The 56,486-nt window shown below is 63.8% G+C and carries 55 protein-coding genes (2 of these 55 cut by a window edge); 30 read left to right on the top strand and 25 right to left on the bottom strand.

Annotated elements, in window-relative coordinates; all coding sequences use genetic code 11:
- On the top strand, positions 1–163 hold the 3' end of the coding sequence (locus GWG67_RS26470) for a glutathione S-transferase family protein (RefSeq protein WP_275172309.1). The gene continues 467 nt to the left of window position 1, outside the view; only the last 163 of its 630 coding nucleotides appear in the window; the start codon falls outside the window, past its left edge; its stop codon occupies positions 161–163.
- A gap of 197 nt (positions 164–360) precedes the next feature.
- On the opposite strand, the gene GWG67_RS26465 is transcribed toward GWG67_RS26470, so the two are convergent.
- The 5 genes from GWG67_RS26465 to metF all read right to left on the bottom strand — a co-directional run bounded on the left by GWG67_RS26465 (position 361) and on the right by metF (position 7,635).
- A complete protein-coding gene (locus GWG67_RS26465) occupies positions 361–1,368 on the bottom strand; it encodes a DUF3592 domain-containing protein (RefSeq protein ID WP_275172308.1) in 1,008 nt (335 codons plus the stop codon).
- 83 nt (positions 1,369–1,451) lie between these two features.
- Positions 1,452–2,219, bottom strand: coding sequence for a hypothetical protein (locus GWG67_RS26460; protein ID WP_275172307.1), 768 nt, complete (start codon positions 2,217–2,219; stop codon positions 1,452–1,454).
- On the bottom strand, positions 2,201–2,332 hold the full coding sequence (locus GWG67_RS26455) for a hypothetical protein (protein WP_256379063.1): 132 nt from the start codon (positions 2,330–2,332) through the stop codon (positions 2,201–2,203). The genes GWG67_RS26460 and GWG67_RS26455 overlap by 19 nt, the downstream gene beginning before the upstream one ends.
- 512 nt (positions 2,333–2,844) lie before the next feature.
- Positions 2,845–6,708, bottom strand: coding sequence for a methionine synthase (gene metH / locus GWG67_RS26450; protein ID WP_275172306.1), 3,864 nt, complete (start codon positions 6,706–6,708; stop codon positions 2,845–2,847).
- Between the two features lie 6 nt (positions 6,709–6,714).
- The gene (metF, locus tag GWG67_RS26445; protein ID WP_275172305.1) at positions 6,715–7,635 is read right to left on the bottom strand and encodes a methylenetetrahydrofolate reductase [NAD(P)H]; all 921 of its coding nucleotides are present in this window, start codon (positions 7,633–7,635) and stop codon (positions 6,715–6,717) included.
- Positions 7,636–8,025: 390 nt separating this feature from the next.
- On the opposite strand from metF, the gene GWG67_RS26440 reads away from it, so the two are divergent.
- Complete coding sequence (locus GWG67_RS26440) at positions 8,026–9,039, top strand: LLM class flavin-dependent oxidoreductase (RefSeq protein WP_275172304.1); 1,014 nt, start codon at positions 8,026–8,028, stop codon at positions 9,037–9,039.
- 69 nt (positions 9,040–9,108) lie between these two features.
- Here the strand turns inward: GWG67_RS26440 and GWG67_RS26435 are convergent, their stop codons facing one another.
- Both GWG67_RS26435 and GWG67_RS26430 read right to left on the bottom strand, forming a co-directional pair.
- A complete protein-coding gene (locus tag GWG67_RS26435; protein ID WP_085351723.1) occupies positions 9,109–9,954 on the bottom strand; it encodes a prephenate dehydratase in 846 nt (281 codons plus the stop codon).
- Between the two features lie 21 nt (positions 9,955–9,975).
- On the bottom strand, positions 9,976–10,716 hold the full coding sequence (locus GWG67_RS26430; protein WP_275172303.1) for a 3-deoxy-manno-octulosonate cytidylyltransferase: 741 nt from the start codon (positions 10,714–10,716) through the stop codon (positions 9,976–9,978).
- A gap of 220 nt (positions 10,717–10,936) precedes the next feature.
- On the opposite strand from GWG67_RS26430, the gene GWG67_RS26425 reads away from it, so the two are divergent.
- The 6 genes from GWG67_RS26425 to GWG67_RS26400 all read left to right on the top strand — a co-directional run bounded on the left by GWG67_RS26425 (position 10,937) and on the right by GWG67_RS26400 (position 19,429).
- Entirely contained in the window at positions 10,937–11,491 is a 555-nt protein-coding gene (locus GWG67_RS26425; RefSeq protein WP_275172302.1) for a cytochrome c family protein, read from the top strand.
- A gap of 212 nt (positions 11,492–11,703) precedes the next feature.
- Positions 11,704–13,605 carry an extracellular solute-binding protein gene (locus tag GWG67_RS26420; RefSeq protein ID WP_275172301.1) on the top strand — a complete coding sequence of 634 codons (1,902 nt, stop codon included), beginning with the start codon at positions 11,704–11,706 and terminating at the stop codon, positions 13,603–13,605.
- Positions 13,606–13,619: 14 nt separating this feature from the next.
- Positions 13,620–15,500, top strand: a complete 1,881-nt coding sequence (locus tag GWG67_RS26415) for an extracellular solute-binding protein (RefSeq protein WP_275172300.1) — start codon at positions 13,620–13,622, stop codon at positions 15,498–15,500.
- Positions 15,497–16,606 carry a microcin C ABC transporter permease YejB gene (locus tag GWG67_RS26410; protein WP_275172299.1) on the top strand — a complete coding sequence of 370 codons (1,110 nt, stop codon included), beginning with the start codon at positions 15,497–15,499 and terminating at the stop codon, positions 16,604–16,606. Before GWG67_RS26415 ends, GWG67_RS26410 begins: the two co-directional genes overlap by 4 nt.
- A complete protein-coding gene (locus GWG67_RS26405; RefSeq protein ID WP_275172298.1) occupies positions 16,606–17,787 on the top strand; it encodes an ABC transporter permease in 1,182 nt (393 codons plus the stop codon). The genes GWG67_RS26410 and GWG67_RS26405 overlap by 1 nt, the downstream gene beginning before the upstream one ends.
- Before the next feature lie 4 nt (positions 17,788–17,791).
- Entirely contained in the window at positions 17,792–19,429 is a 1,638-nt protein-coding gene (locus tag GWG67_RS26400) for an ABC transporter ATP-binding protein (RefSeq protein ID WP_275172297.1), read from the top strand.
- A 5-nt stretch (positions 19,430–19,434) separates the two neighbouring features.
- On the opposite strand, the gene GWG67_RS26395 is transcribed toward GWG67_RS26400, so the two are convergent.
- Positions 19,435–20,313 (bottom strand): C40 family peptidase, encoded by an 879-nt coding sequence (locus GWG67_RS26395; protein WP_275172296.1) that lies wholly within the window; start codon positions 20,311–20,313, stop codon positions 19,435–19,437.
- Entirely contained in the window at positions 20,306–21,679 is a 1,374-nt protein-coding gene (locus tag GWG67_RS26390) for a M17 family metallopeptidase (protein WP_275172295.1), read from the bottom strand. Before GWG67_RS26390 ends, GWG67_RS26395 begins: the two co-directional genes overlap by 8 nt.
- Before the next feature lie 202 nt (positions 21,680–21,881).
- On the opposite strand from GWG67_RS26390, the gene GWG67_RS26385 reads away from it, so the two are divergent.
- From GWG67_RS26385 to GWG67_RS26375, 3 genes are all read left to right on the top strand, one after another.
- The gene (locus GWG67_RS26385) at positions 21,882–22,085 is read left to right on the top strand and encodes a hypothetical protein (RefSeq protein ID WP_183247077.1); all 204 of its coding nucleotides are present in this window, start codon (positions 21,882–21,884) and stop codon (positions 22,083–22,085) included.
- Positions 22,086–22,342: 257 nt separating this feature from the next.
- Positions 22,343–23,878, top strand: coding sequence for a metallophosphoesterase (locus tag GWG67_RS26380; protein ID WP_275172294.1), 1,536 nt, complete (start codon positions 22,343–22,345; stop codon positions 23,876–23,878).
- Positions 23,879–23,949: 71 nt separating this feature from the next.
- Positions 23,950–24,777: a tetratricopeptide repeat protein gene (locus tag GWG67_RS26375; RefSeq protein WP_275172293.1), complete on the top strand. Its 828-nt coding sequence runs from the start codon at positions 23,950–23,952 to the stop codon at positions 24,775–24,777.
- 74 nt (positions 24,778–24,851) lie between these two features.
- Here GWG67_RS26375 and GWG67_RS26370 read toward each other — a convergent pair whose 3' ends face one another.
- The 10 genes from GWG67_RS26370 to GWG67_RS26325 form a co-directional block, all read right to left on the bottom strand.
- Positions 24,852–25,826 (bottom strand): type II secretion system F family protein, encoded by a 975-nt coding sequence (locus GWG67_RS26370; protein WP_275172292.1) that lies wholly within the window; start codon positions 25,824–25,826, stop codon positions 24,852–24,854.
- Between the two features lie 9 nt (positions 25,827–25,835).
- Positions 25,836–26,813, bottom strand: coding sequence for a type II secretion system F family protein (locus GWG67_RS26365; RefSeq protein ID WP_275172291.1), 978 nt, complete (start codon positions 26,811–26,813; stop codon positions 25,836–25,838).
- Between the two features lie 16 nt (positions 26,814–26,829).
- Entirely contained in the window at positions 26,830–28,293 is a 1,464-nt protein-coding gene (locus GWG67_RS26360) for a CpaF family protein (protein WP_275172290.1), read from the bottom strand.
- 21 nt (positions 28,294–28,314) lie between these two features.
- On the bottom strand, positions 28,315–29,583 hold the full coding sequence (locus tag GWG67_RS26355) for an AAA family ATPase (protein ID WP_275172289.1): 1,269 nt from the start codon (positions 29,581–29,583) through the stop codon (positions 28,315–28,317).
- A complete protein-coding gene (locus tag GWG67_RS26350) occupies positions 29,580–30,317 on the bottom strand; it encodes a CpaD family pilus assembly protein (protein WP_275172288.1) in 738 nt (245 codons plus the stop codon). The genes GWG67_RS26355 and GWG67_RS26350 overlap by 4 nt, the downstream gene beginning before the upstream one ends.
- 17 nt (positions 30,318–30,334) lie before the next feature.
- A complete protein-coding gene (locus GWG67_RS26345) occupies positions 30,335–31,810 on the bottom strand; it encodes a type II and III secretion system protein family protein (RefSeq protein ID WP_275172368.1) in 1,476 nt (491 codons plus the stop codon).
- Between the two features lie 11 nt (positions 31,811–31,821).
- Complete coding sequence (cpaB, locus tag GWG67_RS26340) at positions 31,822–32,619, bottom strand: Flp pilus assembly protein CpaB (protein WP_275172287.1); 798 nt, start codon at positions 32,617–32,619, stop codon at positions 31,822–31,824.
- A 126-nt stretch (positions 32,620–32,745) separates the two neighbouring features.
- Positions 32,746–33,270: a prepilin peptidase gene (locus GWG67_RS26335; RefSeq protein WP_275172286.1), complete on the bottom strand. Its 525-nt coding sequence runs from the start codon at positions 33,268–33,270 to the stop codon at positions 32,746–32,748.
- A gap of 119 nt (positions 33,271–33,389) precedes the next feature.
- A complete protein-coding gene (locus GWG67_RS26330) occupies positions 33,390–33,530 on the bottom strand; it encodes a hypothetical protein (protein WP_275172371.1) in 141 nt (46 codons plus the stop codon).
- Between the two features lie 73 nt (positions 33,531–33,603).
- On the bottom strand, positions 33,604–33,768 hold the full coding sequence (locus GWG67_RS26325; RefSeq protein WP_106941836.1) for a Flp family type IVb pilin: 165 nt from the start codon (positions 33,766–33,768) through the stop codon (positions 33,604–33,606).
- 260 nt (positions 33,769–34,028) lie between these two features.
- On the opposite strand from GWG67_RS26325, the gene GWG67_RS26320 reads away from it, so the two are divergent.
- From GWG67_RS26320 to GWG67_RS26305, 4 genes are all read left to right on the top strand, one after another.
- Positions 34,029–34,856, top strand: coding sequence for a sterol desaturase family protein (locus tag GWG67_RS26320; RefSeq protein WP_275172285.1), 828 nt, complete (start codon positions 34,029–34,031; stop codon positions 34,854–34,856).
- 153 nt (positions 34,857–35,009) lie between these two features.
- Positions 35,010–35,504: a pilus assembly protein N-terminal domain-containing protein gene (locus tag GWG67_RS26315; RefSeq protein ID WP_275172284.1), complete on the top strand. Its 495-nt coding sequence runs from the start codon at positions 35,010–35,012 to the stop codon at positions 35,502–35,504.
- Between the two features lie 259 nt (positions 35,505–35,763).
- Positions 35,764–36,342 carry a TadE/TadG family type IV pilus assembly protein gene (locus GWG67_RS26310; RefSeq protein ID WP_275172283.1) on the top strand — a complete coding sequence of 193 codons (579 nt, stop codon included), beginning with the start codon at positions 35,764–35,766 and terminating at the stop codon, positions 36,340–36,342.
- Between the two features lie 23 nt (positions 36,343–36,365).
- Positions 36,366–36,986 (top strand): TadE/TadG family type IV pilus assembly protein, encoded by a 621-nt coding sequence (locus GWG67_RS26305; RefSeq protein WP_275172282.1) that lies wholly within the window; start codon positions 36,366–36,368, stop codon positions 36,984–36,986.
- A 101-nt stretch (positions 36,987–37,087) separates the two neighbouring features.
- Here GWG67_RS26305 and GWG67_RS26300 read toward each other — a convergent pair whose 3' ends face one another.
- The 3 genes from GWG67_RS26300 to GWG67_RS26290 form a co-directional block, all read right to left on the bottom strand.
- On the bottom strand, positions 37,088–37,300 hold the full coding sequence (locus GWG67_RS26300; protein WP_007599788.1) for a cold-shock protein: 213 nt from the start codon (positions 37,298–37,300) through the stop codon (positions 37,088–37,090).
- A gap of 269 nt (positions 37,301–37,569) precedes the next feature.
- Positions 37,570–37,857 carry a translation initiation factor IF-1 gene (gene infA, locus GWG67_RS26295; RefSeq protein ID WP_007599789.1) on the bottom strand — a complete coding sequence of 96 codons (288 nt, stop codon included), beginning with the start codon at positions 37,855–37,857 and terminating at the stop codon, positions 37,570–37,572.
- Positions 37,858–37,880: 23 nt separating this feature from the next.
- A complete protein-coding gene (locus tag GWG67_RS26290; protein ID WP_275172281.1) occupies positions 37,881–39,476 on the bottom strand; it encodes a DEAD/DEAH box helicase in 1,596 nt (531 codons plus the stop codon).
- Positions 39,477–39,955: 479 nt separating this feature from the next.
- Here GWG67_RS26290 and urtA point away from each other — a divergent pair, with 479 nt between their 5' ends.
- The 15 genes from urtA (at position 39,956) to GWG67_RS26215 (ending at position 54,102) form a co-directional block, all read left to right on the top strand.
- A complete protein-coding gene (gene urtA / locus GWG67_RS26285; protein ID WP_007599797.1) occupies positions 39,956–41,278 on the top strand; it encodes an urea ABC transporter substrate-binding protein in 1,323 nt (440 codons plus the stop codon).
- Between the two features lie 84 nt (positions 41,279–41,362).
- Positions 41,363–42,970, top strand: a complete 1,608-nt coding sequence (gene urtB, locus GWG67_RS26280) for an urea ABC transporter permease subunit UrtB (protein WP_275172280.1) — start codon at positions 41,363–41,365, stop codon at positions 42,968–42,970.
- Complete coding sequence (urtC, locus tag GWG67_RS26275; RefSeq protein ID WP_275172279.1) at positions 42,967–44,145, top strand: urea ABC transporter permease subunit UrtC; 1,179 nt, start codon at positions 42,967–42,969, stop codon at positions 44,143–44,145. The genes urtB and urtC overlap by 4 nt, the downstream gene beginning before the upstream one ends.
- Entirely contained in the window at positions 44,142–44,903 is a 762-nt protein-coding gene (gene urtD / locus GWG67_RS26270; protein ID WP_275172278.1) for an urea ABC transporter ATP-binding protein UrtD, read from the top strand. The genes urtC and urtD overlap by 4 nt, the downstream gene beginning before the upstream one ends.
- Before the next feature lie 3 nt (positions 44,904–44,906).
- Complete coding sequence (urtE, locus tag GWG67_RS26265) at positions 44,907–45,602, top strand: urea ABC transporter ATP-binding subunit UrtE (protein ID WP_007605420.1); 696 nt, start codon at positions 44,907–44,909, stop codon at positions 45,600–45,602.
- A 32-nt stretch (positions 45,603–45,634) separates the two neighbouring features.
- Entirely contained in the window at positions 45,635–46,465 is an 831-nt protein-coding gene (locus GWG67_RS26260; RefSeq protein ID WP_275172277.1) for an urease accessory protein UreD, read from the top strand.
- A gap of 24 nt (positions 46,466–46,489) precedes the next feature.
- Positions 46,490–46,792: an urease subunit gamma gene (locus tag GWG67_RS26255; protein WP_275172276.1), complete on the top strand. Its 303-nt coding sequence runs from the start codon at positions 46,490–46,492 to the stop codon at positions 46,790–46,792.
- A gap of 111 nt (positions 46,793–46,903) precedes the next feature.
- On the top strand, positions 46,904–47,209 hold the full coding sequence (locus GWG67_RS26250; RefSeq protein ID WP_007599812.1) for an urease subunit beta: 306 nt from the start codon (positions 46,904–46,906) through the stop codon (positions 47,207–47,209).
- A gap of 57 nt (positions 47,210–47,266) precedes the next feature.
- On the top strand, positions 47,267–47,806 hold the full coding sequence (locus GWG67_RS26245; protein ID WP_275172275.1) for an HD domain-containing protein: 540 nt from the start codon (positions 47,267–47,269) through the stop codon (positions 47,804–47,806).
- Positions 47,807–47,843: 37 nt separating this feature from the next.
- Positions 47,844–49,559, top strand: a complete 1,716-nt coding sequence (ureC, locus tag GWG67_RS26240) for an urease subunit alpha (RefSeq protein WP_275172274.1) — start codon at positions 47,844–47,846, stop codon at positions 49,557–49,559.
- Between the two features lie 142 nt (positions 49,560–49,701).
- Complete coding sequence (locus GWG67_RS26235; protein ID WP_007599815.1) at positions 49,702–50,001, top strand: putative quinol monooxygenase; 300 nt, start codon at positions 49,702–49,704, stop codon at positions 49,999–50,001.
- A gap of 14 nt (positions 50,002–50,015) precedes the next feature.
- On the top strand, positions 50,016–50,642 hold the full coding sequence (locus GWG67_RS26230) for an urease accessory protein UreE (RefSeq protein WP_275172273.1): 627 nt from the start codon (positions 50,016–50,018) through the stop codon (positions 50,640–50,642).
- Complete coding sequence (locus GWG67_RS26225; protein WP_275172367.1) at positions 50,623–51,351, top strand: urease accessory protein UreF; 729 nt, start codon at positions 50,623–50,625, stop codon at positions 51,349–51,351. The genes GWG67_RS26230 and GWG67_RS26225 overlap by 20 nt, the downstream gene beginning before the upstream one ends.
- A gap of 160 nt (positions 51,352–51,511) precedes the next feature.
- A complete protein-coding gene (gene ureG, locus GWG67_RS26220) occupies positions 51,512–52,135 on the top strand; it encodes an urease accessory protein UreG (protein ID WP_275172272.1) in 624 nt (207 codons plus the stop codon).
- Positions 52,136–52,434: 299 nt separating this feature from the next.
- Positions 52,435–54,102, top strand: a complete 1,668-nt coding sequence (locus tag GWG67_RS26215; protein ID WP_275172271.1) for an HWE histidine kinase domain-containing protein — start codon at positions 52,435–52,437, stop codon at positions 54,100–54,102.
- Here GWG67_RS26215 and GWG67_RS26210 read toward each other — a convergent pair.
- The 3 genes from GWG67_RS26210 to GWG67_RS26200 all read right to left on the bottom strand — a co-directional run.
- Positions 54,099–54,707: a TetR/AcrR family transcriptional regulator gene (locus GWG67_RS26210; RefSeq protein WP_275172366.1), complete on the bottom strand. Its 609-nt coding sequence runs from the start codon at positions 54,705–54,707 to the stop codon at positions 54,099–54,101. The genes GWG67_RS26215 and GWG67_RS26210 overlap by 4 nt on opposite strands.
- Positions 54,708–54,795: 88 nt before the next feature.
- Positions 54,796–55,938 carry an OpgC domain-containing protein gene (locus GWG67_RS26205; RefSeq protein WP_275172270.1) on the bottom strand — a complete coding sequence of 381 codons (1,143 nt, stop codon included), beginning with the start codon at positions 55,936–55,938 and terminating at the stop codon, positions 54,796–54,798.
- Positions 55,939–56,114: 176 nt separating this feature from the next.
- A protein-coding gene (locus tag GWG67_RS26200; RefSeq protein WP_275172269.1) for a hypothetical protein crosses the window boundary here: on the bottom strand, positions 56,115–56,486 show its 3' portion. The gene runs 84 nt beyond the window's last position; 372 of the gene's 456 nt are visible here — the last part of the coding sequence; its start codon lies off the right edge, out of view; it ends in the stop codon at positions 56,115–56,117.

Below are 56,486 nucleotides of genomic sequence, written 5' to 3'. Positions count from 1 at the left end.
TGCCGACGTTGTGGTCGCCTGCGTCGTCCGCTTCACCCGCGAGGCGCATCCGCAATTGTTCGAGCCGTCGCGGTATCCGGCTCTGTCGGCGCACGCCGACGCTTGCGAGGCGATGGCGCCGTTCCAGGAGATCGTGCAACCGCTGGCTCCGCCGAAGGGGTGAATCCGCTTGCATGCGGGCGGCGGCGCTGACCGAATGGAAAGCTTGCGCGCCAAGGTCGTCATTGCGAGGAGCGAAGCGACGAAGCAATCCAGTCTGTCGACAGCCGAGAGAGTCTGGATTGCTTCGCTTTGCTCGCAATGACGGAGAGTGTGGCGCCGCCTTTGCACTCGATCGACAGACGACGCGTCGCGGCGCCGCTACGCGAACCCGACCTTGATCAGGATCGTCAGGAAAAGGCCGCCTACGACCGCGCAGACCGCAGCACCGATCAGCGGCCCCAGCGCGCCTTTCCGGCTTGCGGGCTCCAGCACGGCCTGCCCTGGCCGGTCAGGATCGTAATAGACCTGGACGCTCTTCCCGGGCCGATATTTCGCCGCGGCCTTTTCGGCGACCTCGCGCAGGCCGGAGATCATGGTGCCGTTCCAATCGACTTCGGTGCCGATGAAGTCGCGCTTGCCGACCCTGTAGGCGTAGCGCAGGGCGACCTGATAGCGGTGGACGAGCTTTGACGTCGTCGGTCGATTGTCGTGCTCGGTCTTCTCTTCGATGATTTCCTCGATCACGTCGCAATGGATGACCCTGCCCGACGCGGTCGGCCAGCGCAGGCTGGCGCTCGCCAGCCGGCGCGTCCGGACATAATCGGCGGCGAGGAACACCCCGCCCACGAGCACGATGATCGGCACCGCGAACGCGAATAGCGGGACGCCCTTGGCGGCGTAGAGCACGTGGCCTGCGAACGAATGCGCGGTCAGGGTGGCGGCGATGATGCCGAACACCATTGTGAACGCCACCAGCGCTGCGACGTTCTGGGCGGCGGCGGGCTCCAGCAGCGCCTCGGTCGGTTGCTTCGGATCGACATGGACGTCGACATGGGCACCGACCGGATATCGTCCGGTCAGTTTTGCGGCCAGGACCCTTGTCGTGATGACGGTGCCGCCGACAAAGACCTTGTCGCCTTCCAGCTCCTGGCCGCCGGCCTGATAGCGATAGCGGATGATGGGCTTGGCGTCATTCCGATCGTCCGAGCCGTGTGCCGCCGGCTGGTCAATCCGGGAAACCGTGATGATGCCCTCCACTCTGTCCCAGCTCCGCGCCGCGACCATCCGGCCCCGCATGCGGATCAGATTGAACAGCGTCAATCCAAACAGCAGCACGGCGACGCCGGCGGCAATCTGGGTCCACATCAATTGTTGGGCATTCAGCATCCGATTCCCCTGCGCTTCGGCGGCGACCGCCATTGGTCGCAGCCAACGCGCGTTGCGTTCATGGCAGGGGGCACGAGGAGATCCTATCTCCTCGTGCAGGGCTTGATCTCGCCCGAGGCAGAGTGCATCACGATCGGATTTGGCGACAGTCTGATGCCAAAGAACAATTGGGAGCCGGAGACCTTGTCGTTCGCCCCCTCATGGATATCCAGATCGAGCTTCGTCGCGATCTCGGATGTCAGTTTGGCCCGCTCCTCCATCGAAATCGTATTCTGATATTTGATCTCGTAGACGACGTCGGCCTCCAGCACGGAGCGCGTCTGGCACACGACGGCGCCGCTCGAAACGTTCTGGGTGACCGCGTCCTCACACTCGGCCTTGAGCAAGGCGTTGCGGGCAGAGATCAGCGACTCGTCGGATATCAGCAGAATGTTGGCGTTCTCGAGCTTGAGGTTGACGGCCTCGACCTGCTGCATTCCGGCGACAGCCGACAGCTTGTCCCTGACCTGGGCCGACACGTCGAGCTTTTTCTCAAGCGACTGCTTCAGGTCCCGGTCGACGGTCCGCGATTTCTGGATCTTGCCGGTCAGCAGCGTTGGATCGACCTCGCAAGTCGGATGCAGCTCCAGCCGGCCGTTGCTGAGATACTCGATCGTGTTGATCGTGCCGGGGCCGCCGAACGTGCTTGGCGGCACCACCTCGAAATATCCGGTCTCGGAGAGGATGGCCGTGATGGTTTGCTTCTTTCGCGGGAAGCCGACAAAGACCGCGACCATCACGAGGCCGATCGCGACAAAGACCCCGCTACCGAGCCAAAGCCATTTGCGGCTTGCTACTTTCCCGGGCAGCACAACTGATTTTTCTCGCCGCATGGCACATAGCCTTTCGGACAGTCCGCCGCGGCAATCGTGGGCAGCACGACGAGAGCGATCGCGGCGACGAACGGTGCAATGAACTGCTTCATATGTTCGCTCCCAAGCAAATCGTCGGTTGAAGGTAGTAGGCCTAGAGAGTATCGAACCAAGGTTGAGCGGACAAGTGAACGAGTTCACAAGCGGCAGATTCTTGCGAGGGTGCATCTGCAGCGGTTCGATGTGTTGCGTCGTTCCGGTACAGGCTGAGCATTTGCTGCACCAATGTCGTCCTGGCGAAAGTCAGGACCCAATACCCCCACCGGGTCATTTGGCGAAGATTGGTCGTTCGGTATTGCCAGCGATCGTCATCGATGAATCACGCGGTGTGGGTCTTGGCCTTCGCCAGGCCGACACCGAACGGACGACACCGAACGTGTGGCACGCGCCCATGATCGCGACAGCGAGGCAGCGAGTGTCAAACGGGCGCAGTCGGCGATCATGCATTCATACAGGTGTTTTGCCCGACGCCGCAAGCCATTTCGGCAATACCGAAAATAATCAAGCCTTTTCAACCCCATGCCTACTGTGCATGGGGTTGATTTTCGTTTTTTGTTGGAGGCGCCTAACCCGCGCCCGCGCGCTTCTTCTGCCAGACCAAATGCACCGCGCAGGTGCAGCCCGGCGGATGCGAGGCAAGCTCCTTCGACGTTTCGTCGTTCGCAGGCGTTGTCGCGAACGCCGCCTTGTCGCTCGCGCGCTCTCGCACCGGGATGTAGTTCAGGATCGGCGCGAGCCAGCGCTCGGCCTCGGCGACGCTCATGCCTTTGCGCGCGGCATAATCCTCGACCTGGTCGCGCTCGATCTTGCCGACGCCGAAATAGTAGCTCTCGGGATTCGCGAGATAGAGCCCCGACACGGAGGAGCCCGGCCACATCGCAAAGCTCTCGGTCAGCTTCACGCCGGCGGTGTTCTCGGCGTCGAGCAACTCGAACAGCGTGGCCTTCTCGGTGTGATCGGGTTGCGCGGGATAGCCAGGGGCGGGACGGATGCCCTGGTACTTTTCGAGGATCAACTCGTCGGTCGAGAGTGCCTCGTCCGGCGCATAGGCCCAGAACTCGCGGCGGACGCGGGCATGCATGCGCTCGGCGAAGGCTTCGGCGAGGCGATCAGCCAGCGCCTTGCACAGGATCGAGGAGTAGTCGTCATTGGCCATCTTGAAGCGGTCGGCGACCACATCCTCGCCGATGCCGGCGGTGACGACGAAGCCGCCGACATAATCGGGCACGCCGGTGGTGGCGGGCGCGATGAAGTCGGACAGCGCGGCGTTGAAACGGCCCTCGCGCTTCTCGAGCTGCTGGCGCAGCGTGTGCAGCGTCGCGATCGTCCTGGTCCGGCTCTCGTCGGCATAGAGCACGATGTCGTCGCCCTGCGCATTGGCCGGCCAGAAGCCGACGGTGGCGCGCGCGCGGAACCATTTCTCCTTGACGATCAGGTCGAGCATTTTCCGTGCGTCGTCGTAGAGCGAGCGCGCGACTTCGCCGACCTTGGCATCGCTAAGGATGGCGGGGAAGCGCCCGGCGAGCTCCCAGGTCTGGAAGAACGGCGTCCAGTCGATATAGGGCACCAGCTCGGCGAGATCGTAGTCGTCAAAGCTTCGGGTGCCGAGGAAGGTCGGCTTCACCGGCTTGTTCGCGGCAAAGTCGACCGGCACGCGGTTGGCGCGGGCGGTCGCCAGCTTCAGCCGCTTCTTGTCGGCCTGGGCGCGCATATGCGCATCCGAGATCTTGGCGTACTCGGCACGCACTTCGGCGGCATAGGCCTCGCGCCTCTCGGGCGACAGCAGCGCAGACGCAACACCAACCGCCCGGCTGGCGTCGTTGACATGCACCACCGGGCCGGCGCGATAGCTCGGGTCGATCTTCACGGCCGTATGCACGCGGCTCGTGGTGGCGCCGCCGATCAAGAGCGGCAGCTTGAGGCCTTCGCGCTGCAATTCTGCGGCGAAGAACGCCATCTCGTCGAGCGAGGGCGTGATCAGGCCGGACAGCCCGACGATGTCGGCCTTCTCCGCCTTCACGGTCTCGACGATCTTGGCCGCGGGCACCATCACGCCGAGGTCGATCACCTCGTAATTGTTGCACTGGAGCACGATGCCGACGATGTTCTTGCCGATGTCGTGGACGTCGCCCTTGACGGTCGCGAGCACGATCTTGCCGGCGGACGAGGAGCCTTCCGTGCCGATGCCGTTGGCGAGATTGCGCGCCTTCTCCTCTTCCATGAACGGCATTAGCCAGGCGACCGCCTGCTTCATCACGCGTGCCGACTTCACCACCTGCGGCAGGAACATCTTGCCGTCGCCGAAGAGATCGCCGACTACGTTCATGCCGGCCATCAGCGGCCCCTCGATCACGTCGAGCGGCCGCTTCGAAGCCTTGCGGGCCTCTTCGGTATCCTGCTCGATGAACTCGGTGATCCCATGCACCAGTGCATGCGACAGCCGCTTCGCCACCGGCCATTCGCGCCAGGCGAGATCGGCTTCCTTGGTCTGGGTCTTGTTGCCGCGGAATCTTTCCGCGAGCGCCAGCAGACGCTCGGACGCACCGGGGTCGCGGTTGAGGATGACATCTTCGCACACCTGGCGCAATTCGGGATCGATGTCGTCATAGACGATCATCTGCCCGGCATTGACGATGCCCATGTCCATGCCGGCCTTGATGGCGTGATACAGGAACACCGAATGCATCGCCTCGCGCACCGGCTCGTTGCCGCGAAACGAGAACGACAGATTGGACACGCCGCCCGAGATGTGCGCGCCCGGCAGATTCTTGCGGATCCAGCGCGTCGCCTCGATGAAGTCGACGCCGTAATTGTTGTGTTCCTCGATGCCGGTTGCGATCGCGAAAATATTCGGATCGAAGATGATGTCTTCCGGCGGGAAGCCGACGCGGTTCACGAGGATGTCGTAGGCGCGCTTGCAGATCTCGGTCTTGCGGACGAACGTGTCGGCCTGGCCGACCTCGTCGAACGCCATCACCACGACGGCCGCGCCGTGGCGGCGGGCGATCTTGGCCTCGTGAATGAACTTGTCCTCGCCTTCCTTCATCGAGATCGAGTTGACGACCGGCTTGCCCTGCACGCATTTCAGGCCGGCCTCGATCACGGAGAATTTCGAGGAATCGACCATGACGGGGACGCGGGCGATGTCGGGCTCGGCGGCGACGAGGTTGAGGAAGGTCACCATCGCGGCTTCCGAGTCCAGAAGCCCCTCGTCCATGTTAACGTCGATGATCTGCGCGCCGTTCTCGACCTGGTCGCGGGCGACCTGCAGCGCGGCGGTGTAGTCGCCGGCGGTGACCAGCTTGCGGAAGCGGGCGGAGCCGGTGACGTTGGTGCGCTCGCCGACGTTCACGAAGGGAATGGCGTCGGTCAGGATGAACGGCTCGAGACCGGAGAGCCGCAAGCGAGGTTCGATCTCCGGCACGATGCGCGGCTTGTGCGGCGCGACCGCCGCCGCGATCGCCGCGATATGGTCCGGCGTGGTGCCGCAGCAGCCGCCGACGATGTTGACGAGGCCATCGCGCGCGAACTCGCCGACCAGCCGGGCCATGTATTCCGGGGTCTCGTCATACTGGCCGAACTCGTTGGGCAGGCCGGCATTGGGATAGGCACAAACAAGCGTATCGGCGACGCGGCCGATATCGGCGATATGCGCGCGCAGATCTTCCGCGCCGAGCGCGCAGTTGAAACCGATGGTGACGGGCTTGGCGTGCTGCACCGAATGCCAGAACGCTTCCGGCAACTGGCCGGACAGCAGGCGGCCGGACTTGTCGGTGATGGTGCCCGACACCATCACGGGCATGTCGATGCCGCGTTCTTCCGTGATCTCGGCGATGGCGTAGAGCGCCGCCTTGGCGTTCAGCGTGTCGAAGATGGTCTCGACCAGCAGCAGGTCGACGCCGCCGTCGAGCATGCCGTTGATCTGCTCGCCATAGGATTTGCGCAGATCGTCGAACGTGACGGCACGGTAGCCGGGATTGGACACGTCGGGCGAGATCGAGGCGGTGCGGTTGGTCGGCCCGATCGCGCCGGCGACGAAGCGGGGTTTGCCGTCCTCGGCCTCGACGCGGCGTGCGGCGTTGCCTGCCAGGCGGGCGCCTTCGCGCACCATCTCGTAGACGATGTCGGCGAGATCGTAATCGGCCTGCGCGATCGAGGTCGTGGAGAAGGTGTTGGTGGCGACGATGTCGGCGCCGGCGCGCAGATAGGCCGCGTGGATGTCCTCGATCGCCTGCGGCTGGGTCAGGATCAGGAGGTCGTTGTTGCCGCGCAAATCGCGATGGAAGGTCTTGAAGCGCTCGCCGCGAAAGGCAACCTCGTCGAACTGGAGATTCTGGATCATCGTGCCCATGGCGCCGTCGAGCACGAGAATGCGCTCGCGCGCGGCGTTGAGCAGGGCGGTTCGCTTGGGAGAGGTGGATACGGTCATGGTGTCTTAAGCCGCCTTCTGCGCGCTCTTGGCGCGAATGCCGAGCAAATGGCTGATCGCGAACACGAGATCGGCGCGGTTCATGGTGTAGAAATGGAAGGTGTCGACGCCGTGCTTCGCGAGCTTCTGCACCTGGCCGGCGGCGACGGTGGCCGCCACCAGCTTGCGGGTCTCGGCGTCCTCGTCGAGCCCCTCGAACTTCGCGGCGAACCAGTCCGGCACGGAGGTGCCGGCGCGGGTGACGAAGGCTCGCGCCTGCTTGAAATTATGCATGGGCATGATGCCCGGCACGATCGGGATGTTGATCCCACGCGCGCGCACGCGGTCGAGATAACGGAAGTATAGCTCGTTATCGAAGAACACCTGCGTGATCGCGCGGGTCGCGCCCGCATCGACCTTGGCCTGCAGCGTGTCGATGTCATCGTCGAAGTCGCGCGCCTCGGGGTGCTTCTCAGGGTACGCCGAGACCGACACCTCGATATCGCCGTGCCGCTTCTTGATGCCGGCGACGAGGTCGGCGGAGCTCTGATAGCCGTCGGGATGGCTGGAATAGGCCGTGCCGATGCCGCCCGCGGGATCGCCGCGCAAGGCCACGATGTGGCGGACGCCGACCTCGTAATAGCGGTCGACGATCTCGTCGATCTCCCCGCGCGAGGCGCCGACGCAGGTCAGATGCGCCGCCGGCAGCAGCGCAGTTTCTTTCAGGATGCGCGAGATGGTCGAGTGGGTGCGCTCACGGGTCGAGCCGCCGGCGCCATAGGTCACCGAGACGAATTTCGGGTCGAGCGGGGCCAGCCGGTTGATGGTGTCCCAGAGATTGCGCTCCATATCTTCCGTCTTGGGCGGAAAGAACTCGAACGAAATCGCAGGCCGCTTCAGGTGCCCGTCTTGCCCGTCGGTATGGGCAGGCATCGTCGCGTCAGTCATGGGCACCACTCACTCCAGGGCTCGCCGGGTCGTTGGCGGCCGGCGGTCAGGTCTAGATTGGGAGAGGTCAAGATAAGCCAAAGCGGTCGCACTCGACAGCCCATCAGAGATGGGAAATTGCCCACTTTCATTTAGATAATAGAAAATTATCTGCAGATTCAGATAGAGGTGGGATGAGAGCAGTTAGTTGAAAGTATAGATATATCAGACGCGTAATGGTGATGTGGGGCTATCTGGTACGAGATCGTGCGGTGGGCAGTATGAAAATTATAGTATCAGCGTAACCTCTGTCCCAACGCCGCGGCGCAGTCGCGCGAGCCCGTGGCCTGCACGTCAGACCTGCGCGCCCTGCCATTGCCGCTGCGCCGCCCTCCGCTACGTTAGCGCGCGATGATCCCGCTCTCAGTCCTCGACCTCTCCGTCGTCACAACTGGCACGAAGCCCGCCGCGGCGCTGCGCAACAGCATCGACCTGGCGCGCCATGTCGACGGGCTCGGCTATGTCCGCTACTGGCTCGCCGAGCATCACAACCTCGCCTCGGTCGCGAGTCCAGCGCCCGACGTGATGATCGGGCAGATCGCGGCGGTGACGAAGCACATCCGCGTCGGCTCCGGCGGCGTGATGCTGCCCAATCACGCGCCGCTAGTCGTGGCCGAGCGCTTCAAGATGCTGGAGGCGTTGTTTCCCGGCCGCATCGATCTCGGCCTCGGCCGCGCCCCCGGCACCGACGGTGCCACGGCCTATGCGCTGCGCAGCCGGCTCGACCGTCGCGAAGGCGACGATTTCCTGGAGCGGCTGCACGAATTGATCCTGTGGCAGACCCGGGAATTCCCCTCGGGCCATCCCTACCACAGCGTGGTCGCGATGCCCGACGATACGCCGTTGCCGCCGATCTGGCTGCTCGGCTCCAGCGATTATTCGTCGGAGCTCGCCGCGCAGGTCGGCATGGGCTTCGCATTCGCGCATCATTTTGCGTCCCACGATGCGATCGACGCTATGGTGCATTATCGCAATCGTTTTCAGCCCTCGGCCTGGAGCGCGACCCCGCGCGCGATCCTCGCGGTCGCCGTCATCACGGCCGACACGGATGAGGAAGCCGAAAAGCTCGCCGCGTCTTTCGACCTCAACCGCCTGCGCCGCGATCGCGGCCAGTATCTTCCGTTGCCGAGCGTCGAAGAGGCGCTGGCCTATCCCTATACCGACTCGGAGCGCACCTCGATCCAGCGCAACCGCTCGCGCCTGTTCGTCGGCAGCCCCGCAACCGTGCAGAAGCGGCTCCAGCCGCTGATCGAAGCGAGCAAGCCGGACGAGTTGATGGTGATCACCGCCGTGTATGATCACGAGGCGCGAAAGAAATCCTATTCGCTGCTGGCGGAGGCGTTCGGGCTTAAGGCGGTCGGATAAAGCTCTCGCGCCTCTGCGCTTCGCAGCCTCTTGATCCCGGCTCGCGCTTCGCGCGTCCGGGACACGAAACTATTCCATCGTCGCGCGGAACGGGTGACCCGGATACACGCCGACGATGCGGAATTCGCGCGAGAAGAATTTCAGCTCCTCGATCGCGAAAGCGAGGCCCTTGTCCTCGGGGTGGCCATCGACGTCAGCGTAAAACTGGGTGGCGAAGAAATTGCCGTCGACCATGTAGCTCTCGAGCTTGGTCATGTTGACGCCGTTGGTGGCAAAACCACCGAGCGCCTTGTAGAGCGCGGCCGGCAAATTGCGCACCCGAAACACAAAAGTCGTGACCAGCGGACCGGAGCCCTGTGCGGCCCATTTCGGCTCGCGCGCCAGCACCACGAAGCGCGTGGTGTTGTGGGCCTCGTCCTCGATGTCCTCGGCGAGGATGTCGAGGCCGTAGATCTGCGCGGCGAGGCGCGAGGCGATCGCGGCGACGGACTTGTCGTTACGCTCGGAAATGTCGCGGGCGCTGCCGGCCGTATCAGCGTGCACGATTGGCTTGATGCCGAGCTTGCGAATGATCCGCCGGCACTGGCCGAGCGCGTGCACGTGGCTTTCGACGCTCTTGATGTCTTCGAGCCTGGTCCCCTTCACCGCCATCAGCTGATGCCGGACCGGCAGAAACCACTCGCCGATGATGAAGAGGCCGGAGGCCGGCAGCAAATGATGGATGTCGGCGACGCGGCCTGCGACCGAATTCTCGATCGGGATCATGCCGAGATCGGCCTCGCCCGACGAGATCGCCGACAAGGCGTCCTCGAAGGTGGCGCAGGGCATCGGCTCGGCGTCGGGATAGGCCTCGACGATGGCGATGTGGGAATTGGCGCCAGGCTCGCCTTGGAATGCGATTTTCAGCTTGCTCATGCTCGGCCTTGTAACAGCGGCTCAGGATTTGGAAAGGATGCTGCGGGCGGTTTCCAGGTCCGCCGGCGTGTCGACCCCGCGGGGCACGGTATCGACAATGGTGAAGTCGATGCGCATTCCGGCCTCGAGCGCCCGGAGCTGCTCCAGCTTCTCCTGCAGTTCCAGCGGCGAAGGCGGCAGTGAGACGTAGCGCTCCAGCGCGGCGCGGCGATAGGCGTAGAGGCCGATATGGTGGTAACGCGGCCCGTCGCCGGTCGGCGCGGTTGCGCGGGTGAAATAAAGTGCGCGCATGCGTCTGCCCCCGAGCGAGGTCCCGATCGCCTTCACGACGCTCGGCGCGAGATCCTCCTCCTCGGTGTGGATTTGCGAAGCCAGCGTTGCGATATCCACGGCGGGGTCTTGCAGCGGCGGCAGTACCTCGCGGATATTGTCGATCGTGATGGTCGGGAAATCGCCCTGGAGATTGACCACGATCTCGGCCTTGCCGTCCGGATCGAGCTTCTGCATGGCCTCGTGGATGCGGTCGGAGCCGGAGGGGTGCTCCGGGCGGGTCATCACGGCCTCGCCGCCATGGGCGGTCACGACGGACGCGATCTCCGCGGTGTCGGTTGCGACCGCGACCCGGCCTATCCCGGCGGCCTCGGCGCGGCGCATCACGTGCACGATCATCGGCTGCCCCGCGATATCGGCGAGCGGCTTGCCGGGCAGGCGGGTCGCGGCCATGCGGGCCGGGATCAGCACCAGGATGCGAGGATCGGTCATCGGGTCAAGGGCCTGGAAACGGGGCGTTTTCCGCGCCGGGAAATGGGGTGGGGACGGGCGTGAAGCCCGCTCGCTTATACGGGTTGCCAGACCCCGGGCAAACCGATATCTCAATGGCAAAACTCGGGGAAACAATTAAGGAACGTTGATTCTTCGAGGCTCGTCCTGGCGGCCGCTTTGGGCCGCTCGATCCTTCTTGCGGTGTGGGGCCTGGCCGGAAATGGACTCTTTCGAACTGAACAAGATTCTCGGTGCCGTGCTCGGCACCTGTCTCCTTCTGCTGGTGACGAGCTTCACCGCGAATGCGCTGTTCTCGCCCAAGATGCCGGAAAAGCCGGGCTTCGAGATCGCCGTGAAGGAAGACGCCGGCCACGGCAAGGAAGGCGGCGCTGCCGCCGCGGCTGCCGAGCCGATCGAAAAGCTGCTCCAGACCGCCTCGGTCGAGAAGGGCGCCTCCGCCGCCAAAAAGTGCGGCGCCTGCCACACCTTCGAGAAGGGCGGCCCGAATCGTGTCGGTCCTAATCTCTATGGCGTCGTCGGCGAGAAGCGGGGCGAGGGCCGTGGCGGCTTCAACTTCTCGGCTGCCATGAAGGCCAAGGGCGGCACCTGGACGTTTGACGATCTCAACAAGTTCATCGCCAGCCCGAAGGGCTTCATCCCCGGCACCGCAATGGGCTTCGCCGGCATTCCCAAGGATTCCGAGCGTGCCGACGTCATTGCCTATCTGAATTCGCTCTCGGAGCATCCGCAGCCGCTGCCGACGGCCTCAAAGTAAAAGCCTCGAAACCCCATCTTGGACTATGCGGCCGGGCTGAAAAGCCTGGCCGTTTTTATATCCGGGCCGCGCGGTGACGTTATCAGGGCGTTTGGCCGCACCGGATGGAGCGGCCGGGCTTCCAAGATGAGGAAAAAGCAACATATTCCGTCGAAACCTCGCCTATATTGGGAACTTAAAGGAGTAGCCTCCTTCAAGACAGGAATGTGGATTTGGCCATTACCCGACGCGATCTCCTGCTCACCGGCATCGCTGCCGCAGCGCTCCCCGCCCTTGGTTCCGTAGGGGGCCTTCCCGTCGTCGGCGCGGCACACGCGCAATCCGCCAGTGAGCTGACCTGGCGACACGCGCTGTCGCTGTTCGGACAGGTCAAATACCCCGCCGACTTCAAGCGCTTCGACTACGTCAATCCGGAAGCGCCCAAAGGCGGCGTCGCACGCCAGATCGCCGTCGGCACATTCGACAATTTCAACATCGTCGTCTCCGGTGTGAAGGGGCAAGTCGCCGGTGCCGTGGCATTCATCTACGAATCCCTCACGACGGCCTCGCTCGACGAAGTCTCGACCGAATACGGCGCGCTGGCCGAGGCCGTCAGCCATCCGGATGATTTCTCCTCCGTGACTTACCGCTTGCGGCCGCAAGCCAACTGGCATGACGGCAAGCCTGTTACCGTGGACGACGTGATCTTCTCGCTCGATTCGTTCAAGAAGCACCACCCGATGTACTCGGCCTATTATAGCCATGTGGTGAAGGCCGAGAAGGTCGGTGAGCGCGAGGTGAAATTCGTGTTCGACGCACCGGGCAATCGCGAGCTGCCGCAGATTGTCGGGCAGCTCACGGTCCTGCCGAAGCATTGGTGGGAAGGAACGGACGCGCAGGGCCGGAAGCGCGATGTCTCCGCCACCACGCTCGAAGTGCCGCTGGGGTCGGGCCCCTACCGGGTCAAGGAATTCGTTGCCGGACGGTCGATCGCGCTGGAGCGCGTGAAGGATTATTGGGGGCGCGACCTCGCGGCCAATGTGGGCCGAAATAATTTCGACGAGCTGCGCTATGAGTATTTCCGCGACGCCACCGTGGCGATCGAGGCCTTCAAGGCCGATCAGGTCGATTGGCGCACCGAGAACAGCGCGAAGAACTGGGCGACGGCCTACGACTTCCCGGCCGTCACCGAAAAGCGCGTGATCCTCGAGGAGTTCGCCAATCGCAGCTCGGGCGTCATGCAGGCCTTCGTGCCGAACCTGCGCCGCGCCAAGTTCAAAGATGCGCGCGTGCGACGCGCGCTTAATTACGCGTTCGACTTCGAGGAAATGAACAAGCAGATCTTCTACGGCCAATATAAGCGCATCAGCAGTTATTTCGACGGCATCGATGAACTGATGGCAACCGGGTTGCCGCAGGGCAAGGAGCTCGAGATCCTCGAGACGGTCCGCGCCGAGGTCCCGCCCGAAGTCTTCACGACGGCCTATACCAATCCAGTCGGCGGCAGTCCGGAAGCCGTGCGCGACAATCTGCGCGAGGCACTGCGCCTGTTCAAGGAAGCCGGCTACGAGGTGCGCGACCGCAAACTGGTCGACGTCAAGACCGGCGCTCAGTTCTCGCTTGAGCTGCTGAACTCGGATCCGAGCTTTGAGCGGATCACGCTGTTCTACAAGCCGTCGCTGGAACGGCTCGGCATTGCCGTCAACGTACGGACAGTGGATCCCACCCAGTATGAGAACAGGACGCGCGAGTGGGATTTCGACATCGTCACCAACTCCTGGGGCGAGTCGCAGTCCCCTGGCAACGAGCAGCGCGAATTCTGGTCCTCGAAGACGGCTGACATCGCCGGTTCACGCAATATTACCGGCATCAAAAATCCGGCGGTCGACAAGCTGATCGAGCGGGTGATCTACGCCAAGGGTCGCGACGATCTCGTCGCGGCAACCAAGGCACTCGACCGCGTGCTGCTGTGGAATCACTACGTCGTGCCGCAGTGGACTTATACGAAGGTGCGCACCGCGCGCTGGGATCGCTTCGGCCGGCCGGCGGAATTGCCCAGATACGGTCAGTCCGGCTTTCCGTTCATCTGGTGGTATGACGCGGACAAAGCGGCGCGGATCGCAAAGAAGTCGTGAGGGGCAGTTCTCGCATGACGCAGCTTTCACGCCGGCATGTGCTGGCCCTGAGTGCCGGTGGCGCGTTCAGCGCCGCCTGGCTCCGGGGCGCGGCAGCGTCCGAGATGCTCGCCGAGGCCCACGGCATGTCGGCCTTCGGCGACCTCAAATATCCCGCCGATTTCCATCACTTCGGCTACGTCAATGTCGACGCGCCGAAGGGTGGTACTTTCTCGCTGATCCCGTCGGTGCGCGCCTACAACCAGTCCTACCAGACCTTCAACTCGCTCAATGCCTTCATCCTCAAAGGCGATGGCGCGCAGGGCATGGACATGACCTTTGCGCCGCTGATGGTGCGAGCCAACGACGAACCCGACGGGATGTACGGGCTTGCCGCCAAATCTGTAAATATATCGGCAGACAGGCTGGTCTACCGCTTCACCATACGGCCCGAGGCGAAATTCCATGACGGCACCAAGCTCACCGCGCACGACGCGGCGTTTTCGCTGACGGCGCTGAAGACCAAGGGCCATCCGCTGATCATCGTGCAGATGCGCGACATGGTCAGCGCGGAAGCCGTCGACGAGGCGACGCTTGTCGTCACTTTTGCTAAGGGACGCGCGCGTGACGTGCCGCTCTATGTGGCGAGCCTGCCGATCTTCTCGAAAGCCTACTATGCCTCCCGTCCGTTCGACGAAACGTCTCTGGAGATCCCGTTGGGTTCGGGCCCGTACAAGGTCGGCAAGTTCGAGGTCAACCGCTACATCGAATACGAGCGCGTCAAGGATTGGTGGGCTGCCGATCTGCCCCCCTGTCGTGGTAGCTACAATTTCGACGTTGTACGCTACGAATTCTACCGGGACCGCGATGTCGCCTTCGAAGGTTTCACCGGCAAGAACTATCTCTACCGCGAGGAGTTCACCTCCCGTCTCTGGGCGACGCGCTACGACTTCCCTGCGGTGAAGGACGGTCGCGTCAAGATGGAGGTCGTACCCGACGACACGCCGTCCGGTGCACAAGGATGGTTCATCAACACGCGGCGCGACAAGTTCAGGGATCCTCGGGTACGAGAGGCACTGATCGACGCCTTCGACTTCGAGTGGACCAACAAGACCATCATGTACGGTGCTTATGCCCGCACGGTGTCGCCATTTCAGAACTCGGACCTCATGGCCAGCGGCGGGCCTCCGCCGCCGGAAGAGTTGAAGCTGCTCGAGCCGTTTCGCGGCCAGATTCCCGACGAGGTGTTCGCCGCGCCGTTCACGCCGCCGGTCTCGGACGGCTCCGGGCAGGACCGCAGCCTGCTGCGCAAGGCGCAGCAATTGCTCAGCGACGCCGGCCTGCCGATCAAGGACGGCAAGCGGGTGCTGCCGAACGGCGAGATATTCAGGATCGAATTTCTGTTGGACGAGCCTTCATTCCAGCCGCACCATGGGCCCTACATCAAGAATCTCGCGACGCTCGGCATCGAAGCGAGCGTGCGCCTCGTCGATGCCGTACAACACAAGGCGCGCCAGGAAGATTTCGACTTCGATATGACGATTCAACGCTTCAGCATGTCGGCGACGCCGGGCGATGCCATGCGCTCGTTCTTCTCGTCGCAGGTCGCGGCAACGAAGGGTTCGTACAATCTCGCGGGCATCGCCAGTCCTGCCATCGATGCCATGATCGAGAAGATCATGGCGGCTGACTCCCGCGAGGAATTGACCGTCGCCTGCCGCGCCTTCGATCGCCTGTTCCGTGCCGGCCGTTATTGGGTGCCGCAATGGTATAACAAGACGCACCGGCTTGCTTATTGGGACCAGTTCGGCCGTCCGCAGAAGCTGCCGCGTTATGCCAACGGAGTCGGCGCCCCCGACATCTGGTGGCATGATGGCGGCAAGGCCGCCAAGCTCGAGCAGGCGAAACAGCCATGAGCGCCTATATCGCCCGCCGTATCCTGCTGATGATCCCGACCTTGCTCGGGATCCTCTTCGTCTCCTTCATCGTCGTGCAGTTCGCGCCGGGCGGCCCGGTCGAGCGCGTAATCGCGCAGCTCTCGGGTGCCGACACCGGCGGTACCTCGCGCATTTCGGGCGGCAGCGACTTTGCGCAGCGCGCCCCGGGGCAGTTAGGCGCCGGCGGCGATGCCATCAATCCGAAATATCGCGGCGCTCAAGGCCTCGATCCCGATTTCATCAAAAAGCTGGAAGTGCAGTTCGGCTTCGACAAGCCGGCCCCGGAGCGCTTCGCATTGATGGTGTGGAATTTCGCCCGCTTCGATTTCGGCAAGAGCTATTTCCGCGACGTCAGCGTGCTGCAGCTCGTCAAGGAGAAGTTGCCGGTCTCGATCTCGCTCGGCATCTGGCTGACGCTGCTGACCTACCTGATCTCGATTCCGCTCGGCATCCGCAAGGCGGTCAGGGACGGGACGCGCTTCGACACCTGGACCTCGAGCGTGCTCGTGCTCGGCTATGCCATTCCCGGGTTCCTGTTCGCGATCCTGCTGATCATCCTGTTTGCCGGCGGTTCGTTCTTCAACTGGTTCCCGCTGCGCGGACTGACGTCAGACGGCTGGTCGCAGTTTCCGTGGTACTGGAAGATCATCGATTACTTCTGGCATTTGACGCTGCCGCTGATCGCGATGGGGCTCGGTGCGTTCACCACCATGACGTTCCTGACCAAGAACTCGTTCCTGGACGAGATCCGCAAGCAATACGTGATGACCGCGCGCGCGAAAGGCTGCAGCGAGAATCGGGTGCTCTATGGTCACGTCTTCCGCAACGCGATGCTGATCGTCATCGCCGGCTTTCCCAGCACCTTCATTCACGCCTTCTTCTCGGGCTCGCTTCTGATCGAGACCATCTTCTCGCTGGACGGGCTGGGACTGCTCAGTTTCGAGAGCGTTCTCAACCGCGACTACCCCGTGGTGTTCGGTACACTCTTCATTTTTTCGCTCGTCGGGCTCGTGATCAACCTGATTTCTGACCTCACCTATATGTGGATCGATCCGCGGATCGATTTCGAGGCGCGGGAGGTCTGATGACTCTGGCCGCCCCCACCACGCCGATCGAAACCACTGCGAAGTCGCCGCTCGGCGATGCCGTGCCGATGACGCGCAAACAGTTCGTGCCATCGCCGCTCAACAGGCGCCGCTGGCAGAATTTCAAGGCGAACCGGCGCGGCTATTGGTCGTTCTGGATCTTCCTGATCCTGTTTGTGGTATCGCTGTTCGCCGAGTTGATCGCCAATGATCGGCCGTTCCTGATCAAATATGATGGCCACCTCTATTGGCCGTCCGTCGTCACCTATTCGGAAACCACTTTCGGCGGCGACTTCGAAACGGCAGCCGACTATCGCGATCCCTATTTGCAGAAGTTGATCAAGGACAAGGGTGGCAGCATCGTCTGGCCGCTGATCCGCTATTCCTACGACACCCACAATCTCGATCTGCCGACCCCGGCGCCGTCGCGGCCGACCTGGATGTTGACGGAAGCGCAGTGCAAGCCTGTGGTCGAGAAGAAGGGCCTCAAGAGCTGCCGCGATCTCGAATACAACTGGCTCGGCACCGACGATCAAGGCCGCGACGTGGTAGCGCGGCTGATCTACGGCTTCCGCATTTCGGTGCTGTTCGGCCTCTGCCTGACCATCGTCTCCTCCGTCGTCGGCATCGCGGCCGGCGCGGTACAGGGCTATTTCGGCGGCTGGATCGACCTGTTGTTCCAGCGTTTCATCGAAATATGGACTGCGATCCCTTCGCTCTATCTGCTGCTGATCCTGTCGTCGGTGCTGGTGCCCGGTTTCTTCGTGCTTCTCGGCATCCTGCTGTTGTTTTCCTGGGTGTCGCTGGTCGGACTCGTCCGCGCGGAATTCCTGCGCGGGCGCAATTTCGAGTACATCCAGGCGGCGCGGGCGCTCGGCGTGTCGAACAAGGTCATCATGTTCCGGCATCTGTTGCCGAACGCGATGGTCGCGACCATGACATTCCTGCCTTTCATCGTGTCGAGTTCGGTGATGACGCTGACGGCGCTCGATTTCCTCGGGTTCGGACTGCCGCCCGGCTCGCCGTCGCTCGGCGAGCTGCTGTCGCAGGGCAAGTCCAACGTGCAGGCGCCCTGGCTCGGTTTCTCCGGCTTCTTCTCGGTTGCGATCATGCTGTCGCTCTTGATCTTCATCGGCGAGGCCGTGCGCGACGCCTTCGATCCGCGCAAGACGTTCAGGTAGGCCAATGGACGCGATCAATCAGCCTTTGCTCAGCGTGCGCGAGCTCTCGGTTGCCTTCCACCAGGGCGGCGCCACCACGCTCGCGGTCGACAAGGTCTCGTTCCAGATCAGGCGCGGCGAGTGCGTGGCGCTGGTCGGCGAGTCCGGCTCCGGCAAGTCGGTCAGCGCGCTCTCGATCCTCAAACTCTTGCCCTATCCGAACGCCTCGCATCCCTCGGGCAGCATCCGCTTCAAGGGACAGGAACTGATCGACCGGTCGGAGCAGGAGATGCGGGAGATTCGCGGCAGCGACATCTCGATCATCTTCCAGGAGCCGATGACGTCGCTCAATCCACTGCACACGATCGAGGCGCAGATCGGCGAGATCATCCAGCTGCACAATCCGACCAGCAATGCCGAGGCGCGCAGGCGGACGCTGGAATTGCTGACGCAGGTCGGCATTCCCGAGCCTGAAACGCGGCTGAAGAGCTATCCGCACCAGCTCTCCGGCGGCCAGCGCCAGCGCGTGATGATCGCGATGGCGCTCGCCAACGAGCCGGATCTCCTGATCGCGGACGAGCCGACCACGGCGCTCGACGTCACCGTGCAGGCGCAGATCCTGACGCTGCTCGCAGAGATTCGCAGCCGGCTCGGCATGAGCCTGCTCTTCATCACCCACGATCTCGGCATCGTGCGCCGCATCGCCGACCAGGTCTGCGTCATGAAGGGCGGCGAGATCGTCGAGCAGGGGCCGGTTGAGCAGGTCTTCAAGAGCCCGAAGCATCCCTATACGCGCGACTTGCTCGCCGCGGAACCGAAGCCGGATCCGGCGCCGCCGCAGCCGGATGCGCCGGTGGTGATGTCGGCCGATGACCTCAAGGTCTGGTTTCCGATCAAGCGCGGGTTGATGCGCAAGACGGTCGGTCACATCAAGGCGGTGGACGGCGTCAGCATCGCCGTGCGCAAGGGCGAGACGCTTGGCGTCGTCGGCGAGTCCGGCTCGGGCAAGACCACGCTGGGGCTCGCATTGCTGCGGCTGATCTCCTCGAACGGACGCATTGTGTTCCTGGGAAAGGATATCCAGGGTCTCCGCTTCAAGGAGATGCGGCCGTTCCGGCGCGACATGCAGATCGTGTTCCAGGATCCGTTCGGCTCGCTCAGCCCGCGCATGTCGGTCGCCGACATCGTCGCCGAAGGCCTCACCGTGCATCAGCCGCAGCTCTCGCGCGGCGAGCGTGAGGAGCGCGTCGTCAAGGCGCTCGAGGACGTCGGATTGAAGCCGGATACCCGCAACCGTTATCCGCATGAATTCTCCGGCGGCCAGCGCCAGCGCATCAGCATCGCGCGGGCGGTGGTGCTGGAGCCGGATTTCGTCGTGCTGGACGAGCCGACCAGTGCGCTCGACATGCTGATTCAGGCGCAGATGGTCGATCTGCTGCGTGAATTGCAGCGCCGTCGCGATCTCACCTACATGTTCATCTCGCACGATCTGCGCGTCGTCGCCTCGCTCGCCAGCCATCTGATCGTGATGCGCGGCGGCAAGGTGGTCGAGGAAGGCCAGGCCGCCGAGCTCTTCAAGAACCCGAAGACGGATTACACGCGCGCGCTGTTTGCGGCGGCGTTCCGGCTGGAGACGGCGGGGAACGGGTCGGCGGCGACGTAGCGTCGTCAGAGCCGCTTGATCGCGGTGACCTCGCTGCCGGCTTGCTTGATCCTTGCGATGGCCGGCTCGATTGGTTCGACCACCGTTGCCATGTGATGCGCATTTGCGTGAACCATGGTGCCGGCGTCGCGGACGATGGCGACATGGCCCTTCCAGAAAATGAGATCGCCGCGCAGCAAGCTCCTCTGCTCGTGCGGCTCCAGCGCGCGGCCGAGCCCGGCCTGCTGCATGTCGCTGTCACGCGGGCAGCCGATCCCCGCCGATGTCAGCGAGACCTGGACGAGGCCGGAGCAATCGACGCCGAGGCTGCTCTTGCCACCCCAGAGATAGGGCGTGCCGACGAAACGCTCGGCGACTCCGACGAAGCCCGGCTCGCGATGACCGAGCGGGACGAGATGAGCCTTCGGCAGATATTGTCCGTCGCGCGTCACGGCGAAGCTGCCGTCCTCGCGTGCAACCGCTATCTTCGATCCCATCACCAGCGTGTCTGCCGGCGGCAGCTTGATCGAGGGACCGGGGAAGGCAAAGGTTCGTAGCGCAACGACCACGTGGGTCGGGGCGGCCGAGGGCTTCATCAGCGCTGCGTCCGGCAGCCAGCCGACATAGCCGTCACCCGAAAGCTGACCCCACGCCCAGCCTTCGCCGTTGCGGTCGTAGACCGTGACGCGCTCGCCGCGCAACGCTTGTGTCATCAGCATCGCGTTCGATGACGGCTGTTCGCGCACGGGCGCGATCGCCTCGACTATCTCGAATTCCTCGCCCGTGACGAAGCGCTCCGCCTGCACCTTGCCTTCGAGATACTTTGCGGCGAGGTCGCCGCGCGCGGGTGTCAGCCTTGGATCGGGGCTTGGATCGTATTTTGGATCGAGTCCTGGATCACGCATAGCGCTCGCTCAGCAATGCGTAGATCGCGCGAGCGGCTTGGCACTCGCCGCCTTCGGGGCGTGCGGGCTTCGCCGACGGCGTCCAGCCGTAGATGTCGACATGCAGCCAGCTCCCGGCCTGTTCGACGAAGCGCTGCAGGAACAGCGCACAGATGATCGAGCCGGCAAAGCCGCCGGACGGTGCGTTGGTGATGGTGGCCGTCTTGGAGTCCAGCCACGCATCGTAAGGCGGCCACAGCGGCATGCGCCACAACGGATCGTTCTCCTTCACCGCGCATCGTGCGACGTCGGCGGCAAGCGTCTCATCATTGGTGTAAAAGGGCGGTAAATCCGGTCCCAGCGCGACGCGTGCCGCTCCCGTCAGCGTGCCGAGATCGATCAGCAGGTCCGGCTTTTCCTCGTCCGCCAGAGCCAGCGCGTCGGCGAGCACCAGCCGCCCCTCCGCGTCCGTATTGCCGATCTCGACAGTGATGCCCTTGCGCGAGGTGAAGATGTCGAGCGGGCGGAAGGCATTGCCCGCGACCGCGTTCTCCACGGCCGGAATCAGCACGCGCAGCCGCACCTTCAGCTTCGCATCCATCACCATGCGGGCCAGCGCCAGCACGTTGGCGGCGCCTCCCATGTCCTTCTTCATGATCAGCATGCCGCTCGACGGCTTCAGGTCGAGCCCGCCGGTGTCGAAGCAGACGCCCTTGCCGACCAGCGTCACCTTGGGATGAGCCGGGTCGCCCCAGCCGATGTCGATCAGCCGCGGCGCGCGGTCCGAGGCCATGCCGACGGCGTGGATCAGCGGAAAATTCGTCTTCAAGTCGTCACCGATGGTGCAGGCAAAGCTTGCACCGAAACCGGCGGCGAGATCCTGCGCGGCTGCGGCCAGCTCCTCCGGCCCCATGTCGTTGGCCGGCGTGTTGATGAGGTCGCGCGCCAGCATTGCGGCGTCCGCCATGCGGTTGATCTGGGTCGCATCGACGCCGTCGGGTGGCACGAGGCGGACGTCGGGACGATCCGCCTTGCGGTACCGGGCGAAGCGGTAGCTGCCGAGCGCGAAGGCGAGTGCGGCGAGCCGTGCATCGTGCGGTGCATTGGCGAAGCGATAGACGCCCGGCGGCAGCAGCCCGGGCAGGGCGCCCGGTCGGAACAGGTCGCGCGATTTTGCACCTTCGTCCTCGAGCCCGAACAGCACCTGCGCGATCGCGCCATCGGGCGCGGGCAGCGCGAGATAGCCGCCCGGCTTTGCGGTAAACGCGCTCGCAGTGGCGAACTGGCGTTGCGCCGCCGGTAGCCCCTCGGCGACCTGATCCCAGCTCGACTTGGTGACGAAGGTGATCGGGATGGCGGTAGGCGACGTCTCAAAAACAGAAGGCATTGGCGGGTCCGGATCGTCAGATCGAGCGGGTCATACGAACGGACGAGATTTCGCAGAGTTTCGTCGCCGCCGCAATCAGCTTTGCTGCCATCGTTCAGCGATCCGCTACTCGCAGCAAGGGGGCCATGCTAGGTTCCGGCAACGGCCGTCGGGTGCGGAGATCTCCGGCGGCCGACGACAAAGCCGGCCGGGAGGAAATGCAATGGAATTTGTGTGGAGCGTGGTCACATTCATCGGCCAGGCGGTCGAGGCGATTTTTGGCTATGTCGAGCATCATCATTGGATATTCGCGTTCCTTGCCGGTGGTTACGTCTTCTATCTCCACGACCGCTCCGTTCACGCGCGGTTCGATGCGCTCGACAAGCGCGTTGACGAAATCCGCAAGCGGCTCGCCATCGAATATTGAGCTGATGAGCGAAACCATCATCGGGCGGAACCTCGTATCTCATGCGGTTCACGCGAGCCGCCGCAGGGCTTTACTAGCGCTGGGGTTGTGGCATTATTGGCCGATATTTTAGATTGTATCGTGCCATTGTGCACGCAGCGAGAGTCGATTCTTACCCTGGCTCATCACGGCCCGGTTGAGACCGGAGAGACCCTTATCGTCGAAGGCATTTCTCTTATCGTTTGGGCGGCGCGGCATTTGCAAACAAGCAGCGCAAAATGGATAGATCGTTCGTCATCGTACAGATTTCCGACCTGCATCTGGACGGGTCGGGTCGGCTGCTTGCGACGCTCGAGACGCTCAATGCCGCCATTCGCGAGAGGATGGGGGACTTCGCGGACATTCCTGATCGCATCCTGCTGATCACCGGCGATATCGTGGACGACCCGACGCCACCCGCGCTCGACGAAGCGCTCGCCGTCATGACGTCCTTCCGACAGACCGGGCTGTTCACCGATATCCAGGCAATCGCCGGCAACCACGACGTCAAGCGACCGAGCCAGCGTGCAGGCCGCCACGACGTCTATGATTACCTGCACTTGCCGCGGACCTCGAAGAGCGTCTACTACCGTCAAGCCGGCCTCGATCTGGTGCTGCTGGATTCCAACCGCGCGAGCCTCACGACGCTCGCGAGCGGCAATGTCGACCAGAGCGCCTATAACGCCATGGTTTCGGCGTCCGCGCGGCTGAGTGTCGAGCTCGCGGGGAGCCTCGGGTCGGGCGGCCGCGCCGATTATGCCGAGCCGGTGGAAAACCTCGTGCGTGTGCTGGCGCTGCACCATCATCCACTGCCGCAGGCGACCGGAGAAGGAAAGCGGTTTCTCGGCGTGCCCGACGAGCCGCTGATGTATCTCGCCGCGCCCGCGACCTTCCTCGAAGCGGCGACATCGCTCAACGTCGATCTGGTTCTGCACGGACACCGACATGTCGAAGGGCTGACGCGCTATTCGATTCCCGATCCGCGCGCCACGAGCGAGAGCGATGATGCATTCTGGCGCACGATCTACGTCTTGTCCTGTCCGTCATCGACCGGGCAGGCCGGTGACGACGCCGGCTTCAACGTCATCCATTTCGGCCCGATGTCCCACCCGATGTCCCATGGCGGCCGCATCGAGTATCGCTTTGCGATCGCCCGCTACTCACGTCCGCGCAAGGATGGTGCCTTCAGGCCGCTCGATTCCAACCTGCCGCACGGCGTCGTCAGGCTGCCGGCCGGGCGGGATTTTTCCCGAGATCCGGCCGTCCAGTCGGGCATCGAGATCGACGCATGCACGACGCTGAAGCGGGATCAGGTCGCAGCATTCGCCCGCCGGCTCCTGCTGCGCCGCGCCTTCTATGCCGACGGCGAGGTGGATTGGGCCGATTTGCTTCACGTCTATCTCGTCACCTCTCACGTCTGGGCCGATCTCGAAAGCAAGTCCTCGAGATCCGCACGCAAGCATGACGTCGACGCCGTGGCCGTGGTGACATCGCTGCTGCGTCGGTTGATCGAGCAATCCGCAAATGTGCTCGGCATCGACAGTTTTCAGCTCGACGAGCTCCGCGCGAGGCGTCTGATCAATCGTGACGATCTTCGGCGCGAATTGCCGTGGGTGGCGCGCCCGGGCATCGATGTGGAGATCGAGACGCGGCAACGCCTGCAATTGCTGCGGGACCTGAACGAGCAGGCGAAGGCGCTCGGCCTCGATGCGGATCTCGGCGGCGAGATGCCGCCGCAGGCCCGCAGTGACGGGCGCGGGCCGGGGGGGCATTAACCGGCCGTTAGGGTTAACAGTCTATTGCTGGCGCGTTCGGCTCGATCAATCGGCTCGAGAGTCAAAGCGTCATGCGTCAACGGTTCAGTCTTGACCGGCTCAGTCTTGCCCGGCTTCTTGCGTCCACCTCGCTGGTCGCGACGTTGGCCATGGGCCTCGGCGGCTGCACGGCGATGTCGAAACTCTCCGACGTCACGGGCTCGGTCGGGCCGCGGGCCGAAGCCGCTCCCACCGATCCCGCGCGCGCTGCCCAAGTCTACGGCGAGCGCTATCGTGCCAATCCCAAGGACGCCGACGCGGCGCTCGCCTACGGCCAGGCCCTGCGCGCCAACGGCCAGCGCGCCCAGGCCGCCGCCGTGCTCGAGCAGGCAACCATCGCCAATCCCGGCAACAAGGCGCTGATGGCGCAATACGGCCGCGCGCTCTCCGATAACGGCAATTTCCAGCAAGCCTTCGACGTGCTGACGAAGGCGCATTCGCCCGACAACCCGGATTGGCGCCTGCTCTCGGTGCAGGGGACCGCGCTCGATCAGATGGGCCGTCACGAAGAAGCGCGTTCCTATTATGCGAGCGCGCTCAAGATCGCGCCTGGCGATCCCGGCGTGCTCTCCAATCTCGGCCTGTCCTACATGCTGTCGAGAGACCTGCCGAAGGCCGAAGATGCGCTGCGGCAAGCCTATGCCTCGCCGCACGCAAGCGCGCGGGTGCGGCAGAATCTCGGTCTGGTCGTCGGTCTCCAGGGCCGCTTCGCCGAAGCCGAGACCATCGTGAAGGCGGACCTGCCGCCGGACCAGGCTGCGGCCAATGTCGCCTATCTCAAGGAAATGCTGACCCGCAGCGATATCAGGCGGGGTGCACCGAAGCGGACCCCGGTCGCCTCGCTCGGCCAGTCCGACTGATCAGACGTGATCTTCCAATCTTGATCTTCCAATCTTGAAGGCAGCCGCGGACCGTGCGCGGTCCGCGTCTAACGTCATTGCATCTCGGTGACCTTGATGCCGGTCGGTCCGAGAATGACGACGAACAGCACCGGCAGGAAGAACAGGATCATCGGCACCGTCAGCTTCGGCGGCAGTGCTGCGGCCTTTTTCTCGGCTTCGTTCATGCGCATGTCGCGGTTTTCCTGCGCCATCACCCGCAAGGAGTGGCCGAGCGGGGTGCCGTAACGCTCCGCTTGCTGGAGCGCGAGACATACCGACTTGACGCCCTCGAGTCCGGTGCGCCGCGCGAGGTTCTCGTAGGCGACCTTGCGATCCTGCAAATAGGACAGCTCGGCCGTGGTCAGGGTGAACTCCTCCGACAGCGCGATCGACTGGCCCACGATTTCGACCGCGACCTTCCGGAATGCCATCTCGACCGACATGCCGGACTCGATGCAGATCAGGAGCAGGTCGAGCGCGTCGGGAAAGGCACGCTTGATCGAGAGTTGACGCTTGGAGATCGCGTTCCTGAGGAACAACATCGGTGCCTGAAGTCCGAGATAGGCCGCACCCACGCAGATGCCGATCTTGATCGGCATCGATTGCTGCATATGCGCGATCAGGAACACGTAGACGATCGAACCGACGAACAGCACGATCGGGGCAACCAGGCGGGCAAACAGGAAGGTGATGTAGGGCGCCTGGCCTCGATAACCTGCCATGATGAGCTTGTCCCGCGCAGCTTCCTGCGCGAGCCATTTGGTCAGGTTGAAGTCGTCGACGACCTTCGAGACGAGCTGCTTCGGCGTTTGGCGCAGCGAGACTTTTTCACTCTTGTGGAGGCGCTCGCGCTCGCGCTGCCGGATGCGCTCACGTTCGTTCGCCACCGCCTTCATGCGCTTGGAAAGGCCTTCGCCGGCGAACAGCGGCATCACCAGTGTATAGACGGTGGCGCTGGCGGCAATGGCCGCCAGCAGCATCGTCATGAAGTGGACGTCGTGAAGTTTCGCAACGAGGAACTCTACCATAAGGCACCATCAGAAGTCGAAATTGATCATCTTCTTCATCACCATGATGCCAATCGACATCCAGACGACGCAGCCGACCAGCATGAGCTGGCCGGTGGGATGAGTCCAAAGAATCGAGATGTATCCCGGCGTCGTGAGGTAGACGAGGAACATCACGATCGGCGGCAGCGAGCCGATGATGCCGGCCGAGGCCTTGGCTTCCATCGACATCGCCTGGATCTTCTCCTTCATCTTCTTGCGGTCGCGCAGCACCCTGGAGAGGTTACCGAGTGCTTCGGAGAGGTTGCCGCCCGATTTCTGCTGGATCGAGATGACGATGCCGAAGAAATTGGCCTCGGGCAGTGTCATCCGATCATAGAGTCGCGTGCAGGCCTCGCCGAGCGGCATGCCGATCGCCTGCGTCTCGATGATGGACAGAAATTCGGAGCGCAGCGGCTCCGGCGCGTCGGCGGCGACGACCTTGATTGATTCGAACAGCGGCAGGCCCGCCTTGATGCCGCGGACGATGACGTCGACCGCGTCGGGCAGCGCCTTCAGGAATTTGGCTTCGCGGCGCTTCTTCAGGAAGCTCAGCGCCCAGCGGGGCAGACCGAAGCCGCCGGCAAAAGCGAGGCCGGCGGCACCGAGCAGGCCGCCCCCAATGAACAAGGCGAGCGCGAACAGCACGCCCGCCACGAGGGCGGACACGATCCAGAATTTCTGCGGCGCCCAGTCGAGGCCGGCCTGCGACAGGCGAACACTGAGCGGTACGCTCTTCTCCTGCTGGCGCCGCGCCTCGAGATCCTTGAGCGAGGTTTCGACCTGCTCGCGGCGCGAGCGCTGCGTCTTCTCGGCCGCGCGGGCCGTGGGCGCCTCGGCGCGCGAGATCGAGGCGCGGCGGCTCTCGGCCTTCCGTTCCCCGGACAGCATTGGATAAAGGAAGACCCAGGCGATGCCCCCGACAGCGGCGGTGGCAAGGAAGGCGAGGGCAAGGACTTGCATGTTCATGGCTGCGTTGACCTGCTCACGTCGTGGGCGCCACTTCCGCGGCGTCGAGCGCCGCGGCAAGGCGCTTCTCTTCGCCGTAATAGCGGGCGCGTTCCCAGAACTTCGGGCGGCCGATTCCGGTAGACCGGTGCCGGCCGATGATCTTGCCGTTGGCGTCCTCGCCGACCATGTCGTAGAGGAAGACGTCTTGGGTGATGATGGTGTCGCCTTCCATGCCCATCACTTCGGTGATGTGGGTGATGCGGCGCGAACCGTCGCGCAGGCGCGCGGCCTGGACGATGACGTCGATCGAGGCGCAGATCATCTCGCGGATGGTGCGTGAAGGCAGGGAGAAGCCGCCCATCGTGATCATGGATTCGCAGCGCGATAGCGCCTCGCGCGGGTTGTTGGCGTGCAGCGTGCCCATCGAGCCGTCATGGCCGGTGTTCATGGCCTGGAGCAGGTCGAACGCCTCGGGTCCGCGGACTTCGCCGACGATGATGCGCTCGGGACGCATACGCAGGCAGTTGCGCACCAGCTCGCGCATGGTGACCTGGCCCTCGCCCTCGATGTTGGGCGGGCGGGTTTCCAATCGCACCACGTGCGGCTGCTGGAGCTGGAGTTCGGCGGCGTCTTCGCAGGTGATGACGCGCTCGTCGTGCTCGATGTAGTTGGTCAGGCAGTTGAGCAACGTGGTCTTGCCCGAGCCCGTACCGCCGGAGATCAGCACGTTGCAGCGGACGCGGCCGATGATCTGTAGGATTTCCGCGCCCTCCGGCGAGATTGCGCCGAACTTGACGAGCTGATCGAGCGTCAGCTTGTCCTTCTTGAATTTGCGGATGGTGAGCGTGGGGCCGTCGATCGACAGCGGGGGCACGATGGCGTTGACGCGGGAGCCGTCGGCCAGGCGCGCGTCGCAGATCGGCGAGGATTCGTCGACGCGCCGGCCGACCTGGCTGACGATACGCTGGCAGATGTTGAGGAGCTGCTGATTGTCGCGGAAGCGGATACCGGTGCGTTGGATCTTGCCGGCGACCTCGATGTAAACGGTGTCGGCGCCGTTGACCATGATGTCGGCGATGTCGTCGCGCGACAACAGCGGCTCCAGCGGACCGTAGCCGAGGACGTCATTGCAGATGTCGTCGAGCAGCTCTTCCTGCTCGGCGATCGACATCACGATGTTCTTGATCGCGATGATCTCGTTGACGATGTCCCGGATTTCCTCGCGGGCGGACTCCGAATCGAGCTTGGCGAGCTGGGCGAGGTCGATGGCCTCGATCAGCGCGCCGAAGATGGTCGCCTTGACCTCGTAATAATTGTCCGAGCGGCGGGCTTCCATGGTCGGCGCAGGCTTCGCCGGGGCAAGGGGCGGCGAGGAGACTGCCGGCGGCGGCGGCACGCGCGACACGGTCGGCGCCGAAGCCTGGGCAGGCTCTGGCGACACGGCACCGGGCTTTGGGGCCCGAGGGTCGGTGTCTGTTCCGCTACGCTTACCGAACACTTAAAAACTCCATGCGGCGACCTATTTTCCCCGCAACTTCTCAATCAGGGGTGAAAGCAGGGACGACTTTTGCTTCTTCGTTTCGCTTCGGCCGGTCAGGCGCTGGGCGATCTGAAGGAACATCTCGATCGACTTATGGTTGGCCGAGATCTCTGCGATCATCTGGCCGTTATTGGCCGCCGAGCCGAAGATCTGCGGCTCGAACGGGATCGAGACGACCGGCTGGCTCTCGATCGCCTTGGCGAACTCCGCCGCGGCGATTTCGGGCCGTTTCGGCACGCCGACCTGGTTCAGGCAGTAGAGCGGCGGACGGTCGTTGGGGCGCGCGGCCTTCAGGAGATCGAATAGGTTCTTGGTGTTGCGCAAATTGGCGAGGTCGGGCGCCGCCACGATCAGGATGTCGTCCGCTCCGATCAGCGCGCGTTTGGTCCAGCCGGACCATTGGTGTGGAACGTCGAGCACGATGCAGGGCATGGTGGAGCGCAGCGTGTCGAACACGGCATCGAAGGCGTCGACGCCGAAATCATAGACCCGGTCGAGCGTCGCCGGCGCCGCCAGCAGGCTGAGGTGGTCAGTGCATTTCGACAGCAGGCGGTCGATGAAGGCGGTATCGACGCGATCGGGCGAGAACACGGCGTCGGCAATACCCTGTGGCGGATCCTGGTTATAGTCGAGCCCGGCAGTGCCGAAGGCGAGGTCGAGGTCGGCAACGACTGCGTCCATCGCGAGATCGCGGGCGATCGCCCAGGCGACGTTGTGGGAGATGGTTGACGCGCCGACGCCGCCCTTGGCGCCGACCACGGCGATGATGCGGCCGACGGCCTTGGCTTCCGGCGCCGAGAACAGGTTGCAGATCGAGCGCACGACGTCGATCGCGCCGACCGGCGCAAGCACGTAGTCGCTGACGCCGCGGCGGACCAGCTCGCGGTAGAGCATGACGTCGTTGATGCGGCCGATCACGACCACGCGGGTGCCGGCGTCGCAGACGGTCGCGAGATGGTCGAGGCCGCCCAGGAGGTCGTTGCGGCCGTCGCTTTCGAGCACGATCACGTTCGGCGTGGGTGCCGAGCGATAGGCTTCGACCGCAGCTGCCATACCGCCCATCTGGATCTTCAGATGGGCCTTGCCGAGACGGCGGTCTTCGCCGGCCGACTGCACGGCGGCCGCCGTTTCCACGGTCTCGCAGAAAGCCTGGACGGAAACGCGCGGCGCAGGCGCAATATGCTCCTCGGCCGGCGGGAGCGATGCCTCGGTCTGCTCTTCTTGGGGCTGGCGAGCGTAGCTGATCATCTGCCGGTGTCGCTGAGTTTGGCCTTGTCGGCCTCGGGATAGGCGACCGCCGTCGGCATTCCCTTGCGATATTTTTCGAACGCGGCGGTGCGCCGCGCCGTGTAGGACGGCGTTTCGGGCCGCGGCTGCTCGAGATCCGACGGATTGTCGACCATCGCCGCGAGGTTGCGCTGATAGGCGCAGCCGTAATTGTAATAGTCCTTGTTCTCGAACCAGCGCTTGTTCTTCATCGAAGGTCCGATGTCTTCCGGCCACAGGCCGCAGGGACCCGCGACCGCGGCGATCTTGGAATAGGTGAGCCGGATCGGCGGCAGGAAGCGCCTGTCTTCCGGCTGGTAAGAGCGGGCGATCACGCCGCGCGGCGGAACGCCCGCCGCCGACAGCATTGCCTGGATTTCGCGCATCGTGTCCGCGACCGGGCGCGCGTTGGGCGTGCCGGACGGCACGTCGATCCGGATCGCGCCGGTACCTTCGTGCATCCAAGCCGACGCGACGCCCATCACGTCGGCGCGCTGGGCGGCGGTCAAGCCGCCGCGGGCATGGCCGACGAAGACGACGATGGAGCGATTCTGCTCCTCGATCGCGATCGGATGGCGCTGCTTGTAGTCGTCGGGAATGGAGGCCGTGACCGCTTCGTCATGCTGGCAGCCGCCAAGGGCGAGCGCCATGCCGACGAGCGCGCCGCCGAGGTGGATGGCGCGTCTGCGAATCTGGGGTGGTCTAGTGATCGTCATGAAGTCCCCGTTCCGCCTCAGTCGGTGATGAAGCCGTAGGTGCCGCGGTAGTTCTTGGCCGGTTCGGTCCGGCCGGGCACGCCGTAGATGCGGTTGATGTTGCCGAGCAGTTCGGCCTGCGGATCCGCAGGCGCGGAGAAGCCATCATCCGGCCGCGACAGATCCTTTTGCGCAACTGCGCGAACGATGTAGGGCGTCACGATCACGACCAGCTCGGTCGCGTTGTTGACGAAGTCGCGGCTGCGGAACAGCGTGCCGAGGACCGGGAGCTGCATCAGACCCGGCAGTCCGCTGACCGCCTGCTTGGTCTGCTGCTGGATCAGGCCAGCCATCGCCATCGCGCCGCCGGAGGGAATTTCCAGCGAGGTTTCTGCGCGGCGGGTCTTGATCGAGGGCACAGTGAGCGAGTTGACCGAGGTCGAGGTCACGGCCTGGGACAGCGTGATCGCGTTTTCGTTCGAGAGCTCGGACACCTCGGTCATCACCCGCAGGCTGATCTTGCCCTCGGTGAGAACGACGGGGGTGAAGTTGAGCGAGATGCCGAACTTCTTGAAGCTGATCTGGGTGGTACAAACGTGCGTGGTGGGGTCGCACGCATAACCCGCAGGAACCGGAAATTCACCGCCGGCGATGAACGTTGCCGATTCGCCGGAGATCGCGGTCAGATTCGGTTCGGCCAGCGTCCGGATCACGCCCGCGGTCTCCATCGCACGCAACGTGGCCTGCACTGACGGGGCGCCGCCGAACTTGGTGGTCAGGTTGTTGCCGTCGACGAGGTTGTGGCCGAGAGCCGTGAACGGATTGGAGTTGCTGAAGCTGACGACCGAGGTGCCGTAGCTCAGGTTGGCGGTGAGGTCGATTCCGAGCTGCTTGATGATGCTGCGCTGCACTTCGGCGACGGTCACCTTGAGCATGACCTGGTCGCGGCCGCGGATCACGATCGAGTTCACGACCTTCTCGGGGCCGCCGGCGAGGCGCGCAGCGAGGTCGTTGGCCTGCTGGGCTTCGACTGGATTCGCGGCCGAACCGGTCAGGATGATGCCGTCCCCCAGTCCATCGATCTGGATGTCTGAATTCGGCAGGACCTGCTTCAGCGCGGCCCGCACGCCGTTGAGGTCCCGCTTGACCGCGATGTCATAGGCCGCGATCTGCTGGCCGGCGGAATCGAAGAACACGATGTTGGTCTGGCCGATCGAGGCGCCGATGATGTAGGCGCGCTGCGCCGAGCGGACGACCGCATTGGCGATCTTGGGATCGGCGACGAGCACGTCCTTGATGTCGCGCGGAAGGTCGATCACGATCGACTTGCCGACGCCGAGCGAGAGAAATCGCGCGTTCATCTGGCCGTCGGCCGCAGCCTGCGCCACAGGGCGATAGTCGGCGGCGACCGCTGGCGTCAGCACCGGGTTGAGCGCGAGCGCGACGGCGGCCGAAAACGACAGGGCGCGGACCACAGGGGTTCGCATCGTCGCCAACTTCGCCCTGCATTTCATATCGACAGTCCTCATCGTGCCTTCGCCGTCGAGCTTGGGATACCGTACCGAATGATCGAAACGCCCTCGCGCTTCTGCGCGGAATCGTCGAGCGTGATCTCGCTCAGCTTGACGTCGACGATGCTGCGCAGCGCCAGCGAGAGCGTGCCGCTCTGGCGTGCGGAGGAGAGCGTCGCGGTCTGCGCAGGATTGAGCTCGAGGGTGACGGTCTTGCCGACCACCGCGTTCTGCCCGTCCTTCTCCTTCGGCGCCTGGTCGATGGCCAGGACGCGGATATTGGCCAGGATGATCTCGGTCGTGATCACATCCGGAGCGCCGCTGGTCTGGTCAGGGTTCTTGAGACGGCGCGTCAGAAGCACGTCGACGCGGTCGTTGGGCAGGATGAAGCCGCCTGCGCCGGTCTCGGGCGAGATCTCTGTCGAAATCGCCCGCATGCCGGTGGGCAGGATTGCCGCCATGAAGCCGGAGCCTTCGGCCTTGACCAGCTTCTGGTCGCGGATCGGCTCACCCTGGATGAACGGGGATCGTGCGATCGAGCCGGTGACCTGGGTTACCCCCTCGGGGCGCTCGTTGCGGCGGATGAAGGTGGCGCTGGCGGTCGCGGATGGCCATGTCTGCCATTGCACGTCTTCCGGCTTGACGGTCTGGCCGAGGCCGATGTCGTTCTTCGCAACCAGGACGTCGACGGTGGGAAGCTGCGCGACCGGAGCCGGAGGCGGTGCAGAATTGTCCGAGCCGCTCGCCAGATACGCGGCGACACCGCCGGCGCAGATGGCGACTGTCAGGACGACAATGCGTGCCCTATTCATACGCTTCACTTTCCAACAAACGCTGCGACGCTGACGCCGCCGTAATCGGCAGTTGACCAGCTATTCGTCAAAGCATGGTTAATGAGGCGTATCTAAATCGCCTTAACGCCGGGTTACCCGATGCGTTCAGCGCAATGCGAGGTGAGCGAGGTCGATCGCCTTCACCCACTCGGTCTCCGGGTAGACCATCAGCGCGCTCAGTGCGAGCGCGATGCCGTAGGGAATGCCGCTCTCCTTAGCGTGCAGCCGCGCGAGCCAGGCTTGGCCCGCGAGCCCGTATGGCAGCGGCCACTGCCGGAACTGGAGCAGGAGTAGCGTCAGCGCCCCGCCGAACAGCGAGGCGTAGAGCACGAAATTCATCAGCTGCGCGAACCCGAACCAGAGTGCGACCGAGGCCGCGACCTTGGCATCGCCGCCGCCGACCCAGCCCATCGCAAAACAGGTGAAGGCCACGACCAGGACAAGCGCGCCGGCGCCGACATGGCTCAGCATCTCGTAAGGTGCCATGCCACCGGCGAGAGCGAGCGCGAAAAAGCCAGCGACCAGCGCCAGCGATACGCGGTTAGAGATCGTCATCGTGAAGAGATCGCTCGCGGCGGCAAACGCCATCAGGGCAGGGAAGAGCAGAAGGCGCGCAAGGTCGAGGATCATGGGCTGCGTCTTGAGGCCTGGGTTTGCCGCGGAGCTGGCGTCGCCAGATTGTAGCCGGCAGTGCTAAACAAACCGAAAACGGCGGCGGTCTCGAGGAGCGAAACCCGCCGAAAGCGTGCTCACCAGAGGAGGGCGATGCGTGCGGCGAGCGCGACCGTCGCAAGCAGCAGGGCAAGGCAGACCCAGTAAGCCGGCGAGCCGGTCTGCGCCGCCTCCGCCACGTTGGCCGCGACCGCGGCATCGGTTCTGTACTTGCTCAACGCCACTGGAACTCGCCGTCTGAAAAACAAAGGCCCCGGAAGTCCGGGGCTTTTGCAGTCGTTCGTCGATCGCTTACTTCAGCGAGGTGCTGATCGAGGTGAACTTGGCGTTCAGCGTGGTGCCGAGATTGTTGACGACGGTGATGATGGCCAGCGCGATGCCGGCGGCGATCAGACCGTATTCGATGGCGGTGGCGCCGGATTCATCTTTCGCGAAACGCGCAATCAGGTTCTTCATGAACAAAACTCCATCTGGGGTGGGATCGCCTCGTTCGGCGTTGTGCTTGACGCAATAACCATGAGATCCGAGCTCTTTCGGGAGAGTTAATTCGATCGGGCAAACCCGCCTGCCGCTGGCCAGAGTGAATTTCGCCTTAAGGTGCGAGCTGCGATTCATTCCGGTTCCGGATGTGCAGCAAGCGCAGCACCGGCTTCACCGTCCCTTAAATTTGGGGGAGTACGCGTAGGCGGGACCTGCAATTCGCAAGAGAGGCGACAATGTCGAGCCTGCCCATGGAAATCGCCCTGATGCTCGGCGAGACCATCGCGAAGGTGATCCCCACGACCTTCGCGCTCGCGGTGGTCTTCACCGTGCTCGAGCATGTCTGGGCCTGCAATCCCGGTGTGCCCTGGTGGCGTAAGCGGGAGATCGTCACGGACATCTGCTACTGGTTTGTCGTTCCGGTGTTCGCGCGCGTCATGCGGATCAGCCTTCTGATCGTCGGCGCGAGCTTCGTCTTCAACATCCATGATGCCGACGGGCTCATCGCCTTCTACGACAATGGCCACGGCCCGCTGTCGCTATTGCCGCTCTGGGTTCAGGCCGTGCTGTTCCTGGTGCTGTCCGATTTCATGCTGTACTGGCTGCACCGGCTGTTTCACGGCGGAGGGTTCTGGAAGTACCACGCGATCCATCACTCCTCGGAGGAGATCAGCTGGATTTCTGCGGCCCGCTTCCATCCCGTCAATCTCGTGCTCGGTACGATCGCGGTCGATGTCGTGCTGCTGATGGCCGGCATTTCGCCGAACGCCATGGTCTGGCTCGCCCCGTTCACGACCTTCCATTCGGCCTTCGTGCACGCCAACCTGAACTGGACCTTCGGGCCGCTCAAATATGTGCTGGCGACGCCGGTGTTCCACCGCTGGCACCACACCTCGCTCGCAGAGGGCGGCGACACCAATTTTGCCGGCACGTTCCCGATCTGGGACGTGCTGTTCGGCACTTTCCGCATGCCCGAGGGGCAACTGCCGCAGGATTACGGCAAGGATGAAGCCACCATGCCGAAGGAAATCGGAGGGCAGCTTGCCTATCCGTTCCGTCGCTAGGTTCTCAAGGGCCGCGAAACGCCAGTCCGTTCAAACAATAGTCGGCGAATTTGCGGAACGTTCACGAATTGAGGGCAGGTTAGCCGGGTCGGGCACCGGCTCGGCTGTTATCTGATCGCTTCTGCCGGTTTGTCACGTCCCGGGGGTAAGAGTATGCGTAAACAACTTCTGCGCCGTCATGCGCGCGTGTGTCTTCTGGTTGCGGCCGCGGTGCTGGCGTCGCCGGCTACCGTCGTTGCCGAGTCCGCCGATACCATCGCCGTCAATGTCGACCAGGCCAAGCTGGTGCGGCTGCCTGGCAAGGTGGCAACCATCGTGGTCGGCAATCCCCTGATCGCCGACGTCACGCTCCAGCCCGGCGGCATGATCGTCGTCACCGGAAAGGGCTATGGCGCCACCAATTTCATCGCGCTCGACCGGGGCGGCGAGATCCTGGTCGACCGCCAGATCCAGGTCGAAGGTCCGAGCGATCGGCTCGTGACCGTCTATCGCGGGATCGACCGGGAGTCCTACAGCTGCGCGCCGCTTTGCCAGCGCCGCGTGACGCTCGGCGACAGCGACACCTACTTCAACAGCGCGATGAGCCAGGCCGGTTCGTTGAGCGGCTCGGCCAGCGGCAGTGCCGGTGCGGGCGCCAAGACGAACTGAGCAAGACGAACTGAGCAAGACGAACTAAGCAAGACAACCAGCGAGTTTGATTGGCGGGTTTACCGGGGCAAGGATCGTCCCCGCCCGACGCACGCGCGCGAGTTTCTCTCTCCGTGCCCTCGTCTCCATGCCCTGGTCGTTCGCGGTTAACCGGCCCTTAACGGCCCGGGCCGCCCCGTGCGGATCGCCTGAAACACTTAAACAATCAGTTTCCGCTACTGAACATGGCAGATCATTGCTGCTGCCGCTGGGGAATTTGATGCCTTCGCCTGCACCTACGAGGTTTACGCTCCTCGCCACGCTGCGCCGGTTTCGCGGCAGCCGCCGCGGCTCCGCAGCCGTCGAGTTCGCGCTGGTCGCACCGATGTTCTTCGCACTGCTGTTCGCCGTCATCGAGACGGCGCTGATGTTCTTGGCGAGCCAGGTGCTCGAGAGTGTCTCGCAGAATTCTGCGCGCGCGTTGCTGACCGGGCAGGCGCAGGCGCAATCCGGCTCGCTGGCGGCCTGCGCGGTGTCCGGCGTGAGCAAGCCCTGCACGCAAACGACGTTCAAGGCTTACGTCTGCAGCCAGATCCCGGCGCTGTTTGATTGCAGCAAACTCTATGTCGACGTCGTGAGTACAAATTCCTTCGGCGCGCTAAGCCTCACCAACTATGGCAATTCCTGCAGCTTCAACCCGACCGGCGTGCAGTACGTTGCCGGGAGCGGCGGCCAGGTCGTCGTGGTGCGGCTGTTCTATCAGTGGCCGCTCTTCGTCACCGGCCTTGGCTTCAACATGGGCTGCAGCAACAAGCGGCTGCTGGTGGCGACCGCGGCCTTCAAGAATGAACCCTTTTGAGACAGATGGATCCGAGCGCACCGATGCAGGCGATTGCGAATATCTGGAGGAATGCCCGTAGCTCCGTGCGCGACTTCGTCGCCGACAGGCGTGCGATCGCGGCGACCGAGTTCGCGGTCATCGTGCCGCTAATGCTGGTGATGTTCTTCGGCACCGTCGAATTTTCGTCGGCCGTGGCGATCAATCGCAAAGTCACAATGATTGCACGGACTCTGTCCGATTTGACGTCGCAGTCAACATCGGTCGACAATGGCGACCTGCAGGACACGTTCACCGCAAGCATATCGATGATCATGCCTTACGACGCTACGCTTGTGAACGGCACGGTGGTTCAGATCAAAATCGATTCAAGCAGTGTCGCCAAGATTCAATGGAGCAAGTCCGCCACCATTGCGAACGGTGCGACGCAGGCCACGCTGACGGCTCCGCCCCCGGCTCTGGCTCAGGGTACCACGGTCACCTCGATGATTCCGCCGACGCTCTTGATCCCGTCGACCTACCTCATTTTCAGCCAGGCGAGCTACGTGTACACGCCTTCCGTCAAGTTCGTCCTGAAGTCGGGCATCACGCTGAGCGATGTCTCCTACACGCGGCCGCGCCAGGTCACCTGCGTTCCTTACACCGGCGTAGTGTCGCCGTGCTGAAATACGAGAGCAGATCCTGGATTGAAAAAAGGCCGGGCGTCGCGTCCGGCCTTTTCCTTGATTTGTTCGCTCGAGCCGATCGGGGCCCGTAAGCGGTAGGCTCAACCGGCGGAGCGGAGATTGTCCGCTGCCGACTTGCCGGAACGGCGGTCGGCCACGATCTCGTAGGAGATCTTCTGACCTTCGCGCAGCGTGCCGAGGCCTGCACGCTCCACAGCGCTGATGTGGACGAACACGTCCTGGCCGCCATCGTCGGGCTGGATGAAGCCGAAGCCTTTGGTCGCGTTAAACCACTTCACGGTTCCCATGCTCATGGGGGTAGTCCCTTCTCAGATAACACAATGTCAGAGCCCGCTTGCGCGGACAGGTTAGATCGAATTTTTGGAAGGGTCGTCAGCGTGTCTGAACCGGCTGTACCGGTGGATGCTAATGTCGTCCGGCCGAAAATCGATTAATTCATTTTATTGGAAACAGAGTCCCAAAACAATGCTGACGTGCACGATTTTTTGATCCGCCGTGATGGTCACGGCGGATCAGCATACAGGTCGGAATTTCAGGTCCGCGCTCGCGCGCTGGGCCCCGACTAGCGTCTGCGGAACTGGCCGCCGCGCTGTCCGGGACGCGGAGGTCCGCCCATCCCGCTCGGACGTTCGTCCTTGTGGCGGAAAATCAGCCGGCCCTTTTCGAGGTCATAGGGCGACATCTCCACCGTCACGCGGTCGCCCGCCAGAGTCTTGATGCGGTTCTTCTTCATCTTGCCGGCGGTGTAGGCGACGATCTCGTGTCCGGCGTCGAGTTGCACGCGGTAGCGCGCGTCGGGGAGGATTTCGGTGACCAGTCCTTCGAACTGGATCAGCTCTTCCTTAGCCATGAATTTCTCCAGGTCGTGGACGGCTAGTGCGAATGGGGTTTGCGGTTCGGTTGGCCGTTCGGCCGACTCTCGCGGCGCAAAAAGGCAACGCCTTGTATCCCATCAGACGCCCCGGCGCTATGCGCGGAACGCTGTTCCGGACGGCCGTTTGGCGAAGAATGCGCCTTGCCGCCGGCGTGGTCGCGACGAGGAGCCTTCGAAGCCTTCGGGCCACTCCCGGGCCGTGCGTCAGCACGCCTGGCGTCGCCATGCCGTCCCTCGCCGGGCCTTCCGTCGCCCTGCTTGGCGGCACTGTGGTGTCGCCCGTCCGCATGCCTTTCGTCGGCACGGCGACCGTCACCGTGGCGTCCCTCACCATGCCTTGCGCCTTGCGGACGCTGGCCCGGGCGGCTCGGCCGACCCTGTCGTTGCTGCTGCGGGGGCGGGCCCGCATCGCGGCGGCCGGCGTCGGTACGGCGATCCTCACGCGGCAGCGCCACCTTGATCAGCCGCTCGATGTCGCGGAGATAGCTGAGCTCCTCGCCGCCCGCGACCAGCGAGATCGCGGTGCCCTCGGCACCCGCGCGCGCGGTGCGGCCGATGCGATGCACATAGGTCTCCGGCACGTTGGGCAGGTCGAAATTGATGACGTGGGTGATGCCGTCGACATCGATGCCGCGGGCGGCGATATCGGTGGCGACGAGCGTGCGGATCTCGCCGGTGCGGAACAGCGCGAGTGTCCGTTCGCGGTGGTTCTGCGACTTGTTGCCATGGATGGCGCTGGCGGGAATGCCGGCCTTCTCAAGCGTCTTCACCACCTTATCCGCGCCGTGCTTGGTGCGGGTGAAAACCAATGCGCGGTTGACCTGCTCCTGTTTCAACAGCTGGGCGAGGAACGCCGGCTTCGCGGAGAAGTCGACCTGGATGATGCGCTGCTGGATGCGCTCCACGGTCGAGGAGACCGGGGTCACCGCGACGCGGGCGGGGTCGCGCAGCATGGCGTCGGCCAGCTCGGCGATATCCTTCGGCATGGTGGCCGAGAAGAACAGCGTTTGCCGCTTGATCGGCAGCTTGGCGACGATTTTCCGGATGTCGTTGATGAAGCCCATGTCGAGCATGCGGTCGGCCTCGTCGAGCACGAGGAACTCGACGCTTCCAAGCTTCAGTCCGTTGCTCTGCACGAGGTCGAGCAAACGGCCGGGGGTGGCGACCAGCACCTCGACGCCCTGCATCAGCGAGCGGACCTGACGGCCCATCGGCACGCCGCCGATGGCGAGCGTCGAGGACAAGCGGATGTGGCGGCCATAGGCGTTGAAACTGTCGAGGATCTGGCCGGACAGTTCGCGGGTCGGCGACAGCACCAGGACGCGGGCCGTCTTCGGCTGCGGCTTGATGCGATTCTCAAGCAGGCGGTGCAGGATCGGCAGCGCGAAGGACGCAGTCTTGCCGGTTCCGGTCTGGGCGATGCCGACGACGTCGCGGCCGGTCAGCGCGGTCGGAATCGTCTGGGCCTGGATGGGGGTGGGGGTGACGTAGTTCTCTTCGGTGAGAGCACGCGCGATGGGTTCGGCGAGGCCGAAATCCTGAAACGAAGTCAAAAGATGGGTTCTTTCCATGTCAAAAGCGGGCGCCCGGCGCATTCAGCGCGGCGCGCGCAAAAGGGTGTCGAGAGGGACACCTGCGTGTTTGGGGTGTCGGATGGCTTGATGGGATGGGGCAAGCCAAACGCCCGCAAGGGCTTAAGAACACGCGGCTCGCAACGGTCTCCTGATTCGCAGGAGGCCTCGGCTTCCATATGGAACATTGAGGCGGCGCTTTCAAGGCACACCCCACACAAACGGCGATCGCGGTGCAGAAATAGTTATGCCGGAAATTTAGCCAGAGCGAGGAATTTGCTTATAAATTAACCTGCTTGCCGCATTCGCATACATTTGAATTGCTCAATGTTTAGGCGGCTTGGTCATGGCGGCCCTTCGTTTTCTCTCACTTTTTTCAACAGAATCAATGCGTTAATAGGTGTCTAATCCATGGCACGGTTCTTGCGAATCCGTTAATCGCAGGCGGCCGTTGGGGCCGTTTCGCAGCGTTTTCACGTCTGCGTCAGGGAGATGAGACACTCATGCATAGCAAATCCACTCACGATATAGCGGCGCCATTTAGCCGCCGTGGCGTTCTAGCCGCGACCGCCGGACTGATGCTTGGTCTGGCTTCCATTTCTGGTGCGAAAGCCGCGGACGACACCATCAAGGTCGGCGTGCTTCATTCCCTCTCCGGCACCATGGCCATCAGCGAAACCACGCTGAAGGACACCATCCTCTTCCTGATCGACGAGCAGAACAAGAAGGGCGGCGTCAACGGCAAGAAGCTCGAAGCCGTCGTGGTCGATCCCGCTTCGAATTGGCCGCTGTTCGCCGAGAAGGCGCGCGAGCTGATCACCAAGGACAAGGTCTCGGTCGTGTTCGGCTGCTGGACCTCGGTGTCGCGCAAGTCGGTGCTCCCGGTGTTCAAGGAGCTGAACAGCATTCTGTTCTACCCCGTGCAGTACGAGGGCGAGGAGAGCGAGCGCAACGTGTTCTACACCGGTGCCGCGCCGAACCAGCAGGCGATCCCCGCCGTCGACTATCTGATGAAGGACGAGAAGGTGAAGCGCTGGGTGCTCGCGGGCACCGACTACGTCTATCCGCGCACCACCAACAAGATCCTGGAAGCCTATCTGAAGTCCAAGGGTGTCGCCCAGGAAGACATCATGATCAACTACACGCCGTTCGGTCATTCCGACTGGCAGACGATCGTGGCCGACATCAAGAAGTTCGGCTCGGCCGGCAAGAAGACCGCGGTGGTCTCGACCATCAACGGCGACGCCAACGTTCCCTTCTACAAGGAGCTCGGCAACCAGGGCATCAAGGCGAAGGACATCCCGGTCGTCGCGTTCTCGGTGGGTGAGGAAGAACTCGCCGGCATCGACACCAAGCCGCTGCTCGGCCATCTCGCCGCCTGGAACTACTTCCAGTCGATCAAGTCGCCGGAGAACGAGAAGTTCATCAAGGCGTGGCAGACCTACACCAAGAATCCGAAGCGCGTGACCAACGATCCGATGGAAGCGCACGTGATCGGCTTCGACATGTGGGTCAAGGCGGTCGAGAAGGTGAAGTCGACCGATCCGGACAAGGTGATCGATGCGCTCCCGGGCATCGAAGCCAAGAACCTGACCGGCGGCACCTCCAAGATGCTTCCCAACCATCACATCACCAAGCCGGTGTTCATTGGCGAAATTAAAGCCAACGGCCAGTTCGACGTGGTGTGGAAGACCCCGGGTCTTGTCGCGGGCGACGCCTGGTCGAAGGAGCTCGACGGCTCCAAGGACCTGGTCGGCGACTGGGTTGGCAAGAAGTGCGGTAACTTCAACACCAAGACCAACAAGTGTCTCGGTTCGGGCTCCTGATCCGGATCTGACGCTCCATTGCACGATCGGAGAAGGCGGCGATCCCGCCGCCTTCTCCACCCTTTTCTGCCGGGGTCTTTCACAGTGCCAGCCAATTTGTCCGCCCGCCTCTGTTCGCTCCTGCTCTCGTTATTCCTGATCGCGTTCGCACTGCCGGCCTTCGCCGGCCCGTTCGAGGATGCGGTCGCCAAATTCGCCAACGATGATTATTCCGACACGGAAGAGGCGATCGGCGTCGTCGCGAGCAGCGGCAATACGCTGGCCTTTCCGATCATCAGCGCGCTCCAGGACGGCCGGCTCATGGCCGATCCCGATAGCAAGAAGGTTTACGTCACCGGCGCGGACGGCAAGTCGATTGATGCCGCGACCGGTCAGGCCGTGGCCAGCGTACCCGACAGTGCAAGCGCGGTCCGCCTCAACAACCGCCTGCGCCGGAGCGTCGATGCCGCGATCGGCAGCCTGACGCTGCAGTCACCGGACATCGGAGCGCGGCTCCAGGCCGCGCAATCCGTCTTCAAGTCGCATGAGGAGACGTCGCTCGAAGCCGTCGATGGCGCGCTCGCCAAGGAAACCAACCGATCCGTCAAGGCTGCGCTCGGCGACGCCCGTGCGGCGATCTTGTTGTTCAAGCCTGACGCCACCGAGGTGGAGAAGCTCGAAGCTGTTGCCACCATCAAGGCGCGCGGCGACCAGGAGGCGATGGCGCTGCTCACCGGCATGGGCGACCAGCCGGCCTCGGTGACCAAGGCTGCCGCGAGCGCAATCGGCTCGATCCAGAGTTCGCTCGCGGTCTGGTCGATGGTGCAGAATGCCTGGTACGGCCTCTCGCTCGGTTCGGTGCTGCTGCTTGCCGCGATCGGGCTGGCCATCACTTTCGGCGTGATGGGCGTCATCAATATGGCCCATGGCGAGATGGTGATGATCGGGGCCTACACCACCTTCGTGGTGCAGGAGGTGATCCGCACCCGCTATCCCGGCCTGTTCGACTACTCGCTGCTGATCGCGGTGCCGCTGGCCTTCCTGGTGGCGGGCGCGCTCGGCGTCGTGATCGAGCGCAGCATCATCCGCTTTCTCTATGGCCGTCCGCTGGAGACGCTGCTGGCGACGTGGGGCCTGTCGCTGGTGCTGCAGCAGGCGGTGCGCACCATGTTCGGTCCGACCAACCGCGAGGTCGGCAACCCCTCCTGGATGAGCGGCGCGTTCGAACTCGGCCAGATCACCATCACCTATAACCGGCTCTGGATCCTGGTCTTCACGCTCGCGGTGTTCGCGATCCTGCTCGCGATGCTGCGCTACACGGCGCTCGGGCTCGAGATGCGCGCGGTGACGCAGAACCGCCGCATGGCGGCCTCGATGGGCATCGCGACTTCGCGTGTCGACGCACTGACCTTCGGCCTCGGCTCGGGCATCGCCGGCATCGCCGGCGTAGCGCTGTCGCAGATCGACAATGTCAGTCCCAATCTCGGCCAGAGCTACATCATCGACAGCTTCATGGTGGTGGTGTTCGGCGGAGTCGGCAATCTCTGGGGCACGCTGGTCGGCGCCTTCACGCTCGGCATCGCCAACAAATTCCTGGAGCCGGTCGCCGGCGCCGTGCTCGGCAAGATCGCCATCCTCGTTCTCATCATCCTGTTCATTCAAAAGCGGCCGCGCGGCCTGTTCGCGCTCAAGGGCCGTGCGGTGGAAGCATGACCCCTCACATGCTGACGCGATCGCTGGACCGCGGCGCGACGATCTTCCTTGCCGTCGTCGTGGCCTGCGGCATCCTCATCCCGCTCTCCAACCTGCTGCTGCCCGCGGGCTCATTCCTGCAAGTACCGACCTATCTCGTCGCGCTCTGGGGCAAATATGTCTGCTACGCCATCCTGGCGCTCTCGATCGACCTGATCTGGGGCTATTGCGGCATCCTCTCGCTCGGCCATGGCGCCTTCTTCGCGCTCGGCGGCTACGCGATGGGCATGTATCTGATGCGGCAGATCGGCAGCCGCGGCGTCTACGGCAACCCGATTCTGCCGGACTTCATGGTGTTCCTGAACTATTCGAAGCTGCCCTGGTACTGGTACGGCTTCGACATGTTCTGGTTTGCCGCGCTGATGGTGCTGATCGTGCCGGGGCTGCTGGCCTTTTGCTTCGGCTGGCTCGCCTTCCGATCCCGCGTCACGGGCGTGTATCTGTCGATCATCACGCAGGCGATGACCTATGCACTGCTGCTCGCCTTCTTCCGCAATGATTTCGGCTTCGGCGGCAACAACGGCATGACCGACTTCAAGGACATTTTGGGCTTCAACGTGCAGGCCGAGGGCACGCGTGCTGCGCTGTTCGCGCTGAGCTGCCTGGCGCTGATCGCCGGTTTCCTGATCTGCCGCGCCATCGTCTCGTCCAAGCTCGGCAAGGTGCTGATCGCCGTGCGCGATGCGGAATCGCGCACGCGCTTCCTTGGCTACCGCGTCGAATCCTACAAGCTGTTCGTGTTCACGGTGTCGGCCTGCATGGCTGGCGTCGCCGGCGCGCTCTATGTACCACAGGTCGGCATCATCAACCCGAGCGAATTCGCTCCGGGCAATTCGATCGAGGCGGTGATCTGGGTTGCGGTCGGGGGCCGCGGTACGCTGGTCGGCGCTGCGCTTGGCGCGGTCGTCGTCAACTACGCGAAAACGTTCTTCACCTCCGGCATGCTTGCGCCCTACTGGCTGTTCATGCTGGGTGCCATGTTCATCCTGGTGACGCTGCTGCTGCCCAAGGGTATCGTCGGCACTTTCAACGCCTGGTGGGACTCGTCGAAGGAAAGGCGCCTCGCGGAGAAAACTACGAGCGCCGCGGCCGAGGACGGCGTCACCGAAGCCAAAATGGCGGAGGAAGCGCAATGAACGTCATGGACACCCGCGCGACCTCCGCGATGCTCTATCTCGACGGCGTGCACGTCTCGTTCGACGGCTTCCACGCCATCAACAACCTCTCGCTGACGCTCGAGCCCGGCGAGATGCGCGCCATCATCGGCCCGAACGGCGCCGGCAAGACCACGATGATGGACATCATCACCGGCAAGACCAAGCCCGACGAAGGCACCGTGCTGTTCGACGGCGTCACCGATCTGACGCGGCTGGACGAGACCCGCATCGCCGAACTCGGCATCGGCCGCAAATTCCAGAAGCCGACCGTGTTCGAGAGCCAGACCGTGCAGGACAATTTGCTGCTCGCGCTCAATGTCGACCACAGCGTCAAGGGTACGCTGTTCTGGCGCGGTAGCCGGGCGGAATCCGAGCAGATCGACAAGGTGCTGGAGACGATCCGCCTCACCGATGCCCGCAGCCGTCTCGCCGGCAGCCTCAGCCACGGCCAGAAGCAGTGGCTCGAGATCGGCATGCTGCTGGCCCAGGATCCGAAACTGCTTCTCGTCGACGAGCCCGTCGCCGGGATGACCGACGTCGAGACGCATCTCACCGCCGAGCTGCTCAAGCAAATCAACAAGACCCACACCGTGATGGTGGTCGAACACGATATGACGTTCGTGCGCGAGCTCGGCGTCAAGGTCACTTGCCTGCACGAGGGTACCGTGCTCGCGGAAGGCACCATCGACCAGGTCTCGTCCAACGAGCGGGTCATCGAAGTCTATCTGGGGCGCTGAGCGATGCTTGAGGTCAAGGACATCAACCTGTTCTACGGCGCGGCGCAGGCGCTGCGCGGCGTCTCGATCGCGGCCGAGCCCGGCAAGGTCACTTGCGTGCTCGGGCGCAACGGCGTCGGCAAGACCTCGCTCCTGCGCGCCATGGTCGGGCAGTACCCGATCTCGTCGGGCGCGATCGTCCTCGACGGCAGCGATATCACGGGCCTGAAGCCCTATGAGCGTGCGCGCAAGGGCATCGGCTTCGTGCCGCAAGGCCGCGAAATCTTTCCGCTTCTGACAGTCGAGGAAAACCTCAAGACCGGCTTCGGCCCGCTCAGGCGCGAGGACAAGCACATTCCGGACGACGTGTACTCGCTATTCCCGGTGCTGCAATCCATGCTCGGACGACGCGGCGGCGATCTCTCCGGCGGCCAGCAGCAACAGCTCGCGATCGGGCGCGCGCTGGTGATGCGGCCAAAGCTGCTGCTGCTCGACGAGCCGACCGAGGGCATCCAGCCCTCGATCATCAAGGACATCGGCCGTGCCATCTCATACCTGCGCAACCTCGGCAACATCGCTATCGTGCTGGTCGAACAATATCTCGACTTTGCTTGCGAACTCGGCGACAGTTTTGCGGTGATGGATCGCGGCGCGGTGAAGTTCACCTGCGACCGCTCCAATCTCGACGCGAGCGAAATCAGCCGCCAGATGGCGCTGTAGGCACATTCTGCCGCGACCGGCTGGGGAGGCGGATGCGCAGCGACGTTTTAGCGACATCTTCGGTGTTCGACGCCAACCGTGCCCGCGGCGCGGTGCGCTTCGACGTTCACGCGCGCGACGGTGTGACACGTCGCGGGATCTTGCATGAGTCCGGCTCCCTACGCGTGCGCTTCCCTTCGCCGGAGGACGAGGGTCTGTCCGGCGTGTTCGTCAACACGGCCGGTGGTGTCGCCGGCGGCGACCGCTTCGACATCGAGATCGCGGCCGCAGATGGTGCGAAGCTGACGTTGACGACGGCGGCCGCCGAAAAGGTTTACCGCGCGCCAGGGCAGGCGGCGGAGCTCAATATAGCGCTGAAGGTTGCCGCAGGCGCACATCTCGGCTGGCTGCCGCAGGAGACGATCCTGTTCGACCGGGCGCGCGTGCGGCGTCGCTTCGACATAGACCTCGATGCGACTGCCTCGCTCCTGCTGTGCGAGATCGTGGTGTTCGGCCGTACCGCGATGGGTGAACGGATGGAGCAGGGCGAGTTCGTCGACCGCTGGCGGCTGCGTCGCGGCGGCAAGCTGGTGTTCGCCGAGACCGTCAGGCTGGACGGCAATATCGGCGCCAAGCTTGCGCGATCGGCGGTGGCCAAGGGCGGCGCTGCGATCGGCACGGCGCTGATCGTGCCCGGCGACGAGGCCCTGATCGAGCGTCTCCGCGAGGCCTCGGAATCCTTCGCCGGCGAGGTCGGGATATCCGCCTGGAATGGCTTTGCAATGGCGCGGTTCTGTGCCCAAGATGCGGCGCGCTTGCGCGGTGACATGATGGCCGTATTGGCGCGCACCGGCGCGGCGCTACCGCGACTCTGGTTGAATTGACGAAGTGAACGGAAGAGATTTCGCATGAACCTGTCTCCCCGCGAAAAGGACAAGCTTCTGATCTCGATGGCGGCGATCGTAGCCCGCCGCCGGCTGGATCGCGGCGTCAAGCTCAACCATCCCGAGGCGATCGCGCTCATCTCCGATTTCATCCTCGAGGGCGCGCGGGACGGTCGCACCGTCGCCGAGTTGATGCAGGCGGGCGCGCAGGTCCTCAACCGCGACCAGGTGATGCCGGGCATTCCCGAGATGATCCACGACATCCAGGTCGAGGCGACCTTTCCGGACGGCACCAAGCTCGTCACCGTGCACGAACCGATTAGGTAGTTTTGAATTCGTCATTCCGGGGCGCCTGAAGGGCGAACCCGGATTCCAGCAATTGTTGATCGAGATTCCGGGTTCTCGTTGCGCGAGCCCCGGAATGACGAGGAGGATAGAATGATCCCCGGCGAACTCTTCATCCAGGACGGCGAGATCGAGCTCAACGCCGGCCGCAAGACGGTGACGCTGACGGTTGCCAACACCGGAGACCGTCCGATCCAGGTCGGCTCGCATTACCATTTCTTCGAGACCAACCCGGCCCTGAAGTTCGACCGCAAGAAGGCCCGCGGCATGCGCCTCGACATCGCCGCCGGCACCGCGGTTCGCTTCGAGCCGGGCCAGACCCGCGACGTTCAGCTCGTCGCGGTGGCCGGGAAGAAGACCATCTACGGATTCCGCGGCGACGTGATGGGGAAGCTGTGAATTCCACAGGAACGAGCGTGGCGCGGCACGGTTGAGGCGAAAACGGAGGACTTTGCCATGCTGTCACCTGTCCGCCTCGTCTCCGAAGCCGCCGAGCTCGCCGCGCGCCGTCACAACGGGATGGCGCGCAAGGGCCGCGGTCATGAGCCTTACATCAACCACCTCGCCGAGGTCGCGAACCTGCTTGCCACCGCGACCGACGGCGCCGACGCCGAACTTGTTGCAGCCGGCTGGCTGCATGATGCGATCGAGGACACCGACACCACGCGCGAGGAGCTCGCGCAAAAATTCTCCGACCGTGTCGCGTCGCTTGTCGAGGAATGCACCGACGATATGAGCCTGCCTAAGCCGGAGCGGCGGCGGCGTCAGGTGCTCGACGCACCGAAAAAATCGGCTGGCGCCAGGCTGATCAAGATCGCCGACAAGATCAGTAATATCGGCGCGCGCGTACATTCCGATCCGACGGCCGAGGAACGTGACGACCTCGTCGATTACACCGACTGGGCCGAGCAGGTTGTCGCCGGTTGCCGCGGCGACAACTCTTGGATCGATACGACATTCGACGACATGGTGCTTACAGCGAGGACCTCGCTGTGAGCGCCGATCCAACATTCAAACGCAAACGGGGCTTGTGATGTCCGTCAAAATAAAGCGTTCCGTCTATGCCGACATGTTCGGCCCGACCACCGGCGACAAGGTGCGGCTGGCCGACACCGACCTCATCATCGAGGTCGAGAAGGATTTCACCACCTACGGCGAGGAAGTGAAGTTCGGCGGCGGCAAGGTGATCCGCGACGGCATGGGCCAGTCGCAGGTCACCAACAAGCAGGGCGCGGCGGACACCGTCATCACCAATGCGCTGATCGTCGATCACTGGGGCATCGTGAAGGCCGACGTCGCGATCAAGGATGGCATGATCGCCGGCATCGGCAAGGCCGGCAATCCCGACATTCAGCCGGGAGTCACCATCATCATCGGCCCGGGCACCGATGTGATCGCGGGCGAGGGCAAGATCCTGACCGCCGGCGGCTTCGACAGCCACATCCACTTTATCTGCCCGCAGCAGATCGAGCACGCGCTGATGTCCGGCGTCACCTCGATGCTGGGCGGCGGCACCGGTCCCTCGCATGGCACCTTCGCTACCACCTGTACGCCGGGTCCGTGGCACATGGGGCGGATGATCCAGTCGTTCGACGCCTTCCCGGTCAATATCGGCATCTCCGGCAAGGGTAACGCCTCGCGGCCCGCCGCGCTGGTCGAGATGATCAAGGCCGGCGCCTGTGCGCTGAAGCTGCACGAAGACTGGGGCACCACGCCGGCCGCGATCGACACCTGCCTGTCGGTGGCCGACGACTACGACATCCAGGTGATGATCCACACCGACACGCTCAACGAATCCGGCTTCGTCGAGGATACGATCAAGGCGTTCAAGGGCCGCACCATCCACGCCTTCCACACCGAGGGCGCTGGCGGCGGTCACGCCCCCGATATCATCAAGGTCGCGGGACTGAAGAACGTGCTGCCGTCCTCGACCAATCCGACGCGGCCCTTTACGCGCAACACCATCGACGAGCATCTGGACATGCTGATGGTGTGCCACCACCTCGATCCCTCGATCGCGGAAGATCTCGCGTTCGCCGAAAGCCGCATCCGCAAGGAGACCATCGCGGCCGAGGACATCCTGCATGATCTCGGCGCGCTTTCGATGATCTCCTCGGATTCCCAGGCCATGGGCCGCCTCGGCGAGGTCATCATCCGTACCTGGCAGACCGCCGACAAGATGAAGAAGCAGCGCGGCTCGCTGCCGCAGGACAAGGGCAAGGACAACGACAATTTCCGGGTTAAGCGCTACATCGCCAAATACACCATTAATCCCGCGATCGCCCATGGCGTTTCGAAGCTGATCGGCTCGGTGGAGAAGGGCAAGCTCGCCGATCTCGTGCTGTGGTCGCCGGCCTTCTTCGGCGTCAAGCCGGATTGTGTCGTCAAGGGCGGCATGATCGTCGCCGCTCCCATGGGCGATCCCAACGCCTCGATTCCGACCCCGCAACCGGTGCATTACCAGCCGATGTTCGGCGCCTTCGGCAAGGCGGTGACCGCGTCCTCCGTGGTGTTCACCTCGAAGGCCGCCATCACCGGCGGCCTCGCGCGCAAGCTCGGCATCGACAAGAAGCTCTATGCGGTCCAGAACACCCGCGGCAGGATCTCGAAGAAGAGCATGATCCACAACGACGCCACCCCCAATATCGAGGTCGATCCGGAGACCTATGAGGTCCGCGCCGACGGCGAGCTTTTGACCTGCGCCCCCGCCGAGGTGCTGCCGATGGCGCAGCGATATTTCATGTACTGAAATAGCGCCTCAACCCATGTCTCCGGACCATGTCTTGGTCGCATATCCGGGGGCCGCTTTTCCGGGTTTTGCGTTCGATCCCGCCTGGTCTAAGGTCCCGCCGGGTATCTGAAGCCCAGAAGAAAAGCCGGGAGGATTTCTCGTGATCTACGTCGTCGCCACCTTGACCATCAAGCCCGAAACGCGCGCCGAATTCATTGCAGCTGCCACTGCCTGCATCAAGGAGACGCGGAAAGAGCCCGGCAATATCGCCTATGATTTGCACGAGAGCGTCACCGATCCCGCCAAGATGGTGTTCGTCGAGCAGTGGGAGAATGCCGAGGCGCTGGTGCCGCATCGCGCCATGGAGCACATGAAGACGTTCGGCCGCGTCGCGGTGAAGTGTTTTACGGCGCCGCCAAAAATCGAAGTGATCACGCCCGAGAAGGTCGAGACACGGTAACGGGGTAAAAGCGCATGATCCGGGCGACGCAGGTCAGGGGACAACACCGCTTCGCGGAAGCGCCGGCGGATACGGTCGTGCTCGATTTCGACGATCGACACCGCCGCCGCATGGCGATGACGGGGACGCGGGGGCTCGAGTTCCTGCTCGACCTGGAGAATGCCGTCGCGCTGCGCGGCGGCGATGCGCTGGTGCTGGAGGATGGCCGCCTGGTGGAAGTGGTCGCGGCACCCGAGCCGCTGCTTGAGATCCGCGGCCACGATCCGCACCACCTCATTCGCGTCGGCTGGCATCTCGGCAATCGCCATCTGCCGACGCAGATCATGGCCAAGGGCCTGCGCATCCGCCGCGACCACGTCATCGAAGCCATGGTGAAGGGCCTCGGCGCGCGCGTGATCGAGATCGAGGCGCCGTTCGATCCCGAGGGCGGCGCCTATGCCGATGCCGGTCATGCCCATGGACACGACGACCACGCGCATCACGATCATGGCCACGATGATCATCATGATCATCACGGTCATGATCACCACCATGGTCATGCCGCACATGGCGACGGTCACGCTCACCATCACCACCACGACGAGCATTGCGATCACCCCGACCATGACCACGGCCACAAGCATGCTCATGACCACAAATGAGCCGGTCGCGGCCCGCGACCTCGCGGAGCGCGAGGCGGCGGCGCTGTACCGGCTGATGACCTGGCTGTCGCCCGCGTTTCCCGTCGGGGGCTTTTCCTACTCGAGCGGCATCGAATGGGCGGTCGAGGCCGGCGACATCACCGACACCGCGTCGCTGGCGGACTGGCTCGATGCGATGCTTCGCGATGGCTCGGGCTTCTGCGATGCGACCTTTCTGGTCCACGCCTATCGCGCCACTGAAGCGGGCGAGGGCGACACCTTGAGCGATATCGCCGAGCTCGCCGCGGCCTTCGTGCCGTCGCGCGAGCGGCAGCTGGAGACGACATCGCAGGGCCGTGCCTTCATCGACATCGCCCGCGCCGCGTGGGATGCCGACGGGCTGGATGCCATGGTTGCGTCGTGCCGCACGCCGTTGGTCTATCCCGTTGCTGTTGGCGTGGTCGCCGCGATGCACGGCGTGCCGCTGGCGCCGACGCTGCACGCCTTCCTGCATGCGCTGGTCTCGAACTGGATTTCCGCGGCCAGCCGGCTCGTTCCGCTCGGCCAGACCGACAGCCAGCGCGTGCTGGTGAGGCTGGAAGCCGCGGTTGCCGGGACTGCAAATCGTGCGCTGAATGCGACGCTGGACGATCTCGGCGGCGCGACGTTTCGCGCCGACCTCGCCAGCCTGCGGCACGAGACGCAATATACGCGGCTGTTTCGGTCATGAGCGGGGTGCGCAGCTTTCCATCGTCGTCCTGGCGAAAGCCAGGACCCATAACCACGAGTGCGCGTGGCTATGCACAGATGTGGCTCCAGCGTGCCGTGACAATCGGGGTTCAGTGGTAATGGGTCCTGGCTTTCGCCAGGACGACGATAGGAAACACTCAATGCCTACTTCCCACGGCCCCTTGCGTGTCGGTGTCGGCGGTCCGGTCGGATCGGGCAAGACCGCGCTGATGGACCTGCTCTGCAAGACCATGCGCGAGCGCTACGACATCGCCGCGATCACCAACGACATCTACACCAAATGGGATGCGGAATTCCTGGTACGCTCGGGCTCGCTGACGCCGGATCGCATTGCCGGGGTCGAGACCGGCGGCTGCCCGCACACCGCGATCCGCGAGGATGCCTCGATGAATCTCGCCGCGGTGGCGGATATGCGCGCCAAGTTTCCCGGGCTCGATCTCGTGCTGATCGAATCCGGCGGTGATAACCTCGCTGCCACTTTTTCCCCGGAGCTTGCCGATCTCACCATTTACGTCATCGACGTGGCGGCCGGCGACAAGATCCCGTCCAAGGGCGGCCCCGGCATCACCCGGTCCGACCTCCTTGTCATCAACAAGATCGACTTGGCGCCCTATGTCGGCGCTTCCCTGGAAAAGATGGAGACGGACGCCAGGCGCATGCGCGGCGAGCGACCGTTCGTCATGACCAATCTGAAGAAGAGCCAGGGGCTGGACCGCATCATCGGCTTCATTGAGGCCAAAGGCGGCTTGAAACGGGCCGGCTGACCGGCGCGACGACCTAACGCAGGCGTTTCCCCCCGTTAACGCCTTGGGCAGAGTCGTGTCCGCGGAACAAATTTCGGTCACGGCGATTGATTACCTCCGGTGCCCGGAGCAAGTCCGTCCCGGCCGGACCATCGGCTGGGCGGATTTGAGCTTTTCAGGCGACCCAAGTTGCGTATCGATGCCTCCTCCTCCATTATCTCGGCCATTGGGGTTCACCCTGTTTCGGCACGTGCCCGTTCGAGCGGCGTCCATATGCTCCGTGTTTATTGCCGACCTCCTGCTTTCGCCTGAGTAGTCGCGTGGTCAGGCTGGGTTTCATCATCGGCTTCATTGCTCTTCTCGGAGCCCTGCTCTCCGGGCTCGCGGCTTATCGCGTCCACGACCAGGAGCTGGCGCTGGACCGGATCGCGCTGGCGCGCGCGATCGACGTCCATGCGAGCCTGGTCCAGGACCGGCTCACCGAGCGCGAACTTCTCGCGCGGGTTGCCTCCGGTCTGTTCCGGGCGCCGTCGGTGCTCAAGCCCAACATGCTCGAGCCGTTGCGCTCGGCCATCTACGCCTTCAAGACCGATTTCGTGGTGGCGGGCTGGGTTGCCCGCCTCAAACCGAACGAGCTTGCCGCAGCGCAGACCGCCATCGCGAGCGCCGGCTTCCCCAATCCGCGAATCCGCACCTATGACGACAAGCCGATCGATCCGGCAGGTGTCACCCAGCCGATCGACGTGCTGCTGGATCTCGAGCCGCGCAGCAACGAGACCAAGGGGCTGCCCGGCCGCAGTTACGACCAGGATCAGGTGCGCAGCGCCATGCTGACGCGCGCCAGAGTGGAGAAGAGATCGGTTGCCTCAGAACCGGTTGCCCTCCTGCGAGGCGACGGGCCGATCGGCATCATTGTGGCCGCTCCCGTCATCCCCGAGGGCGCAACGGAGCCGGCGGGCTTCATCACATTTTCCTACGAGCTCTCTTCCCTGATGCTGACCAACGACGACATGTCTTTGTTCGCGGTCGCGCTGAAGGATCCGCGCCGGGAGGGCGGCGAGCTCGTCGCCAACGATCAAGGCGTGGTCTCGGCCAGAACGACGGCAGCCGATGGGGCGGCGCCGTCGGCGACGCGCACGGTGAGCTTCGGTGGTCGCGACTGGCAGCTCGGCTATTACGCCAAGACCAATTCGGCGCGCCGCGCCGAGCAGACTGCGATCATCGTGGCGGCGATCGGCTTTGCGATCACCGCGATGGTGTGCGGCCTGTTCGGCTATGTCGCCTACAACAATTTGCGGCTCAGCCGGGAAATCCAGGTCAGAATCGGCTTCGAGCGCCGGCTGACGGCTGTCATCGACGAGCTCAACCATCGGGTTAAGAACATCCTGGCGGTGATCCAGTCGATCGTGACCCGCACGCTGCGCCATGGCTCCGACATCGATGTCGCGCGCGAGCTCCTGATCGGGCGCATCCACGCCATGTCCAATGTCGTCTCGTTGCTCAGCGAGAGCCAATGGCAGGGCGTCAAGCTGAAGGGCCTGTTCGAGGCGCGCGCCATTCCGCATGCCGACCGCATCGCCGTTACCGGTCCTGATATCGCAGTCAGCGCGCGCGCGGCGCAGAGCCTGTCGCTGCTGTTCTTCGAGCTCGCCTCGCACTCCGACGAGGGCCTGTCGCTGGTCGGCAAGCATCCGCACATCACTGCCAATTGGACGGTGACGAACGAGGGGGCCGGCGAGGTCTTCTATTTCCGCTGGGAGGAGTTCAACACCAGCGAAGCGACGCGCCGCCCCGATTCCGATTTCGGCCTGATCCTGCTCGACCGCGTCGCGCCCGAGGCGCTCGGCGGCACCGCCAAGCGCTATTTCACCGATGTCTCCTATGTCTACGAGCTGACCGCGCCGATGGAGACGGTCGAGGATATGACCGAGCGCGACCGTACCGACAAGCTGTCAGCACCGATCCGGCCGGCGCGGAAAGCGCCCTAGATCTTCGGCCGCAGCACGAGGTCAACCAGAGTCCGCGCGTAGGCCGGTGTGACCGGCGCGATGCCGAAGACGTAGCGGTAGAATAGGCCGCCATAGATCGCGTCGTAGAGATCCTGGGGCGGTGCTTCCGCCAGAATGCTGCCGTCGCTCTGGCCCGCGGCGATCATCTCGATCAGCGCGTCGCGCCGGAATTGCAGGTAGCGGGCGTAGAACAGCTCCGCCGAGCCGGTCTTGGAGATGCATTCGGAGATGACGGCGAGCTGGACCTTGCCGAACTCGCCCTGGAGCGCTTCGGCATAGGCCGCGGCATGGCGGCGTGCGCGCGCGGCAGGGCTGCCCGAGTTTGCAGGCGGCAGCGGCAGCATCTGCGCGGCATGGTGAAGGAAGGCGTCGATCAGCAAGGCTTCGCGGGACGGCCACCATTTGTAGATCGTCATCTTGGAGACGCTGGAGTGGCGCGCGATCGCGTCGATGGTGGTGGCGGCAAGGCCGGTGGTGGCCATCAGCGCATAGGCGCTTTGGAGAATGGCGTTGGTGGTCTCGATCGACCTCGGCCGGCCGCGCCGGGGCGCGGTCTCGGCTCCCTCACCCCCGCCATTCGCCATCACCACGCCCGGTCTCCTCGCGCAATCCGCTGCCGCTCCGCATAGCCCAGCCGTGATGGCCGGCCTAGCGGAATCGGAAGGTGCCGGGTTAGGCCTGCTGCCGCAAGGCCGCGGGCAGGTCCTGCCGCTTCGACCAGGCGATGTAATATGCAACCGCGGCCATCGCCGCGAAGCCGGCCAGACTCACGGCGATCTGCATCACCACCAGATTTGCGCCGGTGATCAGGATGAGATGGCCGGCTAAGGACAGGAATACGCCGACGCAGAACACCGCGAGCCATTCCTCGCCGCATCTGATGACCGCCCGTAGCGATCTCCATTGCAGGCCGGGATGATCGGCCGGGACGAGATGTGTCGCGAGGAAAGCGAGCGCGAGGAAGTGGACCACGCGATAGGGTGCGAGGTTTTCCTTGTCGGTCGGCGTGATGTTGTCGAGTACGATGTCCGGTAGGTAGGCGGCAAGCGCCGGCGAGTGGCGCATCAGCGTGATCGCCATCGCGAATACGAGATAGGCGCCTGCGAGCACGCGCAGCCAGGACAGGCCGTGCAGCGCGCGGCTCGACGCACCGGTCACGGCGAACCAGCCGCCCAGCACCATCAGCATCTGCCAGCAGAACGGGTTGAAGGTCCACTCCTGGTCCGGATAGACCCGGAAATTCCAGTCGAACCAGCGTGCCGCAACGTACAGCGCGACCGATGCCGCAAGCGTCAGGTTCGGCCGCCGCAACAGCCCCCACAGCGCGAACGGAAAGAAGGCCATCAGCGGTATCATCAGCTGTAACAGGTCGAGATTCAGCGGCTCCTCCTGGAGCACGAGGCCGCGCACCAGGATACGCAGCGGGTGCTCGAGAATTCCCGATATGTTGTATTCGTGGATGATCTCGGGCGCCTTGGATTGCGAGGCGACATAGGCGATGGTGTCGATATAGATCACGAACAGCACGACATAGGCGGCATACAGCCGCCAGACGCGGCGAAAGATGCGCGTCGCCGCGACGACGTAGCCGCGCTCCAGTGCTATCCTGCCGTGAATGATCGCGACGCCATAGCCCACCACGAACACGAACAAGTCTGCGGCGCCGCTGAAGCCGAAGTTGCGCAGCGTCAGCAAATTGACGACGTTGTTCGGGATGTGGTCGACGAAAACCGACCAGTTGGCGATACCGAGCGTCAAATAGAGCCGGGGGTCGTGATGGAATGCGGCGAGGTTCGCCTGGACGGACGGTTTCATCGAAAAATGGCTTTTGGAATCAGGGGCGCTGCTTTTAGCGGCAACCGCCTGCCTATCCGAGTAGCGTTTGCGTGATGGCGCAGGCAAACGGCGCAATAGTGGCGAAGGCCGCCGGTGCCGAGTCGATAGATGCGTTCGCGGGACTTGGAACGAAATTTTCTAAGGTGCGCTAGCTGCTACTCGGCAGGTTCAGCCGAGACCTCGTCGGGTGCGCCGGCGCGGCTCGCCATGATTCCGAGGGCGACGCCGCCGATCGCCAGGATCGGCAACAGCCGCTTGATCCCGATGGCGCGAGCGATCTGGAGTCCGGTAGCAAGCAGCATGGGATCCGCGAGCATGCTCGAGGCGGCCGACTTCGTGGCGCGCTCGGCCGCGATATGAGCTTGCTTGCGCAGCTGCCGTTTGTAGACCCAATAGCTCACCGCCGCGGTCAGAGTCAGCAGAAAGAAGATGCCTGCACCGGTGAGGCAGGCCTGCACCGGACCATATTTGTTGAGCACCGAAATGAACGCCGCCGCGCACAGGAAGCACGTGGTGATGAACAGTGC

Source organism: Bradyrhizobium sp. CSS354, from assembly GCF_029051725.1.
Classification (GTDB): domain Bacteria; phylum Pseudomonadota; class Alphaproteobacteria; order Rhizobiales; family Xanthobacteraceae; genus Bradyrhizobium.
The sequence above is the reverse complement of the archived record's forward strand: the minus strand, read 5'-3'. Positions and strand labels throughout refer to the sequence as shown.

Excerpts from the sequence above, each read along its gene's own strand:
- GWG67_RS26465 (WP_275172308.1), bottom strand. The coding sequence starts at position 1,368 with ATGCTGAATGCCCAACAATTGATGTGGACCCAGATTGCCGCCGGCGTC.
- GWG67_RS26455 (WP_256379063.1), bottom strand. The coding sequence starts at position 2,332 with ATGAAGCAGTTCATTGCACCGTTCGTCGCCGCGATCGCTCTCGTCGTG.
- metH (WP_275172306.1), bottom strand. The coding sequence starts at position 6,708 with ATGACCGTATCCACCTCTCCCAAGCGAACCGCCCTGCTCAACGCCGCG.
- metF (WP_275172305.1), bottom strand. The coding sequence starts at position 7,635 with ATGACTGACGCGACGATGCCTGCCCATACCGACGGGCAAGACGGGCAC.
- GWG67_RS26440 (WP_275172304.1), top strand. The coding sequence starts at position 8,026 with ATGATCCCGCTCTCAGTCCTCGACCTCTCCGTCGTCACAACTGGCACG.
- GWG67_RS26435 (WP_085351723.1), bottom strand. The coding sequence starts at position 9,954 with ATGAGCAAGCTGAAAATCGCATTCCAAGGCGAGCCTGGCGCCAATTCC.
- GWG67_RS26430 (WP_275172303.1), bottom strand. The coding sequence starts at position 10,716 with ATGACCGATCCTCGCATCCTGGTGCTGATCCCGGCCCGCATGGCCGCG.
- GWG67_RS26425 (WP_275172302.1), top strand. The coding sequence starts at position 10,937 with ATGGACTCTTTCGAACTGAACAAGATTCTCGGTGCCGTGCTCGGCACC.
- GWG67_RS26415 (WP_275172300.1), top strand. The coding sequence starts at position 13,620 with ATGACGCAGCTTTCACGCCGGCATGTGCTGGCCCTGAGTGCCGGTGGC.
- GWG67_RS26410 (WP_275172299.1), top strand. The coding sequence starts at position 15,497 with ATGAGCGCCTATATCGCCCGCCGTATCCTGCTGATGATCCCGACCTTG.
- GWG67_RS26405 (WP_275172298.1), top strand. The coding sequence starts at position 16,606 with ATGACTCTGGCCGCCCCCACCACGCCGATCGAAACCACTGCGAAGTCG.
- GWG67_RS26400 (WP_275172297.1), top strand. The coding sequence starts at position 17,792 with ATGGACGCGATCAATCAGCCTTTGCTCAGCGTGCGCGAGCTCTCGGTT.
- GWG67_RS26395 (WP_275172296.1), bottom strand. The coding sequence starts at position 20,313 with ATGCGTGATCCAGGACTCGATCCAAAATACGATCCAAGCCCCGATCCA.
- GWG67_RS26390 (WP_275172295.1), bottom strand. The coding sequence starts at position 21,679 with ATGCCTTCTGTTTTTGAGACGTCGCCTACCGCCATCCCGATCACCTTC.
- GWG67_RS26385 (WP_183247077.1), top strand. The coding sequence starts at position 21,882 with ATGGAATTTGTGTGGAGCGTGGTCACATTCATCGGCCAGGCGGTCGAG.
- GWG67_RS26380 (WP_275172294.1), top strand. The coding sequence starts at position 22,343 with ATGGATAGATCGTTCGTCATCGTACAGATTTCCGACCTGCATCTGGAC.
- GWG67_RS26375 (WP_275172293.1), top strand. The coding sequence starts at position 23,950 with ATGCGTCAACGGTTCAGTCTTGACCGGCTCAGTCTTGCCCGGCTTCTT.
- GWG67_RS26370 (WP_275172292.1), bottom strand. The coding sequence starts at position 25,826 with ATGGTAGAGTTCCTCGTTGCGAAACTTCACGACGTCCACTTCATGACG.
- GWG67_RS26365 (WP_275172291.1), bottom strand. The coding sequence starts at position 26,813 with ATGAACATGCAAGTCCTTGCCCTCGCCTTCCTTGCCACCGCCGCTGTC.
- GWG67_RS26355 (WP_275172289.1), bottom strand. The coding sequence starts at position 29,583 with ATGATCAGCTACGCTCGCCAGCCCCAAGAAGAGCAGACCGAGGCATCG.
- GWG67_RS26350 (WP_275172288.1), bottom strand. The coding sequence starts at position 30,317 with ATGACGATCACTAGACCACCCCAGATTCGCAGACGCGCCATCCACCTC.
- GWG67_RS26345 (WP_275172368.1), bottom strand. The coding sequence starts at position 31,810 with ATGAAATGCAGGGCGAAGTTGGCGACGATGCGAACCCCTGTGGTCCGC.
- cpaB (WP_275172287.1), bottom strand. The coding sequence starts at position 32,619 with ATGAATAGGGCACGCATTGTCGTCCTGACAGTCGCCATCTGCGCCGGC.
- GWG67_RS26335 (WP_275172286.1), bottom strand. The coding sequence starts at position 33,270 with ATGATCCTCGACCTTGCGCGCCTTCTGCTCTTCCCTGCCCTGATGGCG.
- GWG67_RS26325 (WP_106941836.1), bottom strand. The coding sequence starts at position 33,768 with ATGAAGAACCTGATTGCGCGTTTCGCGAAAGATGAATCCGGCGCCACC.
- GWG67_RS26320 (WP_275172285.1), top strand. The coding sequence starts at position 34,029 with ATGTCGAGCCTGCCCATGGAAATCGCCCTGATGCTCGGCGAGACCATC.
- GWG67_RS26315 (WP_275172284.1), top strand. The coding sequence starts at position 35,010 with ATGCGTAAACAACTTCTGCGCCGTCATGCGCGCGTGTGTCTTCTGGTT.
- GWG67_RS26310 (WP_275172283.1), top strand. The coding sequence starts at position 35,764 with ATGCCTTCGCCTGCACCTACGAGGTTTACGCTCCTCGCCACGCTGCGC.
- GWG67_RS26305 (WP_275172282.1), top strand. The coding sequence starts at position 36,366 with ATGCAGGCGATTGCGAATATCTGGAGGAATGCCCGTAGCTCCGTGCGC.
- GWG67_RS26300 (WP_007599788.1), bottom strand. The coding sequence starts at position 37,300 with ATGAGCATGGGAACCGTGAAGTGGTTTAACGCGACCAAAGGCTTCGGC.
- infA (WP_007599789.1), bottom strand. The coding sequence starts at position 37,857 with ATGGCTAAGGAAGAGCTGATCCAGTTCGAAGGACTGGTCACCGAAATC.
- GWG67_RS26290 (WP_275172281.1), bottom strand. The coding sequence starts at position 39,476 with ATGCGCCGGGCGCCCGCTTTTGACATGGAAAGAACCCATCTTTTGACT.
- urtA (WP_007599797.1), top strand. The coding sequence starts at position 39,956 with ATGCATAGCAAATCCACTCACGATATAGCGGCGCCATTTAGCCGCCGT.
- urtC (WP_275172279.1), top strand. The coding sequence starts at position 42,967 with ATGACCCCTCACATGCTGACGCGATCGCTGGACCGCGGCGCGACGATC.
- urtD (WP_275172278.1), top strand. The coding sequence starts at position 44,142 with ATGAACGTCATGGACACCCGCGCGACCTCCGCGATGCTCTATCTCGAC.
- urtE (WP_007605420.1), top strand. The coding sequence starts at position 44,907 with ATGCTTGAGGTCAAGGACATCAACCTGTTCTACGGCGCGGCGCAGGCG.
- GWG67_RS26260 (WP_275172277.1), top strand. The coding sequence starts at position 45,635 with ATGCGCAGCGACGTTTTAGCGACATCTTCGGTGTTCGACGCCAACCGT.
- GWG67_RS26255 (WP_275172276.1), top strand. The coding sequence starts at position 46,490 with ATGAACCTGTCTCCCCGCGAAAAGGACAAGCTTCTGATCTCGATGGCG.
- GWG67_RS26250 (WP_007599812.1), top strand. The coding sequence starts at position 46,904 with ATGATCCCCGGCGAACTCTTCATCCAGGACGGCGAGATCGAGCTCAAC.
- GWG67_RS26245 (WP_275172275.1), top strand. The coding sequence starts at position 47,267 with ATGCTGTCACCTGTCCGCCTCGTCTCCGAAGCCGCCGAGCTCGCCGCG.
- ureC (WP_275172274.1), top strand. The coding sequence starts at position 47,844 with ATGTCCGTCAAAATAAAGCGTTCCGTCTATGCCGACATGTTCGGCCCG.
- GWG67_RS26230 (WP_275172273.1), top strand. The coding sequence starts at position 50,016 with ATGATCCGGGCGACGCAGGTCAGGGGACAACACCGCTTCGCGGAAGCG.
- GWG67_RS26225 (WP_275172367.1), top strand. The coding sequence starts at position 50,623 with ATGCTCATGACCACAAATGAGCCGGTCGCGGCCCGCGACCTCGCGGAG.
- ureG (WP_275172272.1), top strand. The coding sequence starts at position 51,512 with ATGCCTACTTCCCACGGCCCCTTGCGTGTCGGTGTCGGCGGTCCGGTC.
- GWG67_RS26210 (WP_275172366.1), bottom strand. The coding sequence starts at position 54,707 with ATGGCGAATGGCGGGGGTGAGGGAGCCGAGACCGCGCCCCGGCGCGGC.
- GWG67_RS26205 (WP_275172270.1), bottom strand. The coding sequence starts at position 55,938 with ATGAAACCGTCCGTCCAGGCGAACCTCGCCGCATTCCATCACGACCCC.